General features: G+C 67.2%; 56 protein-coding genes and 1 riboswitch (2 of these 57 cut by a window edge). Of the genes, 21 read left to right on the plus strand and 35 right to left on the minus strand.

Annotation, left to right across the window (positions count from 1 at the left end; translation table 11 throughout):
* The 6 genes from FFS56_RS02420 to FFS56_RS02445 form a co-directional block, all read right to left on the minus strand.
* A protein-coding gene (locus tag FFS56_RS02420) for a citrate synthase (RefSeq protein WP_045263168.1) crosses the window boundary here: on the minus strand, positions 1–1176 show its 5' portion. It extends 114 nt beyond the left edge of the window; only the first 1176 of its 1290 coding nucleotides appear in the window; its start codon is at positions 1174–1176; its stop codon lies beyond the left edge, outside the window.
* Positions 1177–1367: 191 nt separating this feature from the next.
* Positions 1368–2480, minus strand: a complete 1113-nt coding sequence (gene dapC, locus FFS56_RS02425; protein ID WP_046749568.1) for a succinyldiaminopimelate transaminase — start codon at positions 2478–2480, stop codon at positions 1368–1370.
* Between the two features lie 11 nt (positions 2481–2491).
* On the minus strand, positions 2492–2812 hold the full coding sequence (gene fdxA / locus FFS56_RS02430; protein WP_045263079.1) for a ferredoxin: 321 nt from the start codon (positions 2810–2812) through the stop codon (positions 2492–2494).
* A gap of 9 nt (positions 2813–2821) precedes the next feature.
* On the minus strand, positions 2822–3232 hold the full coding sequence (locus tag FFS56_RS02435) for a histidinol dehydrogenase (protein WP_127012387.1): 411 nt from the start codon (positions 3230–3232) through the stop codon (positions 2822–2824).
* A gap of 49 nt (positions 3233–3281) precedes the next feature.
* On the minus strand, positions 3282–3596 hold the full coding sequence (locus FFS56_RS02440) for an AzlD domain-containing protein (RefSeq protein WP_046749570.1): 315 nt from the start codon (positions 3594–3596) through the stop codon (positions 3282–3284).
* Positions 3593–4315 carry an AzlC family ABC transporter permease gene (locus tag FFS56_RS02445; protein ID WP_046749571.1) on the minus strand — a complete coding sequence of 241 codons (723 nt, stop codon included), beginning with the start codon at positions 4313–4315 and terminating at the stop codon, positions 3593–3595. The genes FFS56_RS02440 and FFS56_RS02445 overlap by 4 nt, the downstream gene beginning before the upstream one ends.
* 104 nt (positions 4316–4419) lie before the next feature.
* Between FFS56_RS02445 and FFS56_RS02450 the strand changes: the two genes are divergently transcribed.
* Positions 4420–4968, plus strand: coding sequence for an XRE family transcriptional regulator (locus tag FFS56_RS02450; RefSeq protein ID WP_046749572.1), 549 nt, complete (start codon positions 4420–4422; stop codon positions 4966–4968).
* A gap of 3 nt (positions 4969–4971) precedes the next feature.
* Here the strand turns inward: FFS56_RS02450 and FFS56_RS02455 are convergent, their stop codons facing one another.
* The 4 genes from FFS56_RS02455 to typA all read right to left on the minus strand — a co-directional run bounded on the left by FFS56_RS02455 (position 4972) and on the right by typA (position 10751).
* Positions 4972–6603: an MFS transporter gene (locus FFS56_RS02455; RefSeq protein WP_127012388.1), complete on the minus strand. Its 1632-nt coding sequence runs from the start codon at positions 6601–6603 to the stop codon at positions 4972–4974.
* Positions 6600–7646, minus strand: a complete 1047-nt coding sequence (glsA, locus tag FFS56_RS02460; protein ID WP_127012389.1) for a glutaminase A — start codon at positions 7644–7646, stop codon at positions 6600–6602. The genes FFS56_RS02455 and glsA overlap by 4 nt, the downstream gene beginning before the upstream one ends.
* A gap of 98 nt (positions 7647–7744) precedes the next feature.
* The gene (locus tag FFS56_RS02465) at positions 7745–8641 is read right to left on the minus strand and encodes a hypothetical protein (protein WP_052748831.1); all 897 of its coding nucleotides are present in this window, start codon (positions 8639–8641) and stop codon (positions 7745–7747) included.
* Positions 8642–8837: 196 nt separating this feature from the next.
* Positions 8838–10751 (minus strand): translational GTPase TypA, encoded by a 1914-nt coding sequence (typA, locus tag FFS56_RS02470; RefSeq protein WP_046749575.1) that lies wholly within the window; start codon positions 10749–10751, stop codon positions 8838–8840.
* Between the two features lie 102 nt (positions 10752–10853).
* Here typA and FFS56_RS02475 point away from each other — a divergent pair, with 102 nt between their 5' ends.
* The 3 genes from FFS56_RS02475 to FFS56_RS02485 all read left to right on the plus strand — a co-directional run bounded on the left by FFS56_RS02475 (position 10854) and on the right by FFS56_RS02485 (position 12305).
* Positions 10854–11660, plus strand: coding sequence for a type II CAAX endopeptidase family protein (locus FFS56_RS02475; protein ID WP_127012390.1), 807 nt, complete (start codon positions 10854–10856; stop codon positions 11658–11660).
* Between the two features lie 88 nt (positions 11661–11748).
* Positions 11749–11961: a hypothetical protein gene (locus FFS56_RS02480; RefSeq protein ID WP_046749577.1), complete on the plus strand. Its 213-nt coding sequence runs from the start codon at positions 11749–11751 to the stop codon at positions 11959–11961.
* Positions 11962–12086: 125 nt separating this feature from the next.
* Positions 12087–12305: a hypothetical protein gene (locus FFS56_RS02485; protein WP_046749578.1), complete on the plus strand. Its 219-nt coding sequence runs from the start codon at positions 12087–12089 to the stop codon at positions 12303–12305.
* A gap of 82 nt (positions 12306–12387) precedes the next feature.
* Here the strand turns inward: FFS56_RS02485 and FFS56_RS02490 are convergent, their stop codons facing one another.
* From FFS56_RS02490 to FFS56_RS02550, 13 genes are all read right to left on the minus strand, one after another.
* On the minus strand, positions 12388–12948 hold the full coding sequence (locus FFS56_RS02490; protein WP_046749839.1) for a PH domain-containing protein: 561 nt from the start codon (positions 12946–12948) through the stop codon (positions 12388–12390).
* Positions 12949–12956: 8 nt separating this feature from the next.
* Positions 12957–14621: an ABC transporter ATP-binding protein gene (locus FFS56_RS02495; protein ID WP_046749579.1), complete on the minus strand. Its 1665-nt coding sequence runs from the start codon at positions 14619–14621 to the stop codon at positions 12957–12959.
* On the minus strand, positions 14618–15559 hold the full coding sequence (locus FFS56_RS02500) for an ABC transporter permease (RefSeq protein WP_046749580.1): 942 nt from the start codon (positions 15557–15559) through the stop codon (positions 14618–14620). Before FFS56_RS02500 ends, FFS56_RS02495 begins: the two co-directional genes overlap by 4 nt.
* A complete protein-coding gene (locus FFS56_RS02505) occupies positions 15549–16478 on the minus strand; it encodes an ABC transporter permease (RefSeq protein WP_046749581.1) in 930 nt (309 codons plus the stop codon). The genes FFS56_RS02500 and FFS56_RS02505 overlap by 11 nt, the downstream gene beginning before the upstream one ends.
* Positions 16479–16572: 94 nt before the next feature.
* Positions 16573–18216, minus strand: a complete 1644-nt coding sequence (locus FFS56_RS02510) for an ABC transporter substrate-binding protein (RefSeq protein ID WP_046749582.1) — start codon at positions 18214–18216, stop codon at positions 16573–16575.
* A 228-nt stretch (positions 18217–18444) separates the two neighbouring features.
* Positions 18445–21351: an aminomethyl-transferring glycine dehydrogenase gene (gcvP, locus tag FFS56_RS02515; protein WP_127012392.1), complete on the minus strand. Its 2907-nt coding sequence runs from the start codon at positions 21349–21351 to the stop codon at positions 18445–18447.
* Between the two features lie 7 nt (positions 21352–21358).
* Positions 21359–21736 (minus strand): glycine cleavage system protein GcvH, encoded by a 378-nt coding sequence (gcvH, locus tag FFS56_RS02520; RefSeq protein ID WP_046749583.1) that lies wholly within the window; start codon positions 21734–21736, stop codon positions 21359–21361.
* Positions 21733–22935, minus strand: a complete 1203-nt coding sequence (locus FFS56_RS02525) for a glycine cleavage system aminomethyltransferase GcvT (protein ID WP_127012393.1) — start codon at positions 22933–22935, stop codon at positions 21733–21735. Before FFS56_RS02525 ends, gcvH begins: the two co-directional genes overlap by 4 nt.
* 154 nt (positions 22936–23089) lie before the next feature.
* A riboswitch (glycine riboswitch) is annotated at positions 23090–23184 on the minus strand.
* Between the two features lie 173 nt (positions 23185–23357).
* A complete protein-coding gene (locus FFS56_RS02530) occupies positions 23358–24230 on the minus strand; it encodes an ATP-binding cassette domain-containing protein (RefSeq protein WP_127012394.1) in 873 nt (290 codons plus the stop codon).
* Entirely contained in the window at positions 24227–25078 is an 852-nt protein-coding gene (locus FFS56_RS02535) for an ABC transporter ATP-binding protein (protein WP_046749586.1), read from the minus strand. Before FFS56_RS02535 ends, FFS56_RS02530 begins: the two co-directional genes overlap by 4 nt.
* Entirely contained in the window at positions 25075–26055 is a 981-nt protein-coding gene (locus FFS56_RS02540) for an ABC transporter permease (RefSeq protein ID WP_046749587.1), read from the minus strand. The genes FFS56_RS02535 and FFS56_RS02540 overlap by 4 nt, the downstream gene beginning before the upstream one ends.
* Positions 26048–27043: an ABC transporter permease gene (locus tag FFS56_RS02545; protein WP_058631908.1), complete on the minus strand. Its 996-nt coding sequence runs from the start codon at positions 27041–27043 to the stop codon at positions 26048–26050. Before FFS56_RS02545 ends, FFS56_RS02540 begins: the two co-directional genes overlap by 8 nt.
* A gap of 42 nt (positions 27044–27085) precedes the next feature.
* Positions 27086–28774: an ABC transporter substrate-binding protein gene (locus FFS56_RS02550; protein ID WP_046749589.1), complete on the minus strand. Its 1689-nt coding sequence runs from the start codon at positions 28772–28774 to the stop codon at positions 27086–27088.
* Between the two features lie 268 nt (positions 28775–29042).
* Between FFS56_RS02550 and FFS56_RS02555 the strand changes: the two genes are divergently transcribed.
* Genes FFS56_RS02555 through FFS56_RS02585 form a run of 7 tightly spaced genes read left to right on the plus strand, consistent with a single transcriptional unit; the run spans position 29043 to position 36375 of the window.
* A complete protein-coding gene (locus FFS56_RS02555) occupies positions 29043–29759 on the plus strand; it encodes an NUDIX domain-containing protein (protein WP_061017241.1) in 717 nt (238 codons plus the stop codon).
* Positions 29756–31093, plus strand: coding sequence for a quinolinate synthase NadA (nadA, locus tag FFS56_RS02560; RefSeq protein ID WP_127012396.1), 1338 nt, complete (start codon positions 29756–29758; stop codon positions 31091–31093). The genes FFS56_RS02555 and nadA overlap by 4 nt, the downstream gene beginning before the upstream one ends.
* Positions 31090–32613 carry an L-aspartate oxidase gene (nadB, locus tag FFS56_RS02565; protein WP_046749842.1) on the plus strand — a complete coding sequence of 508 codons (1524 nt, stop codon included), beginning with the start codon at positions 31090–31092 and terminating at the stop codon, positions 32611–32613. Before nadA ends, nadB begins: the two co-directional genes overlap by 4 nt.
* Entirely contained in the window at positions 32613–33464 is an 852-nt protein-coding gene (gene nadC, locus FFS56_RS02570; RefSeq protein ID WP_127012397.1) for a carboxylating nicotinate-nucleotide diphosphorylase, read from the plus strand. Before nadB ends, nadC begins: the two co-directional genes overlap by 1 nt.
* Positions 33465–33469: 5 nt before the next feature.
* Positions 33470–34606, plus strand: coding sequence for a cysteine desulfurase family protein (locus tag FFS56_RS02575; protein ID WP_046749592.1), 1137 nt, complete (start codon positions 33470–33472; stop codon positions 34604–34606).
* 22 nt (positions 34607–34628) lie between these two features.
* On the plus strand, positions 34629–35576 hold the full coding sequence (locus tag FFS56_RS02580) for a glycosyltransferase family 2 protein (RefSeq protein WP_127012398.1): 948 nt from the start codon (positions 34629–34631) through the stop codon (positions 35574–35576).
* 25 nt (positions 35577–35601) lie between these two features.
* Entirely contained in the window at positions 35602–36375 is a 774-nt protein-coding gene (locus FFS56_RS02585) for an SDR family oxidoreductase (RefSeq protein ID WP_127012399.1), read from the plus strand.
* Between the two features lie 27 nt (positions 36376–36402).
* On the opposite strand, the gene FFS56_RS02590 is transcribed toward FFS56_RS02585, so the two are convergent.
* Entirely contained in the window at positions 36403–38460 is a 2058-nt protein-coding gene (locus FFS56_RS02590; RefSeq protein ID WP_046749595.1) for an ABC transporter ATP-binding protein, read from the minus strand.
* 164 nt (positions 38461–38624) lie between these two features.
* Between FFS56_RS02590 and FFS56_RS02595 the strand changes: the two genes are divergently transcribed.
* The gene (locus FFS56_RS02595; RefSeq protein ID WP_046749596.1) at positions 38625–40103 is read left to right on the plus strand and encodes an MDR family MFS transporter; all 1479 of its coding nucleotides are present in this window, start codon (positions 38625–38627) and stop codon (positions 40101–40103) included.
* Between the two features lie 34 nt (positions 40104–40137).
* Here FFS56_RS02595 and FFS56_RS20405 read toward each other — a convergent pair whose 3' ends face one another.
* Entirely contained in the window at positions 40138–40284 is a 147-nt protein-coding gene (locus FFS56_RS20405) for a hypothetical protein (protein ID WP_164734100.1), read from the minus strand.
* A 95-nt stretch (positions 40285–40379) separates the two neighbouring features.
* On the opposite strand from FFS56_RS20405, the gene FFS56_RS02600 reads away from it, so the two are divergent.
* On the plus strand, positions 40380–40991 hold the full coding sequence (locus FFS56_RS02600; protein WP_058631898.1) for a 1-acyl-sn-glycerol-3-phosphate acyltransferase: 612 nt from the start codon (positions 40380–40382) through the stop codon (positions 40989–40991).
* A gap of 2 nt (positions 40992–40993) precedes the next feature.
* Here FFS56_RS02600 and FFS56_RS02605 read toward each other — a convergent pair whose 3' ends face one another.
* The gene (locus FFS56_RS02605; protein WP_046749598.1) at positions 40994–41197 is read right to left on the minus strand and encodes a hypothetical protein; all 204 of its coding nucleotides are present in this window, start codon (positions 41195–41197) and stop codon (positions 40994–40996) included.
* Between the two features lie 69 nt (positions 41198–41266).
* On the opposite strand from FFS56_RS02605, the gene FFS56_RS02610 reads away from it, so the two are divergent.
* Positions 41267–41794 (plus strand): DUF6328 family protein, encoded by a 528-nt coding sequence (locus FFS56_RS02610; RefSeq protein WP_046749599.1) that lies wholly within the window; start codon positions 41267–41269, stop codon positions 41792–41794.
* Positions 41795–41824: 30 nt separating this feature from the next.
* Here the strand turns inward: FFS56_RS02610 and FFS56_RS02615 are convergent, their stop codons facing one another.
* Positions 41825–42370: a DNA starvation/stationary phase protection protein gene (locus FFS56_RS02615; RefSeq protein WP_046749600.1), complete on the minus strand. Its 546-nt coding sequence runs from the start codon at positions 42368–42370 to the stop codon at positions 41825–41827.
* 154 nt (positions 42371–42524) lie between these two features.
* Between FFS56_RS02615 and FFS56_RS02620 the strand changes: the two genes are divergently transcribed.
* From FFS56_RS02620 to FFS56_RS02635, 4 genes are all read left to right on the plus strand, one after another.
* The gene (locus tag FFS56_RS02620) at positions 42525–42983 is read left to right on the plus strand and encodes a GNAT family N-acetyltransferase (protein WP_046749843.1); all 459 of its coding nucleotides are present in this window, start codon (positions 42525–42527) and stop codon (positions 42981–42983) included.
* A 107-nt stretch (positions 42984–43090) separates the two neighbouring features.
* Positions 43091–43390 (plus strand): Fe-S cluster assembly protein HesB, encoded by a 300-nt coding sequence (locus FFS56_RS02625; RefSeq protein ID WP_046749601.1) that lies wholly within the window; start codon positions 43091–43093, stop codon positions 43388–43390.
* A 122-nt stretch (positions 43391–43512) separates the two neighbouring features.
* Complete coding sequence (locus tag FFS56_RS02630; RefSeq protein ID WP_046749602.1) at positions 43513–44190, plus strand: hypothetical protein; 678 nt, start codon at positions 43513–43515, stop codon at positions 44188–44190.
* 59 nt (positions 44191–44249) lie between these two features.
* Entirely contained in the window at positions 44250–44594 is a 345-nt protein-coding gene (locus FFS56_RS02635; RefSeq protein ID WP_046749603.1) for a LysR family transcriptional regulator, read from the plus strand.
* 13 nt (positions 44595–44607) lie between these two features.
* Here the strand turns inward: FFS56_RS02635 and FFS56_RS02640 are convergent, their stop codons facing one another.
* The 5 genes from FFS56_RS02640 to ychF form a co-directional block, all read right to left on the minus strand.
* Positions 44608–45183, minus strand: coding sequence for an alpha/beta hydrolase (locus tag FFS56_RS02640; protein WP_046749604.1), 576 nt, complete (start codon positions 45181–45183; stop codon positions 44608–44610).
* Between the two features lie 125 nt (positions 45184–45308).
* Complete coding sequence (locus FFS56_RS02645) at positions 45309–47147, minus strand: RNA-directed DNA polymerase (protein WP_127012400.1); 1839 nt, start codon at positions 47145–47147, stop codon at positions 45309–45311.
* Between the two features lie 600 nt (positions 47148–47747).
* A complete protein-coding gene (locus tag FFS56_RS02650; RefSeq protein ID WP_127012401.1) occupies positions 47748–49409 on the minus strand; it encodes an ABC-F family ATP-binding cassette domain-containing protein in 1662 nt (553 codons plus the stop codon).
* Positions 49410–49449: 40 nt separating this feature from the next.
* A complete protein-coding gene (locus FFS56_RS02655; RefSeq protein ID WP_127012402.1) occupies positions 49450–50469 on the minus strand; it encodes a hypothetical protein in 1020 nt (339 codons plus the stop codon).
* A 100-nt stretch (positions 50470–50569) separates the two neighbouring features.
* On the minus strand, positions 50570–51646 hold the full coding sequence (gene ychF, locus FFS56_RS02660) for a redox-regulated ATPase YchF (protein WP_046749608.1): 1077 nt from the start codon (positions 51644–51646) through the stop codon (positions 50570–50572).
* A gap of 77 nt (positions 51647–51723) precedes the next feature.
* Here ychF and FFS56_RS02665 point away from each other — a divergent pair, with 77 nt between their 5' ends.
* Positions 51724–52161 (plus strand): hypothetical protein, encoded by a 438-nt coding sequence (locus tag FFS56_RS02665; protein ID WP_127012403.1) that lies wholly within the window; start codon positions 51724–51726, stop codon positions 52159–52161.
* A gap of 267 nt (positions 52162–52428) precedes the next feature.
* Here FFS56_RS02665 and FFS56_RS02670 read toward each other — a convergent pair whose 3' ends face one another.
* The gene (locus FFS56_RS02670; protein ID WP_046749610.1) at positions 52429–53169 is read right to left on the minus strand and encodes a class I SAM-dependent methyltransferase; all 741 of its coding nucleotides are present in this window, start codon (positions 53167–53169) and stop codon (positions 52429–52431) included.
* Between the two features lie 59 nt (positions 53170–53228).
* Between FFS56_RS02670 and FFS56_RS02675 the strand changes: the two genes are divergently transcribed.
* Positions 53229–53831, plus strand: coding sequence for a 3'-5' exonuclease (locus tag FFS56_RS02675; RefSeq protein ID WP_046749611.1), 603 nt, complete (start codon positions 53229–53231; stop codon positions 53829–53831).
* A 66-nt stretch (positions 53832–53897) separates the two neighbouring features.
* Positions 53898–55187, plus strand: coding sequence for a DNA recombination protein RmuC (locus FFS56_RS02680; protein ID WP_127012404.1), 1290 nt, complete (start codon positions 53898–53900; stop codon positions 55185–55187).
* Positions 55188–55219: 32 nt separating this feature from the next.
* Here the strand turns inward: FFS56_RS02680 and FFS56_RS02685 are convergent, their stop codons facing one another.
* On the minus strand, positions 55220–55504 hold the full coding sequence (locus FFS56_RS02685) for a hypothetical protein (protein ID WP_046749613.1): 285 nt from the start codon (positions 55502–55504) through the stop codon (positions 55220–55222).
* A 180-nt stretch (positions 55505–55684) separates the two neighbouring features.
* On the minus strand, positions 55685–56371 hold the 3' portion of the coding sequence (glpX, locus tag FFS56_RS02690; RefSeq protein ID WP_045262743.1) for a class II fructose-bisphosphatase. Its footprint extends 300 nt past the window's final position; the window shows 687 of its 987 coding nt (coding positions 301–987); the start codon falls outside the window, past its right edge; its stop codon occupies positions 55685–55687.

Below are 56371 nucleotides of genomic sequence, written 5' to 3' on the forward strand. Positions count from 1 at the left end.
GCGTCCGATCGCGAACAGCACGGTGAACATCCGCGTGGGGAAGCCCATCGCCTTGTAGATGACCCCGGTGTAGAAGTCGACGTTCGGGTAGAGACGGCGCTCACGGAAGTAGTCGTCGGCCAGCGCCAGCTCTTCGAGCTCCTTGGCGAGGTCGAGGAGCGGATCGGTGACGCCCAGCGACGAGAGCACCTCGTCGGCCGCGTCCTTGACGAGCTTGGCGCGGGGGTCGTAGTTCTTGTAGACCCGGTGCCCGAAGCCCATCAGCTTCACGCCCTCTTCCTTGTTCTTCACCCGCTCGACGAAGCGCGAGACGCTCTGTCCGGAGTCGCGGATCTGACCGAGCATGGTCAGCACGGCCTCGTTCGCCCCGCCGTGGAGCGGACCGGAGAGAGCCTGGATACCGGCGGACACGGATGCGAACTGGTTGGCTCCTGTCGAACCGACCAGGCGGACCGTGGACGTCGACGCGTTCTGCTCGTGGTCTTCGTGCAGGATGAGGAGCAGCTCGAGAGCCTTCGACATCACCGGGTTGACCTCGTACTCCTCGCTGTGAACGCCGAAGTTCAGCTTCAGGAAGTTGTCCACGAAGCTCAGGGAGTTGTCGGGGTACAGGAAGGCCTGACCGACGCTCTTCTTGTGCGCGTAGGCCGCGATCACGGGGAGCTTCGCGAGCATGCGCACCATGTTCAGCTCGACGTGCTCCGGGTTGTGCGGGTCGGTCTGACCCTCGTAGTAGGTCGAGAGCGCCGCGACGGCCGAGGACAGCACCGACATCGGGTGCGCCGTGTGCGGAAGCGCCGAGAAGAAGCGCTTGAGGTCTTCGTGCAGGAGGGTGTGCCGGCGGATCTTCTCGTCGAATTCCGCCAGCTCGGAGGCGGAGGGCAGGTCGCCGTAGATGAGGAGCCACGCGACCTCGAGGTAGCTCGTCGAACCCGCGAGCTGCTCGATCGGATATCCGCGGTACCGCAGGATGCCCTTGTCGCCGTCGATGAATGTGATCTCCGACTTCGTCGACGCCGTGTTGACGAAACCGTAGTCCAGGCCGGTGTAGCCCGTCTGCCGCGTCAACGTCGAGAAATCGATGCTGTCGTGCCCCGCCGTGCCGCGCAGCACCGGGAATTCAGCGGTCGTGTCGCCGATCGTCAGCTTCGCCGTCTGGTCTGCCGCTGCACTCACGCGGACCTCCTCGTAGTGTCCGCCCCCGCTCGTCGCGGTGGGTTCGAACAAGATCTTGATCAAGCCTGAACTGGCGATCTCACGGCGCTCAGGCGCCAGGTCGGGTCACGACCGAATCGCCTTTACAGCCTAGTAGTCGCACAGGCCTACTGTGACATCCGCCAAAGGGACGCCCCCTCCGAGGAGGGAATCTACATGTCGGCCACAGTGAGACGGCGCGCAGCCTCGGCCACATGAGCCGTCGAAGCGGTGAGGGCCAGGCGGACATGCTGCCCGGAGTCACCGCCGTAGAACGGACCTGGACCGGCCAGGATGCCCAGATCGGCCAGCCGTCCCATCGATTCCCAGGAGTCCCGCCCCTCGGTCGCCCAGAGGTACAGCCCGGCCTCCGAACCGTCGATGCGGAAGCCTGCGGCCTCCAGCGCGGGACGCAGGGCATCGCGGCGGGTGCGGTAGAGAGCCTTCTGGACGGCGACGTGCTCGTCGTCCGCGAGCGCCACCGCCATCGCGTGCTGCACCGGTGCCGGGGGCATCAGCCCGAGATGCTTGCGGGCAGTGAGAAGCTCGCCGACGACACGAGCGCACCCGGCCACGAACGCCGCACGGTAGCCGGCGAGGTTCGACTGCTTGCTCAGCGAGTAGACACTGAGCAGGTTCGCACGACTTCCGCCCGTCACCCGCGGGTCGAGGACCGACGGGATCGACTCGGTCGCCCAGACGCCGTCCCAGCCCAGCTCGGCGTAGCACTCGTCGCTCGCGAGCACGGCACCGAGCTCACGAGCACGACGCACGGCAGCGGCGAGCTCATCGACGGTCCAGGTGCGTCCGTCCGGGTTGCCCGGGGTGTTGATCCAGATGAGCTTGGTGCCCTCCGGCCAGTCGGCTGGATCGTCCGCGGGAAGGGGCGTCGCTCCAACCACGCGTGCGCCGACCTCGTAGGTCGGGTAGGCCACGCGCGGGTGGACGACGATGTCTCCGGCCCCCAGACCGAGCAGTGTGGGCAGCAGCGCGACGAGTTCCTTGGACCCGATCGTCGGGAGCACGTTGTCGACCCGGAGGTCGGGCACTCCCCTGCGCCGGGCGTACCACTCGACGATCGCCTCCCGCAGGGTGGGCGTGCCCACCGTCTGCGGATAGGCATGCGCATCCGTGGCCTCGGCCAGGGCGCGGCGGATGATGTCGGGGGTGGGGTCGACCGGAGAACCGACCGAGAGGTCGATCAGTCCGTCGGGGTGCTGCTGCGCGCGCTCACGGAACGGGACGACGGCATCCCACGGATAGTCGGCGAGATCGCGGACGCTCACGGAGCCAGCGCCTACTCGCCCTGAGGCGGCAGAGCCGCGACGATCGGGTGATCGAACGAGTAGACACCCACCTTGGCGGCGCCACCGGGCGACCCGATCTCGTCGAAGAACTCGACGTTGGCCTTGTAGTAGTCCTGCCACTCATCGGGCAGATCGTCTTCGTAGTAGATCGCCTCGACGGGACACACCGGCTCGCAGGCGCCGCAGTCCACGCATTCGTCCGGGTGGATGTAGAGCGAGCGTTCGCCCTCGTAGATGCAGTCAACGGGGCACTCGTCGATGCAGGCGCGATCCTTGACATCGACGCACGGGAGGGCGATCACATACGTCACCCCCTCAGTCTACGACTCGCGCGGCTCGGGTTCCTGCGCGGCAGGCGCCTCCGTGCGCACCGGGAGGCGTCGGACGGAGGGCCAGGCGACGACGAGCAGGACGATTCCGGCGACCAGATAGGTCCAGATCTGCCCGAGGAACGAGGCGGGCACGACGACGGATCCGCCCGGCCCCTCCCCGGAGATCAGCACCAGCATGCCGATCATCCCGAGTCCGGCCGCGACAGCGGCGCCCCTGTCATGCGTGAGGGTTCGGACGGCGATGAGGATGGCAGCGCACGCGATGGCCGCGATGATCATGCCGATGGGGATGGGGCCCCACCTCACACTGTGACTGATAGTGCCGGCGACGCCGTAGACACCGCCGACGAGGGCGGCAGCGATCCACGACAACACTCTCGACACCCAGCTCACGCGCACCTGTCGATCTTACCGACGAGCCCCCGCCGGACGGGATCGGGGAGGTCGGTCATGCGGCGATCCCGAACAGACGCAACAGGGCTGCGACCGCCGCCGCCGCGACGACGACCACGAGGAAGGACTGCCGCAGCCACAGGAGGCCGCCGGCGACCAGCAGCGCGGGCACGCGAGCATCGACCGTGATCGCCTGACCGTCGCCGAGGGTCTGCACGGCCACGAGAGCCGCGAGCAGACCCACTGTCAGCAGATCGGAGATGCGGGCGGTGCGCGGCGCCTCCAGCACCCGAGGGGGCACCAGGTATCCGGCCGCCTTGAGGGCGAGGCAGATCAGGGCGGCGAGGAGGATCGCACTCCACACGGTCACGAGGCCGCCCCCGCACCCCGGTCCGCTCCACCGTCGGTCGAGGCCGCGGGACGACCCCACCAATCGAACCAGCCGACGGCGATCGCGACGACCGCAGCCACCAGAACCGGAAGGCCCGGCATCAGGAACGGCGTGAAGGCCGCGGCGACGACAGCCGCGGCGACGCCGACCGCGACGGCCTGCCGCTGCCGGAGCCGAGGCCAGAGGAGAGCGAGGAACGCCGCGGCTGCGGCCGCATCCAGTCCCCACGTCCTGGGGTCGCCGAGCACGTCGCCCACGAGCGCCCCGACGAGGGTGGTGATGTTCCACCCGACGAAGATGCCGATCCCGGTCACCCAGAAGCCGACCTGCCGCAGCCGAGGATCACCCTGTGAGATCGCCACGGCCGTCGACTCGTCGATCGTGAAGTGCGCAGCTGCGGCCTTGCGAGCCGGTCCGCCCCCGATGATGGGTGACATCCGCATGGCGTAGGCGACGTTGCGGACACCGAGGAGCGCCGCCGAGGCGATCGCGGAAGGCAGTGCCGACAATCCCCCGGCGGTGAAGACGCCGACGAAGGCGAACTGGGACCCCCCGGTGAACATCAGCAGACTCAGCACACAGGTCTGCCACACGTCGAGCCCCGACGCCACGGCGAGCGCGCCGAAAGAGACCCCGTACGCACTGGTCGCCAGCACCACGCCGAGTGCCTCACGCCAGACCTCACGCTCCGCGGTCATCGCGCCGCCCAAGAGCTGCCGTTCGCTTCGGTGAACACATGGTCATAATTCTGAACACGTTCTGCGGCATAGTCAAGCGAACGATCGTTTGACATGATGAACGTATGGAGGAACTTCGTACGCGCATCGCCCGCACCCTGCGCCGGGAACGTGAGGCGGCGAGTCTGTCGGTGTCCGAACTCGCTCGACGGGCCGGGGTCTCCAAGGCGACGGTGTCCCAGCTCGAGAGCGGCTCGGGCAACCCCAGCGTCGAGACGCTGTGGGCCCTCGGCGTCGCACTGGGGGTGCCCTTCGCCGTGCTCGTCGACCAGCAGTCCAACGCACCGAAGCTGATCCGCGCAGACGATTTGTCCGGGGTGCCGTCCTCCGCTGCCGCCTACAGCGCGACCCTGCTGTCTGCGAGCCCGCCCGGCGCACGCCGCGACGTCTACCTGATCCAGGCCGAGCCGGGCGACGCACGCCGGTCGGATCCCCATCACCCCGGGACGATCGAGCACGTGGTCCTGATGGCCGGCCAGGCGCGCATCGGTCCGGCGGAGAATCCCGTCCTCCTAGACCCCGGCGACTACCTGACCTACGCCGGCGATGCGCCCCATGTCTTCGAGGCGACCGTGGCGGGCACCAGAGCCGTGCTCATCTCGGAGCTGCGCTGAGCTTCACTCCCCTCCCGAGACCGGCGACGGATCGGGGATCTCGTGCGGCCGATACTGCGGTAGCCGGGAAGCCGGAAGGATCGCGAGCGCGCTGATCCCCGCCAGCAGAAGGAGTCCGAGCTTGAGAGTGCCCAGGCGCGACTCCTCGTTCACCACCACCGCGGCGTCGATCTGCTCGGGCGTCGCGTCCGTCGCCTCGAGCGCCGCGCGCAGATCGTCGTTGCTGATGAAGTTGATGTTGTCCATGTCGACCTGGGCGACGAGGGACGGCGGCAGCTCGGGATGCTCGACGACCGCACGACCGACGCTGAGACCGAGGAGGGACACCAGCAGCGCTCCGGCCAGCGCGGTGCCCACCGCCGAGGCGAGGTTCTGCGTGGTGCCTCGCAGCGACCCCACATCCCCCGCGAGCTCGGCCGGAGCCGCCGTCACCAACACGTTGAACACCAGGGTCACCAGCGCCCCCTGCCCGATGCCGAAGACGATCAGGCCCAGGATCGTCGGGATCGTCTCCCAGTTGTTGTTGACCACGAACGACAGCCACACCAGGGCCGCCGTGGTGAGGATGAACCCGACGACGCCGATCGTGCGCGGTGGGAACCGCTTGTACAGCCGCACCACGAGGGTGGCGGTGACGAAGACCGTCAGGTTGAACGGCATCATGGCCATCGAGGTGTCGAACGGCGTCCTGCCCTGCACGATCTGGATGTAGAGCGGGATCGTGAAGTTCACGCACGCTTCCAGCGCCACCACGATGAACATCGCGTACACGGCGGCGCGCTCGCGAGAGGATCCGAGGACGCTCAGGTCGATCAGGGGCACCTTCCCCTCCGCCATCCGCTTCCTCGTCCACAGGAAGAACGCCTGGCCGAGCACGAGGCCGACCACGATGAATACGGGGGCCGGCGAGAGGCCGAGCACCGAGAACGGGGCATCGGCCGTCGCCGCCACTGCACCCCACGAGTTCAGGTTGTTGAACCCGAGGGTCAGCAGCACGATCGCCGCGCCGATGAGCAGCGAGGCGACGAGGTCGATGCGGATCGACGCATCGCCGCGATCGCCGCGCAGGGTGAAGCTCAGGGCGAACACCACCACGGCGATGCCGAGAACGATGAAGAACATCGGTCGCCAGCCCACCAACGTGCCCAGCGTCCCTCCGATCAGGAATGCGCTGACGCCCGAGATCGCGCGCGCCGAACCGATGGCGCCGATGGCGGTCGCCTGCTGAGGCCCCCGGTAGTTCTCGGCGATGAGAGCGACGATCGACGGCACGATTATCGCGGCAGCCGCTCCGGCCACGGCCTGCCCCGCGATGGCCCACCACACGGTGGGGGCGAGGATCATCATGATCGATGAACCCGCGAACAACGCGATCACGATCCGGAAGATCACGACCCAGCCGATCCGCTGCCCGAGCTTCGCGCCGGTCATCACGAGCGCCGCGACGGCGAGGCCGTACATGACGATGGTCGTGCTCGCGACCGTCGGCGGCACTCCGAACTCGCTCACCATGCCCCCGAGCGAGATCGGCAGCGCGGCGACGTTGAACGACATCAGCACCTGCGCGAGGAAGAGGCTGACCATCGGCAGCCACGAGGTCTTGATCGGGGTCTGCGGTACGGGGATCTGGGTCATGACAGCTCCAGGGGTGCGGAGGGCGAGGCGGGAGAGGACCCAGGATGGGGGACGGCCGACGAGGCGAACAGGTTCAGCCCGAGCGCCCGCGACAGGTAGCCGATGGCCATCTGCGAGCGGACGGAGTTGCCCGCCTCGTCGAGTCGAGGAGAGAACCCCGCGACAGCGCCCTTTCCCGGCGCGATGGCGACGATGCCTCCCGCGACTCCGGACTTCGCGGGGAGTCCGATCTCGAACAGCCAGTCGCCGGAGCGTTCGTAGAGGCCCGTCGATGCGACGACCGCGAGCGTGTCGCGGCACACGTCCGCCGAGACGATCCGCTCGCCCGTGACGGGGTTCACTCCCCCGTCGGCGAGTGTGGCACCCATGACCGCGAGATCGTGAGCCGTGACCCCGAGCGCGCACTGGCGCGTGTACACATCGACCACCTCGTCCGGGTCACCCGCGAGTCGCCCGTAGCTGCGCAGCAGGCGTCCGAGAGCACGGTTGCGGTCGTTGGTCGCGGCCTCCGAGGCGTACACGACGCCGTCGAGGCTCAGCGGCCGGCCGGCGAACGCCGAGAGCCCCTCCCGCATCCGCTCCCACTGCTCCACGGGTGTCGCACCGGGCATGAGCGCTGTCGTGGCGATCGCCCCCGCGTTGACCATGGGGTTCATCGGGTGGCCGTCGTTGAGCTCCAGCGCCATCACGGAGTTGAAGGCCAGGCCGGTGTTGTTCACCCCGACGATTTCGCGCACGCGCTCATGGCCGTGCTCCTGGATGGCCAGGGCGTACACGAACATCTTCGAGATCGACTGGATCGAGAACGGATGCAACGCATCACCGGCGTCGTGCAGCCCGCCGCCGACCTCGATCACCGCCAGACCGAACAGCTCCGGATCGACCTCCGCGAGCACCGGGATGTAGTCCGCGACGCTCCCGCGGCGCTCGTCGGCGTAGCGGGCGTGAGCATCGCGCACCACCTCCTCGACGCGGTCCCACCCCGGCAGCGCGCCGGTGGACGCCTCCTGCGGGACGCCGTGCCATGCTGCGGGGTCGAGCACATCTCCTCCTCGGATCCGTGACGTCCCCCAGCCGTCAGAGTCACCGTAGCGCTCGACGACCGCCTTCACCTAGAGCATGTGCAGCGTTGCGGAGGGGATCAGTACCAGTTCATCGCCTGGGAGTGCGACCATGCGCTGCAGGGAGTGCCGTACACCGACGAGATGTACCCGAGACCCCACGCGACCTGCGTGGCCGCGTTCGTCTGCCAGTCGGAGCCGGCGGAGGCCATCTTGCTTCCGGGGAGCGCCTGCGGGATGCCGGTGGCACCGCTGGGGTTGTACGCCTTGTAGTTCCAGCCGGACTCCTTGTTCCACAGGGAGTTCAGGCAGGAGAACTGGTCACCGCCCCATCCGTACGTGCTCGACATGATCTGCTGTGCGGCCGCCTTCGCCCCCTCGGGAGTGTTCGCTGCAGCCAGCGCGGCTGCGGCCTGCTGTTCCGCGGCGGCCTGGGCCGCCGCCTGCTCCGCTGCGACCCGCGCTGCCTCCTCCTCGGCCTGCTTCTGCTGGGCGGCGGTCAGCGCCCCGCGCAGCTCCGCGGTGTCGGCGACCACGCTCGCGGTCTCATCCTGCGCCTTGTCGGCGAGGACGCCTACGAGCAGCACCGGCGTCACCTCGGTGTCATCGAGCTTCTCGATGTCGCTTTCGAGATCGGAGGTGTCGACGGAAGTCACTGCTCCCACATCGAGGCCGGCGGCGGCGACCTCAGCGCTCAGGGTCTCGGCTGCGGTGACCGCGTCCTTCGCCTGTGCCAGAGTGGCGGAGGCATCCTCCGCGATCTCTGCCAGCGGCTGAGCGCCCGCCAGTGCGGGTGCGGTGACGGCCGCAGCAGGGCTCATGGCTCCCACCGCGGGGGTGGAGGCCAGACCGACGCTCAGCGTGATGCCGACCAGCGTCGCCGATGCGACGCCGAGGATGGTCATGGGACGGTGGGCCGCGTTACGGGCTGATGCCGCCGCGGAGGCGCGCCGAAGCGCACGGGTCTTCTGAAGCATTGGGTTCGACTTTCGGGTTGTCGTACGCCCTTTAAGGAGACTCATCGGGAGCTCGTCCCAGGCGCAAGTGAACCACTCTGAACGATGAACCTGAACGAAAACAATCCCTCACCTGGGATTTACATGAGAAGAGGGCCCCGCGCACGCCTTTCGGCGGCACGGGGCCCTCTCACTCGGAGCGTGTCCGAGGCTGTTCTCAGACGCTCGCGTCCTGGCGCTTCAGGCGTGCGGTCTCGCGTGCACGCGTGTTCGCGTCGAGGTTCACCTTGCGGATGCGCACGACCTCGGGAGTCACCTCGACGCACTCGTCGTCGCGGGCGAACTCGAGGCTCTCCTCCAGCGTCAGCTGGCGTGGAGGCGTCATCGACTCGAAGGTGTCGGAGCTCGCTGCACGCATGTTGGTGAGCTTCTTCTCCTTGGTGATGTTCACGTCCATGTCGTCGGCGCGCGAGTTCTCGCCGATGACCATGCCCTCGTAGACCTCCTGCGTGGGCTGCACGAAGAACGACATGCGCTCCTGCAGAGCGATCATCGCGAACGGGGTGACGACACCCTGACGGTCAGCGACGATCGAGCCGTTCTGACGCGTCGTGATGGAGCCGGCCCACGGCTCGTAGCCGTGCGAGATCGCATTCGCGATACCGGTGCCGCGGGTCGTGGTCAGGAACTCGCTGCGGAAGCCGATGAGGCCGCGCGACGGGACGATGAACTCCATGCGCACCCAGCCGGTGCCGTGGTTGGTCATGTTCTCCATGCGACCCTTGCGGTTCGCGAGCAGCTGCGTGATCGCGCCGAGGTGCTCTTCCGGAGTGTCGATCGTAAGGTGCTCGAACGGCTCGTAGGTCTTGCCGTCGATCTTCTTCGTGACCACCTGCGGCTTGCCGACGGTGAGTTCGAAGCCCTCGCGACGCATGTTCTCGACGAGGATGGCGAGAGCGAGCTCGCCTCGGCCCTGCACCTCCCACGCGTCCGGACGGCCGATGTCGACGACCTTGAGCGAGACGTTGCCGATGAGCTCCTTGTCGAGACGGTCCTTGACCATGCGAGCCGTGAGCTTGTGCCCCTTGACCTTGCCCATGAGCGGCGAGGTGTTGGTTCCGATCGTCATGGAGATGGCGGGGTCGTCGACCGTGATGGCCGGAAGCGGACGGACGTCCTCGGGGTCGGCGATGGTCTCGCCGATCGTGATGTTCTCGAAGCCGGCGATGGCGACGATGTCACCGGGGCCTGCGGACTCGGCAGGGTAGCGCTCGAGTGCACGGGTCTTCAGGAGCTCGGTGACACGCGCGTTCTGGTGCGTGCCGTCAGCGCGCACCCAGGCGACGGTCTGCCCCTTCTTGAGGGTGCCGTTGAAGATGCGGAGCAGGGCGAGACGGCCGAGGAACGGGCTGGAGTCGAGGTTCGTGACCCAGGCCTGCAGCGGGTGCTCGTCGTCGTACTCCGGCGCCGGCACGTGCTCGAGGATGGCTTCGAAGAGCGGCTCGAGGTCGTCGTTGTCCGGAAGCGTGCCGTCGGCGGGACGGTTCTGCGAGGCGGCGCCGGCACGACCGGAGGCGTAGACCACCGGCACGTCGAGAAGAGCGTCGACGTCGAGGTCGGGCACGTCGTCGACCAGGTCGGAGGCGAGACCCAGCAGCAGGTCGTGCGCCTCTTCCTCGACCTCGGCGATGCGCGCGTCAGGACGGTCGGTCTTGTTGACCAGGAGGATGACGGGCAGCTTGGCCTCGAGAGCCTTGCGCAGCACGAAGCGGGTCTGCGGCAGCGGACCCTCGCTGGCGTCGACGAGCAGCACGACGCCGTCGACCATCGACAGGCCGCGCTCGACCTCGCCACCGAAGTCGGCGTGGCCGGGGGTGTCGATCACGTTGATCGTGATCTCCTTGCCGCCGGCGTGCTTGCCCTTGTAGGTGATCGCCGTGTTCTTGGCGAGGATCGTGATGCCCTTCTCACGTTCCAGGTCGTTCGAGTCCATGGCGCGCTCATCGACGTGAGCGTGTTCGCCGAAGGAACCCGTCTGACGCAGCATGGCGTCGACGAGAGTGGTCTTGCCGTGGTCGACGTGCGCCACGATTGCGACGTTGCGGAGGTCAGAACGGAGGGCGTGCGCCATGCAGGTGTCCTAAAAGATGTGGGGTTTCGCCGGGAAGCCGACGTTCCAGGATAACGCAAGCTCGCGGCCGGTTCCTGAAAAGCAGGTCGTAGCATCGAGATCGTGACCCGACCGCAGGCTCCGTGGGACCTCCCCGACCTCTCCCCCGCCCCCTCCCATGCTCGACTGTGGTGGGAGATCGCGATCGTCTTGGCGCTGGGTCTCGGCCAGTCGGCGGTCTACGCGGTAGTCCAGCTCGCCTACCGCCTCACGGACGACGTGCCGATCGCCGATCAAGTGGCGAAGCTCAACCCGTCTCGGAGCGACAGGGAGATCTTCGACCTCATCTACCAGGTGCTCGCGATCGGGTTCTCGCTCGTCCCCGTCGTGCTGGTGTGCTTCCTGCTGTGGCAGTCGCGACGCCCCCATCTGGCGCGTCTGGGGCTGGATGGCACCGGTGTCGCGAAGGATGCGGGCCGCGGCATCCTGCTCGTGCTCGCGATCGGCATCCCCGGGCTCGGTCTCTATCTCGCCGGCCGGGCGCTCGGACTGACCGTGGCCATCGATCCTGCCGGGATAGACGCGTATTGGTGGACCGTCCCGGTTCTCCTGCTCGCGGCGGCCCGCGCTTCCCTGCAGGAGGAGTTCGTGGTGCTCGGATACCTCTTCACACGGCTGCGACAACTCGGGTGGAGTCCGTGGACGATCATCATCTCCACGTCGGTCCTGCGGGCGAGCTACCACCTGTACCAGGGATACCCGGCGTTCGTCGGCAACCTCGCGATGGGGCTGCTCTTCGGCTGGCTGTATCACCGCAGCGGGCGGCTGATGCCCTTCCTCGTCGCGCACTTCCTGATCGACGCGGCCGCGTTCGTCGGGTATCCATGGGCCGCGTCCCTGTGGCCCGAGCTGTTCGGTCTCCCCGGCTGAGTGACGACGGCTGGGATGGCTCTCCCCCTTCGCTGACGGAGTGCTCTAGCCTGAAGGCTTCCAACGACGGAAAACGGAGGGAAGTCTCATGAAGATGAACAGGATGACCAAGGCGGGGGCCGCGATCGCCATCGCAGCAGGGATCACGCTGCTCAGCGTCGCGCCCGCATCGGCAAGTGTTTTCGGGCCCTACTCGTCGGCGGCGCAGTGTAACGCCGATCGCACCGACTATGTCAGGGGCGGGGGGAAGGCCGCCCCCTGCATCCCCGGCACCGGAGGCTGGTACTTCCAGACGTACTGAGCATCATCGAGGATCGAGGCGGCGGGCATCAGCCCGTCGCCTCGATCCGTTGACACCCGTCGGACCTCGCCCCTAGGCTCGGGGCACCCACGACGACGTGGGTACGACAATCCGGGGGGATTCGAATGAAGAAGAAACTGTCCGCAACGGCCGCAGGCATCGTCCTCGTCACGGGAATGGTGTTCGGCGGGGCCGCTGCAGCGCAGGCCGCCAGCTGGTTCGGCCCGTTCACCGATCTGTCCTATTGCCAGGCCGAACGACGGATCTTCATGCAGGAGGGCTACAGCGTCGGCTCCTGCGTGCACCGCAGCGGCCAGCCGGGGTACTGGTTCTCCTACTCCTGAACCGGCCCCGAACCGTATTGCAACGTGCCCCCTGTCCTCGTGAGACGGCAGGGGGCACGTGTGCGGGGAAGTGGGAAGTATCTCAGCCTGCGGAGGCGATCATCACGGCGACGACCGCCCACACGATGATGATCCCGAGCGCTGACAGCGCCCTGGCGTCCCAGGAGCGACGGATCGGCGCACTCGCGGCGTGACCCGCAGCAGCCTGCCAGCGGTCGCGGATGTCCGTCAGGCCGCGCAACGACGCGGAGACCTGCACTTCCTCGTCGCGCATCTTGCTTCGTCTCGGACGCGCGTGCGCCGGTCCACCCCAGCAGGTGAGCTCCGTGTCATCGTCGAGCGAGAACCGCAGCTGCCACTGCAGGTCGATGTCACGGACCCGGTGCCAACCGAACTCGGTGCGCCGCAGCATGTTCTGGACGAGTGCCCCGTCGTCGCTGATGCGGACCATCGACACGAAGCTGATCTCGTAGATGATCCACAGGCCGAGAAGCACCCACGGTGCGAGGAGCAGCGTCTGCCCCCAGCCTCCGCGCACGACGGCGTCGCCGAGCAGGAACACCGCCAGAGCGAGGCTCACGACCATGACGACCGTGCCCGAGGACGAGCGGAAGGTCCGCCCGTCCTCGGGAGAGTTCGGCATCGCCACGATCAGAGGCCACCCAGAGGGATGGACGCACCGGGGATCGCTTCGAGCAGACGGCTCGTGTACTCCTGCTTCGGGTTCGCGAAGGTCTCGTCGACCGTGCCTTGCTCGACGATCCGGCCGCGCTCCATGACGCAGACCAGATCGCTCGAGACACGCACCACCGCGAGGTCGTGCGTGATGAACAGGTAGGTGAGGCCCAGCTCCGTCTGCAGGTCGGCCAGCAGCCTGAGGATCTGCGCCTGGACGAGCACGTCCAGAGCGGAGACCGCCTCGTCGAGCACCACGATGTCCGGCTTGAGCGCCAGAGCACGCGCGATCGCGACCCGCTGGCGCTGTCCACCCGACAGCTCGCTCGGGTAGCGGGTCGCCAGATCCTGCGGCAATGACACCTGATCCAGAAGCTCACGCACGCGCTCGCGACGCGAAGTGCGATCACCCACACCGTGGATCTCGAGCGGTTCGGCGATGGTGTTCTCGAGATTGCGCAACGGATCCAGAGAACCGTACGGGTCCTGGAACACCGGCTGCATGCGCCGGCGCAGACCGAAGGACTGTGCGCGGGAGAACCCGGACACGTCCATGCCGTCGATCTCGATCGTCCCCGACGTCGGGTCCTCCAGCTTGAGGACCATCTTGGCGACGGTCGACTTGCCCGAGCCCGACTCGCCGACGAGAGCCAGCGTCTTCCCGCGCGGGATCTCGAACGACACGTCGTCTACGGCGCGGAACATCTCGCTGCGGAAACCGCCCTGTCGGATGCGGTAGTCCTTGGTGAGGCCGGCCACTCGCACCGTGGGAGGGATGGCGGCGAGATCCTCGAGCGTCTCCACACCGCGGTCCTCGACCACGGCCTGGATGCGCTGGGATGCCACGCTGGGGGCGGCGGCGACGAGGCGCTTGGTGTACGGATGCTGCGGGTTCTGCAGGATCTCCCGGCTCGGTCCCGACTCCACGATCGTCCCGTTCTGCATCACGATCAGGCGCTCCGCGCGCTCGGCAGCGAGACCGAGGTCGTGCGTGATCAGCAGCATCGAGGTTCCGCGGTCGCGGGTCAGGCTCGCCATGTGGTCGAGGATGACGCGCTGCACCGTGACGTCGAGGGCCGAGGTGGGCTCGTCCGCGATCAGGAGCCGGGGGTCCGCGGCCAATCCGATCCCGATGAGCGCTCGCTGGCGCATACCGCCCGAGAACTGGTGAGGGAACTGGCGCAGTCGCTTGGCCGCGTCAGCGAGCCCCGCCTGCTGGAGCACCTCGATCGCCCGAGCCCGGACCGCCGCGCGTCCCTGGGCGAGGCCGTTGGCACGGACCGCCTCCTCGACCTGGAAGCCGATGCTCCAGACGGGGTTGAGGTTCGACATCGGGTCCTGCGGCACGTAGCCGATCGCCTTGCCGCGGATGCGCTCCATCTCCCGCTCGGAGAGGTGCGTGAGCTCCTCGCCGTCCAGGGTGATGCTCCCGCCGGTGACCTTTCCGGTGCCGGCCAGCAGTTTGATGATGGACGTCGCCGCCGTCGACTTGCCCGAACCGGACTCGCCGACGATCGCGACCGTCTCCCCTGCCATGACATCGAAGCTGATCCCATGCAGGACCTGTCGTGTGCCGTTCTGCGTGTCGAACGCGACCGTGAGATCGCGGACGCTCAGCAGCGGGGTCGTTGCTTCACTCATCGGCGTGCCCTCGCCCTCGGGTCGAGGGCGTCTCGGATGAGCTCCCCCAGAAGGATGAACGCGAGCACCGTGATGGTGAGCGCGATCGACGGATAGATCAGTGCCATCGGCGCGACACGCAGCGAGCGTTGTGCCTGGCTGATGTCGTTGCCCCAGGACATGACGTCGCTTCCGAGACCGACACCGAGGAAGCTCAGGGTCGCCTCCGCGACGATACCGCCGGCCAGTGCCAGGGTCGCCAGTACGAGCAGCGGAGCGAACGCGTTCGGGATCACGTGGGACAGCAGGGTGCCGAAACGCCCCTTCCCCAGCGCGGCCGACGCCATCACGAAGTCCGCTTGTTTCACTCTGAGCACTTCCGCCCTGACGACACGCGCCGTCGCGGCCCAGGCGAACCCACCGATCGCGAGGGCGAGGGTGAAGACGTTGCGGTACTGCGCGAACACCGTCATCACGACGACCGCCGCGAGGATGTAGGGAATCGAGAAGAAGATGTCGCCGACGCGGGAGAGCACGGCATCGAGCCATCCTCCGTAGTATCCCGCGAAGGCACCCATGATCAGACCGAGAGTCGAGCTGATGATCGTCGCCAGCAGACCGACGCTGATCGAGGTGCGCGAGCCCCAGACGATGCGCGACCAGATGTCGCACCCCTGGAACGTGTAGCCCAGGGGGTGGCCGGCGGCCGGTCCCGCATTGGAGTTCCCGAGCTCACACTGGTTGTTCGGAGGTGTCTGCGTGAAGAGCGTCGGCCACAGGGCCATCAGCAGGATGAGCGCGACGATGCCGAGCGAGATCCAGAACGACGGGCGACGGCGCAGATCTGTCCACGCGTCCCGCCAGAGACTCGCAGGCTTGCCTTTGACGTTGATGGCATCCGTCGGCGGCTGTTCGGCCACCACCGGTGCGACGTAATGGGAGGGACGGTCACTTGACATAGCGGATCCTCGGGTCGAGCAGCCCGTAGAGCAGGTCCACGAGCAGGTTGACGAGAACGTAGATGATGACGAACACCGTCACGAAGGAGACGATCGTCGGTCCTTCGTGCCTCAACGTCGCCTGGAACAGGGTCTGCCCCACGCCGGGAATGTTGAAGATGTACTCCGTCACGGTCGCTCCGACGAGGAGCACACCGAAGTTCGTCGCCGAGTTGGTGATCACCGGGATCAGGGAGTTGCGCAGCACGTGCACGGGGATCACGCGATTACGCGACAGCCCCTTGCCGTATGCCGTGCGCACCCAGTCCTGGTTGAGGGTGTCGAGCACAGACCCGCGCATGAGCCGCATGCTGGTCGCGTACAGGCTCAGCCCCAGCACGATGGCGGGAAGCCACAGATCGCCCCAGTCGTTCTGGCCACCGACGGTCGGACGGAACCAGCCCAGTTTGATCGCGAGGAAGTACTGCGCGAGGAAGGCGACGACGAAGATCGGCATCGACAGGAAGACGAGCGAGACGATCAGCGAGGCGTGGTCGAACAGCTTGCCCTTGCGGAGCGCGGAGAGCGTTCCGATGATGATCGCGAGCGTGAACTCGATCGCGATCGCCATGATGGCCAGACGTCCCGTGATGGGGAGCGTGCGTGCCAGCACGGTGCTCACGGACTCACCGGAGAACGTCGTTCCCATGTCGCCCTTGAAGACGCCGGTGATGTAGTAGAAGTACTGGACGAGGAACGGGTCGTCCAGGTGGTACTGCGCTCGGATCGTGGCGAGCAGCTGCGGGCTCGGCGGTTTGTCACCGAAGAGCGCCGCGATCGGGTCACCCGGCATCAGGAAGACGAGCGCGTAGATGAGAAGCGTCGCACCGAAGAAGACCGGGATCAGCTGAAGAAGTCGCCGCAGGGTGTAGGCGAGCATCCTTGCTCCTTTCGTGGAGTCGGAGTCAGCCGGAGTGCACGACGCGAGGCGGTGACGTCGCCGCCACCGCCTCGCTGCCGTTCACTCCAAGGGCCTACTCGGCCTTGGTGATCTCGTAGTAGAGCGGAACCGAGTTCCAGCCGACGGTGACGTTGTCGACCGAGTCGCCGAAGCCACCGATCGAGTTCTGGTACCAGAGCGGGATGACCGGGAGGTCGTTGAAGAGGATCTCCTGGACCTTCTCGTAAGCCGCGTTCGCGTCGTCCGCGCTCGTGGCCGCTGCACCCTCTGCGAGCAGAGAGTCCACCTCGGGGTTCGAGTAGTCACCGTCGTTCGACGATGCACCCGTGCCGTAGAGCGGCTGCAGGAAGTTGTAGACGGCGGGGTAGTCGCCCTGCCATCCGGAACGGTTCGCCGTCTGGATCGTGCGCTTGCCCGCGTCGTCACGCGCGTTGACCGCTGCGCGGAGAGTGGCGAGGTCGACGTACGGTGCGCCCGACGCCTCGATGCCGAGCGTGTTCTTCAGCGAGTTCGAGACCGCATCAACCCACACCTGGTGTCCACCGTCGGAGTTGTACGCGATCTGGAAGGTGCCGGACCACGGGGAGATGGCGTCAGCCTTCGCCCACAGCTCCTTGGCCTTCTCCGGGTCGTACTTCAGGACGTCGGAACCGGGAACGCTGTCGCTCCAGCCGTCGATGACGGGCGTCGTGAAGTCGCTCGCCGGGGTACGGGTGTCGGCGAAGATCTTGCTCGTGATCTCGTCGCGGTTGATCGCCAGCGAGATGGCCTGGCGGCGCAGGGTGCCCTCTTCGCCCGAGAAGTGCGGGAGCTGCCCACCGATGGTGAACGACTGGAAGATGGCCGCGGGCTGGTTGGTCGCCCGCTCGCCGAGCTCGTCCTCGAAGACCGCGAGCGAAGCCTCGGGGATCTGGTCGATGACGTCGATGTTGCCGCCGAGCAGGTCGGCGTACGCGCCCTCGGGAGCCGTGTAGAACTTCAGCGTCAGGCCGCCGTTCTGAGCGACGCGCTCACCCTTGTAGTCATCGTTCTTGACGAGGTCGATCTGGACGTCGTGCTGCCATGCTCCCTCCTTGGCGAGCATGTACGGGCCGTTGCCGATCGGGTTTTCGCCGAAGGCGTCCATGTCCTCGAAGGCGACATCGGGCAGCGGGTAGAACGCCGAGTAGCCGAGGCGGGTCACGAAGTCGGAGGCGACGTCGCTGCTCAGGTCGATCGTGAAGGTCTGGTCATCGACCTCGGTGAGACCTGTGAGCTCGGAGTCTGCGTCGGGGTTGAAGCCGACGATGTCGGCGAACCAGGACTGGTTCAGCTGCGCGTTGGAGAGCTGCGCACCGTAGTTCCACGCATCGATGAAGTTGTGGGCGACGACGTCTTCACCGTTGGTGAACTTGTTGCCCTCCTTCAGCTTGACCGTGACCTTGTTCGGTGCGTCGACCGTGATCGACTCGGCCATGTCGTTGACGAGGGCACCGTCGCCGTCGTAGAAGGCGAGACCTGCGAAGACGGAGTCGAGAATCTTGCCGCCGTTGACCTCGTTGGTGTTGGTCGGGATCAGCGCGTTCTCCGGCTCGCCTCCGTTCGCCGAGATGATCGCCGACGCCGAGCCCTTGGAGCCCTCATCGCCGGAGTCGTTCCCGCCTGCGCAACCGGCCAGCGCCAGGGCGCCGACCACGAGCAGAGCGCTGCCCGCGAGGGCAATCCTGTTTCGTTTCACTTTTCGTCCTCCTGTGGACAGTGCTGAGTCTGCGCGCTCACCATCGAGCACGCAGGGATACCTGAGCGTAACCCGCCGCTTGACCCCCCGCCGCCTTCAGCTAACGAACTGTTACTGAGTGGTGACCATCCGTAACACCCGCGAAACACCTGGAAACACCGGGAAACACAGGACGGTGTCGCGCTTCCGCACGGAAGCGCGACACCGTCTGCTCAGATGCGCACCGGCTCAGGCGAAGGCCTCCACCGGCGGGCAGGCGCACACGAGGTTCCGGTCGCCGTACGCCTGGTCGATGCGACGCACGGGCGGCCAGTACTTGCCGGCGACGAGCGCATGGACGGGGTAGGCGGCTTCCTCCCGCGTGTAGGGGTGCTCCCACTCCCCCGCGATGAGGGATACCGCGGTGTGCGGTGCATGCACCAGCGGATTGTCGTCCGCGGGCCAGCGCCCCGCCGCCACGGCTTCCGCCTCGGCCTTGATCATGATCATGGCCTCGATGAAGCGCTCGATCTCATCGAGGTCCTCCGACTCCGTCGGCTCGACCATGAGCGTGCCCGCGACGGGGAACGACATGGTCGGAGCGTGGAAGCCGTAGTCGATGAGGCGCTTGGCCACGTCGTCGACGGTGATTCCGGTCGCCTCCTTGAGCGGACGCAGATCGAGGATGCACTCGTGCGCGACGCGACCGTTCTCCCCCGTGTAGAGCACCGGGAAGTGGCCGCCCAGACGCTCGGCCATGTAGTTGGCGGAGAGCACGGCTGCCGCCGTGGCACGACGAAGACCGTCGGCACCCATCATGCGGACGTACGCCCACGAGATCGGCAGGATCCCCGCGGAACCGTAAGGAGCGGCCGAGATCACACCGCCATCGAACGTGTAGCCGCCGAAGTGCTCGGCGCGCTGTGCGAGCGGGTGCGAGGGAAGGTAGGGGGCGAGGTGCGACTTCGCCGCCACCGGACCGATGCCAGGACCTCCCCCACCATGCGGGATGGCGAAGGTCTTGTGCAGGTTGAGGTGCGAGACGTCGCCGCCCAGGTCACCGAAGCGCGCGTAGCCGAGCAGCGCGTTGAGGTTGGCCCCGTCGACGTACACCTGTCCGCCCGCGTCGTGCACGGCGGCCGTGATCTCGACGACCTGCTCCTCGTACACACCGTGCGTCGAGGGGTAGGTGATCATCAGAGCCGAGAGGTCGTCGGCGTGCTGGGCGATCTTCGCGCGCAGGTCGTCGAGGTCGACGTTGCCGAGCTCGTCCGTCGCGACCACGACGACCTTCATGCCCGCGAGCACGGCCGATGCCGCATTCGTGCCATGGGCCGACGAGGGGATGAGGCACACGGTGCGGTGGGTGTCGCCGTTCGCGTGGTGGTACCCGCGGATGGCGAGGAGACCCGCGAGCTCACCCTGCGAACCGGCGTTCGGCTGCAGCGAGACCGCGTCATAACCGGTGACCTCGGCGAGCCAGCCCTCGAGCTGGTCGATGAGCTCGAGGTAGCCCTGCACATCGGCCGCCGGGGCGAACGGGTGGATGCCGGCGAACTCGGGCCAGGTGATGGCAGCCATCTCGGTGGCGGCGTTGAGCTTCATGGTGCACGAGCCCAGCGGGATCATGCCGCGATCGAGTGCGTAGTCTCGGTCGGAGAGACTCTTCATGTACCGCATCATGGCGGTCTCCGAGCGGTGCGAGTGGAACACCGGGTGCGTGAGGTACTCGTCCTGACGGAGCAGGTCTTCCGGGAGCCCCCGCAGCTTGTCCCCGCCGAACATGCCGAACGCGCGGTCGTTCTTGCCGCCGAAGACAGCCGTGACGTGGTGCAGCTCGCCGAGGGTCGTGGTCTCGTCGACGGCGATGCCGACCGTGTCGGCGTCGGCGACGTGCAGCAGGATCCCGTGATCGTCATGGGCCCGAGCGGCGAACTCCGCCGCACGACCGGGCACGCGCACCTGCAGGGTGTCGAAGAAGTCCGCGTGCACGACCTCCACCCCTGCCTCGGTCAGCCAGTCACGCAGCAGCGCCGCCTTCGCCGTGGTCTGGGTCGCGATCTCCCGCAGCCCGTCCGGACCGTGGTACACGGCGTACATCGACGCCATGACGGCGAGCAGCACCTGGGCGGTGCAGATGTTCGACGTGGCCTTCTCGCGGCGGATGTGCTGCTCGCGCGTCTGCAGCGAGAGACGATACGCGGGCTTGCCGTCGGCATCGACCGACACTCCGACGAGGCGACCGGGGAGCTGACGCTCGAGGCCGGAGCGGACGGCCATGTAGCCGGCGTGCGGACCGCCGAAGCCCATCGGCACGCCGAAGCGCTGGGTCGTGCCGGCTGCCACGTCGGCGCCGAGTGAGCCGGGAGAGGCGATGAGGGTGAGAGCGAGCAGATCGGCGGCCGCGACCGCGAGAGCGCCGGAGAGGTGCGCGGCGTCGAACACGGCCGACGGGTCCCAGACGCGCCCGGAAGCGCCGGGGTACTGCACGAAGACACCGAACAGGTCGGCGGGCAGCTCCTCACCCGCGGCGAAATCGACCGTGACGATGTCGATACCGAGAGCTTCCGCGCGCGTGGCGAGCATCGCCTTCGTCTGCGGGAGCGCATCCGCGTCGACCGCGAACACGGTCGACGCGGACTTCGACGCGCGCCGCGAGAGCAGCATCGCCTCGACCACCGCGGTCGACTCGTCGAGCATGGACGCATTGGCCGTCGTGAGCCCGGTGAGTTCGGCGACCATGGTCTGGAAGTTGATGAGCGCTTCCAGACGCCCCTGGGAGATCTCCGGCTGGTACGGCGTGTAGGCCGTGTACCACGACGGGTTCTCCAGCACGTTCCGCTGGATCACCTGCGGCGTGATGGTGCCGTAGTACCCCAGGCCGATCATCGGTCGGTTCACGGTGTTGCGCGAGGCGAGCACCCGCAGCTCGGCGAGAGCCTCGGTCTCGCTCGCGGCAGAGGGGATGCGCGAAGGCGCGTCCGACGAGTCGGACGACGGCCCGGTGTAGATCGACGCGGGCACGGCCTGGCGCATGAGCGCCTCGACCGGGCTCAGCGCGCCATCGGCCCCTGGGGTGTCGAGACCCAGGGCCGCGAGCATCGTGCGCTGCGCGGCATCCGTGGGTCCGATGTGACGATCGGCGAAAGTGACCACTGGTGAATCAGCCCTCCGTGAGTGCGACGTATGCGTCGCGGTCGAGCAGTCCGTCCAGCGCACCGGCTGCGACGGAGACCTTGAGCAACCAGCCGCCCTCGAAGGGCGCGGCGTTCACCAGCGACGGATCGTCGACGGCCGCGTCGTTGATCTCGACGACGGTTCCCGAGACCGGCGCGTAGAGTTCGCCGACCGACTTCGTCGACTCGATCTCGCCGACGACGGCACCTGCGGTCACCTCGGTGCCGACGGCGGGGAGCTCGACGAACACGACGTCTCCCAGCTTCTCGGCGGCGTAGTCGGTGATGCCGATGGTCACGGTGTCGCCGTCGGCGGCGATCCACTCGTGCTCTTCGGTGTAGTGGAGTGCGGCGAGGTCGGTCATTTGGTCCTCCGATAGAAAGGCAGGGCGGTCACGGTCGCGGGGATCTTGGTTCCCCGCACGTCAAGGAATACTGCGGTTCCCTCTTCCGCGGAAGATGGGGTCACGTAGGCCATCGCGATCGGGTGGCCGAGAGTCGGGCTGAGAGCGCCGCTCGTGATCTCTCCGAGCACGGATCCGTCTTCGTCGACGACGGCGTATCCAGCGCGTCCGGCACGCTTGCCCTCGGCGACGAGGCCGACCAGGACCGGCGCTTCCGATGCCTCTGTCGAGTCCTCGAAGGACGAGAGCGCCTCCTTGCCGACGAAGTGCTCCTTCGCCGTCACGACGACACGGCCGAGTCCGGCCTGCGAGGGGCGGGTGTCGGTGCTGAGCTCGTGGCCGTAGAGAGGCATCCCGGCCTCCAGACGCAACGTGTCCCGGGCGGCGAGGCCCGCAGGAACGAGACCATGCGGTTCGCCGGCAGCCAGCAGTGCATCCCACAGGGCTGCGGCGTCGCCGGCAGGAACCAGCAGCTCGAAGCCGTCCTCCCCGGTGTAGCCCGTGCGTGCGATGAGCAGAGGCTCCCCGCGGAAGCGCGCGTCCGCCCATGCGTAGTACTTCTGCTCCGCCCAGGGCGTGCTCAGCTCGTCGATGCCCGGCGTCGCAGCGAGGATCGCCTCGGCGGCCGGTCCCTGCACGGCGAGCAGCGCGAACACGTCGGACACATCCTCCACATCGACACCGCGGTCGCCCAGGAATCCGGCGAAGGTGCGGTCCTCCCCCGGAGCCAGCGGCGGAAGCGCCCGCTCGACGAGCGACGGGAAGTCCCGCACGCGCTTGGCGAAGCCCGAGTCCACGAAGCCCCGGTTGCCGGCGTTGGCGATGATGAGGTAGCGGTCCTCCGCGAGCCGATACGCGATGACATCGTCGACGATTCCGCCGTTCTCATTCAGCATCAGCGAGTACTTCGCCTTGCCGACCATCATGGCGGAGATGCGACCTGCGAGCGCGAAGTCGAGGAACTCGGCCGCCTTCTCGCCCGTGACGAGGAACTCGGCCATGTGCGAGATGTCGAAGATCCCCGCGTTCTGGCGCACGGCGTGGTGCTCGGCGAGGTCGGAGGTGTAACGCACCGGCATCTGCCAGCCACCGAAGTCGGTGAACGACGCGCCGAGTGCCTCATGGCGTTCGCGCAGCGGGGTGTAGCGGGGGTCGGACATGGAGTTCTCCCGGGCTGTGTCGGGCGGAACGGCGGCATCGCCGTTCCTCGGAACTCCCCCTCTGTCATGGGCCTGAGAGCTTCACCCGTGCACGGAGGCGGGGTTTTCACCGTCGGCGGATCCGCACATGAGACGGATCGCTTTTCAGAGTGGCCGGAACCGCGCGGTACGCGTACCTGAGAGATTGGCGGGGAGGCTTGCTCCTTCGGTGCCCGGCTGCGTTCGCCGGGGCTCTCCCGCGTGGGTCATTCGGCCTGTCTTCAGTTGTGGGTTCAGTCTAGCCGGTCGGCCCGTCGGTGCCGGATTCGCTCGACGCGCGTTCGAATCGCGCGAATGGTCCCATTCGCGACTCGGAAGGGACCATTCGCGCGATTCGAAAGCGCGATTCGAAAGCGCGATTCGAAAGGGGGGGTGCGGTGCGGCTATCCGCTGATGCCGAGTTCGGTTCGGACCTCGTCGCGGAGGCGGCCGAGGTTGTCGGGCTCGGGCGCGGCTCCCAGGAGGGTCTTGGTGTACTCGTGCTGCGGGTTGAGGATGACTTCGTCCGCGGGGCCCCGCTCGACGACATCGCCCTTGTAGAGCACCATGATCTCATCGGAGAAATGCCGTGCGGTCGCGAGGTCGTGCGTGATGTACAGCACCCCGAGGTTCTCCTCCCGCTGCAGATCCGCGAGCAGATTCAACACGCCCAGCCGGATCGACACGTCCAACATGCTCACCGGTTCGTCGGCGACGATGAACCGCGCCCCCGGGGCCAGTGCCCGTGCGATCGCGACGCGCTGCCGCTGCCCACCCGACAGCTCATGCGGGCGACGCTCCGCAAAGCTCTCCCCCGGGCTGAGCCGCACCCGCTCCAACAACTCCACCGCCCTGGCACGCACCTGCGCACTGGAGAGCTGCGGGTGATGCAGGCGGATCGGCCGCTCCAAATGATGCACGATCGTGTGGAACGGGTTCAACGACGCGAACGGGTCCTGGAACACCATCTGCACATCCGCGCGATACGCCTCCAACGCCCGCCCCCGAGTCCCGGACGGTTTACCGTCGAGGAGGATCTCCCCACTGGTGGGGGTCTCCAACTTCATCAGCATCCGCGCGATCGTCGACTTCCCCGACCCCGACTCCCCCACCAGAGCGACCGTCTTCCCGGCCTCGATCGTGAACGACACATCCTTCACCGCATGCAGGATGCTCGTCCGGAACCCGGACCTCAGGTGGAAGTCCTTGACGAGGTTCCGCGCCTCCAGACGCGCCGTCTGCCCGGCCGCACTGCCAGCCGCCTGCGTGTTCGTCATCGGACGCCCTCCTGGCTCACACCGGTACGCACGAAATCGCCCCGCTCACCCTTCAACGACGGGAAACTCGACAACAACCGTCGCGTGTACTCATGCTGCGGGGAACGATAGATCTCCTCCGCCGTCCCCTCCTCCACGATCTGCCCCTGCAACATGATCGCGATCCGGTCACTGATCTCGATCAACATCGGCAGATCATGCGTGATGAAGATCACCGCGAACCCGAGCTTCTCCCGCAACCGCATGATCTCCCGGATGATGCCGCGCTGCACGACCACATCCAACGCCGTCGTCGGCTCATCCATGATCATCACCTGCGGATCCAACGCCAGTGCCATCGCGATCATCATCCGCTGACGCATACCCCCGGACAACTCATGCGGGAAACTCGACAACCGGGACGGATCCACCCCCACCAATGTGAGCAGCTCCTCCGCCCGCGCCGTCTTCGCCTTCTTACTCATCCCAGGACGATGCGTGTCGAAGATGTCGAAGATCTGCGCCCTCACACTGATCACCGGATTCAACGAGTTCATCGCGCCCTGGAACACCATCGAGATCTTGTCCCACCGGAACGCCCGCAGACCCTCCCCATCCAAACCCACGATGTCGATGTCATGACCGTCCCGATCATGGAACACGATCTCCCCGCCCGTCATCAACGCCGGCGCCTTCAACAACCGGTTCATGCCGTACGCGAGAGTCGTCTTCCCACACCCCGACTCCCCCGCCAACCCCAGAATCTCCCCACGATTCAACGTCAGCGAGACATCCCGCACGGCCTTCACCGGCGGATCCACCTCATACTCGATCGACACATTCCGCGCCGTCAGCACTGGCTCGCTCATGCGGTGACCCCCTTGGTCTTGGCGGCCTTGCGCACGCGGCGCGCGGCTTCTGGCGCATTGCGCAGCTTCGGGTTGATGACCTCGTCGATGGCGAAGTTGATCAGAGACAGACCGGCGCCGAGGAGCGCGATCATGAGTCCCGGCGGGACGAACCACCACCAGGCCCCACGTCCGAGCGCCTGCCCCGACTGGGCGTCGTTGAGGATCGATCCCCAGGTGATCGACGAGTTGGGTCCGAGGCCGAGGTACGACAGGCCGGCCTCGCCGAGGATCGCGAAGATGATCGCGAAGAGGAACTGGGCCGTCAGCAGCGGCAGCAGGTTCGGCATGATCTCGACGAGGATGACGCGGAACGACCGCTCGCCCGCGACCTTCGAGGCGTAGACGTAGTCGCGTGTGCGGAGCGAGCGCGTCTGCAGCCGGAGCACGTACGCCGCCCCGGCCCAGGAGGTGATGCCGAGCACGAAGGCGACGAGCTGCCAGCTGCGCTGCGGGACGAACGAGGCGATGACCATCACCAGCGGCAGTCCGGGGATCACGATCATGACGTTCGTGAGCAGGGCGAGGCCGTCTTCACGCCACCCACCCAGGTAGCCGGCGAGCACGCCGAACAGGAGGGAGAGGACGATCGCGATGCTGCCGGCCGTCACGCCGATGAGCAGCGAGCCCTGGGCACCGGTCGCGAGCTGGGCGAACATGTCGTTGCCGAGCTTGGTCGTGCCGAGCCAGTGCTCGGCCGACGGCGGCTGAAGCGCTGGGTTGGCCGTGCTCCGCGGGTTCTGGGAGAAGATCGGCGCGATGATCGCGAACAGCACGATCGCCAGCACGATGCACACGCCCACGATGAACTTCGGCGAGGTGCTGGGCAGGACGCGGCGACGCTTTCGATCCTGACGCTGTGTGGCGAGAGCGACGGTGCCCTCAGGGGCGACGGTGGGTGGCTCCTCCGTGAGGAGCGGGTTCTTCGTGTCAGACATTCTGGCGAGCCCTCGGGTCGATGAAGCCATAGACGAGGTCCATGATGAAGTTGGCGGCGAGCACCGTGAGCGTGATGACGAGGAACAGCCCCTGCATCAGCGCGTAGTCGTTGTTGGTCACGGCCTGGAACATCAGCTTGCCGATGCCGGGGTAGGTGAACACCTGCTCCATGACGATGGAGCCGGCCACGACGAAACCGAGCGTGATCGAGAAGCCGGCGATCGAGGGGATCGCGGCGTTGCGGGCAGCGTAGGTGGTGAGCACCCGGCGCGGGCGCAGGCCCTTGGCCTCGGCCGTGAGCACATAGTCCTCGGCGAGCGTCGAGACCATCATGTTGCGCATGCCGAACATCCAGCCGCCGACCGAGCTGATCACGATGGTGACGGCGGGAAGGATGGCGTGGGCGACGGCGTCGCTGAAGAAGGCCCACGTCGGCTCGGGGCCGTCGGGGAAGTCGAACACGTCGTAGCCGCCGAAGATGGGGAACCAGCCGAGGCCGACCGCGAACACCGCCACCAGGATCAGCGCCATCCAGAAGTACGGGATCGACTGCAGCACGGTCGTTGCCGGGATCAGGTGGTCGACCCAGGTGCCGCGCTTCCAGCCGGCCCAGGCCCCGAGCACGACGCCGAGGACGAAGGAGATGACCGTCGCGGTGCCGACGAGGATGAGCGTCCAGGGAAGAGCACCGGCGATGAGCTCCGTCACCGGGGTGGGGAACTTCGTCACCGAGACACCGAGGTCGCCCTGGAACATCCGCCCCCAGTACGCGAGGTACTGATCCCACAGCGACGAGTCGTCGCCGCCGAGCAGGAGCCTGATATTGCGGATGGTCGTCTCTGAGACGTCGCCGCCCGCCCGCTGCATCTTGGCGATCATGATGTCGGCGGGGTTTCCCGGCATGAGCCGGGGAAGAAAGAAGTTGATGGATATCGCGGCCCAGAGCGTGAACGCGTAGAACCCGATTCTTCGTGCATAGAACTTCATGTCACTGTTTCCTGACTTCCTTCTTCCCCGACTCCTCTCGTGTTACTTGACCGGCTGCAGCTGCGTCAGGACGTAGCCTGCCGCGATCGCACCCCAGGACGGCGGGAAGGCGTAGAGGTCTTCCTCCGTCGGCCAGCCCGTGTAGTCCTTCGTGTTGTAGAAGGTCTGCGTCGCGTTGATGACGAGCGGGATGTAGGGCAGGTCACGCACGATCTCGGTCTGGATCGTGGCGTACAGCTCCTTCTTCGTCGCCTCGTCGTTCGTGCTGATCGCCGACTGGATCGCCGTGTCGACGACCGGGTTGCTGTAGCGGCTGAAGTTCCAGCGTCCTGCGGGGATCTCGGTGCCGACCGGGGTCGTCGACTCGACGGCCGTGCCGCCGAACCAGTCGCGGTAGATCTGGAACGGGTCGGCGACGGACGTGCCGATCACACCACCCATGATGAGCTGGAACTCGCCACCCTGACGGGAATCGGAGAACTCCTGCCACTGCACCGTCGATGCCGTGATCTTGATGCCTGCGGCCTCGGCCTGCTCGGCGATCAGCTTCGCGGCGTCGTTGTAGTCGGTCCAGCCGTCGACCGAGGTGAGCGTGAGCTCGAGCGGAACCCCGCCCTTCTCGTAGATGCCGCTCGAACCCTTGGTGTAACCGGCGGCCTCGAGGATCGAACCGGCCTCGGCGGCGTTGGCCTCCTGCGGGCTGACCTCGTTGGCCGGGTCGGCGAGCCACTTCTCGTCACGCGGCAGCAGCGTGAAAGCCGGCGAGATGTCGCCCGTGAGGCCGACGAATGCCTTGTCCTTGATGATGCCGCGGTCGATCGCCACGTTGAGCGCCTGACGCACCGCGACGTCCGTCTGCGGGCCGGTGCAGCCGAGCTCGGCGTTCGAGCAGGTGTAGAGCACCGTCGGGTCCTGCGGGGTGTTGATCCAGTCGATCTTGCCGTTGCCGGTCACGTCATCCGGGTTGGGGATGAACATGCCGGTCCAGTCGAGCTTGCCGGCGGCGAGCAGGTCCTGTGCCGTCTGGTTGTTGTCGACCGCGATGTACTGGACCTTCTTGACGCCGAGCTTGTCGGCATCGCGGTAGTTCTTGTTCGCGACGAGGGTGTAGGACTCGCTCGTGGTCTTGTCGACCACGTAGGGGCCGGATCCGACGGGCTCTTCGTTCGTGAAGTTGGCGAAGTCCTTGACGTCCTTCCAGACGTGCTCGGGGAGGATGTAGCTCGACCCCATCCGCTGGAACTCGGTCGTGTACTGGGCAGACGAGTACGTCAGCACGGCGGTGGTGTCGTCCGTGGCCTCGGCGGAGATCAGACCGTTGCCCTCGGGGTTGTTGGCCTCGTAGTTGAACGAGAACGCGACGTCCTTGGCGGTCAGGGGCTCACCGTCGCTCCACTTGAGGTCGGGCTTGATGGTGACCGTGATCACCGTGCCGTCCTCGTTGTACTCGAACGAGTCGCCGATCAGGCCGACCGGCTCGGAGTCCGCGGTCTTGTTGTAGAAGAACAGCGGCTCGTAGATCGGCCCGAGCGCGCCGTGGAGCACGGTCGGAGCGAACGGGTTGTAGTTCGCGGCGATGGGGGTCTGGCTGCCGGCCCAGACACGCAGGGCCTTGTCGCCATCGGCGTTGCCACTGTCGCTGCCGCCGCCACAGGCGGTGAGGCCCAGGGCGAGGACGGATGCACCGGCAATCGCGGTGAGCGCGATCTTGCGCCTTCCGTTACGGATCATTTCTCTTGTTTCCTCTCGGTGCTGCACTGCAGGAGGGATCGCTCCGGATGGAGCAGAACCCCGGAGGTGGGGTTCTCGGGCCCGGGGAGACGACCGGCGGCCACTCCCGAAGGGGTTTGTTAGGACAGTAACCTAACAAACCCCGTCCTCGTGGACAAGCCTCCTCGCGCTCCCCAGATAACGTTTCGGACTCAGCCCGAATCCTCGTCACAGAGGACCACTAAGAGTCTCGATGACACTAAGATCGACATCGGAGGTTAAGGTGCGAATGACTCAAAGCGGTGACATCCGAGTCGCCGTCTCGACGGTGATCCTGACGCTGCGGAGGACCGACGACGGACGGGCGGTGCTCTCCCTGCCCCTCGTACTGCGCACGCGCGAGCCCTTCGCCGGCCAGTGGGCACTCCCCGGAGGTTGGCTCACCTCGACGGAGTCTCCCGTCGACGCCGCGGCCCGCACCCTCGCCGAGACAACGGGACTCGCCCCCAGCTACCTCGAGCAGCTGTATGCCTTCGGAGCGGTCGACCGCTCCCCCACGCGGGTCGTCTCCATCGTGTACTGGGCCCTGTTGCGGCAGGACGACGTGACCGCGCAGAGCGCCGCACATCGCGCAGCCGGGCACTATCCCGAGAACGTCCGCTGGTTCGACGTCGAGGAGCTGCCGGACCTCGCGTTCGACCATGACCGGATCGTCGAGTACGCGCTGTGGCGACTGCGCAACAAGGTGGGGTACAGCCGAGTCGCACAGGGGTTCCTCCCCGCCGAGTTCACGCTCGCCGAGTTGCGCGAAGCCTACGAATCGATCCTCGGACGCGCCCTCGACCCCGCCAACTTCCGTCGCCAGGTGGAGGCGGCGGGCAATCTGCTCCCGACCGACCGGTTCCGCACCGGAAGCCACCGGCCCGCACGTCTGTATCGCGACAACACCGACATCGAGCTCGCCGATCGCGGCCCGCTCCGACCCGAGGAAACGAGCATCCGATGAGCATCACCTTCGTCCCCGCTCCCGCCGTACCACCGCTGGACCCCTCCGTCGACCATGCGATCCAGGCGATCGTCACCGGCGCGTCCACGGACGCCACGTGCGCGACGGATCTCGCCGCAGGACCGTGGGACTTCGACGCGCGGCCCGGATACGGACCGGGCTCATCGATGGGAGACGTGATCCCGACCGGTGCCCCGCGACAGGGCGAGCTGCCTTCCGAGTACCGCGAGGCTTCGGAAGAGGAACTCGACGGGAGGATCCGGGCGGCGAAGGCCACGCTCGGCGACCGGGTGCTGATCCTCGGGCACTTTTATCAGCGCGAAGAGGTCGTGCAGCACGCGGACTACGTCGGGGACTCGTTCCAGCTGGCGACGGCGGCGAAGGGCAGAGCCGATGCCGAGGCGATCGTGTTCTGCGGCGTGCACTTCATGGCCGAGACCGCCGATCTGCTCTCGCAACCCGATCAGGCGGTGATCCTCCCCAATCTCGCCGCGGGGTGCTCGATGGCCGACATGGCCGACATCGACCAGGTCGAGGAGTGCTGGGAGCAGCTCGAGGACGTCTTCGGAGACCTCGCGGCCGCAGACGCCGACGGCCGCGTGCCCGTGATCCCCGTGACGTACATGAACTCCTCGGCGGCGATCAAGGGCTTCGTCGGGCGACACGGCGGGATCGTGTGCACGTCGTCGAATGCGCGGACCGTGCTGGAGTGGGCATTCGAGCGGGGGCGGCGGGTCCTGTTCTTCCCCGACCAGCATCTGGGCCGCAACACCGCCAAGGCCATGGGAGTGCCGCTCGATCAGATGCCCATGTGGAACCCGCGGCGAGCGCTGGGCGGCTCGTCCGCCGAGCAGTTGCTCGACTCGCGTGTCATCCTGTGGCACGGGTTCTGCTCCGTGCACCGACGCTTCACGGTCGACCAGATCGACCAAGCGCGCACCGATCACCCCGGTGTACGCGTGATCGTGCACCCCGAATGTCCGATGGAGGTCGTCGACGCCGCCGACGAAGCAGGGTCGACCGAGTACATCCGCCGGGCGATCGACACGGCGACCGAACCGACCACCTTCGCGATCGGCACCGAGATCAACCTCGTCCGTCGACTCGCTGCGCAGTATCCGCAGCACGAGATCTTCTGCCTCGACCCCGTGGTGTGCCCGTGCTCGACGATGTACCGCATCCACCCCGGCTACCTCGCGTGGGTGCTGGAGGAGCTGGTGGCCGGTCGCACGCCGAACCGCATCACCGTGTCCGACGACGTCGCCGCCCCCGCTCGGGTGGCGCTGGAACGGATGCTCGCGGCGAAGCCCCCGGCGGCCGCGGGCACACGATGAAGGTCATCATCGTCGGGTCGGGCATCGCGGGGCTCACCGCGGCGCTGCACGCGCACGAGTCGGGTCACGACGTGACGATCGTCACCAAGGGTGACCTCGGCGACGGCTGCACCGGGTTCGCTCAGGGGGGTGTCGCCGGAGCGTACGGCCCGGGCGACTCCCCGTCGTCGCATGCCGCCGACACGCAGATCGCCGGCGCCGGGCTGTCCGATCCGGACGCGGTGAGTGTGCTGGTCGCCGACGGCGCGGAGCGGATCGCCGAGCTGATCGCACGGGGTGTCGGCTTCGACCGCGACGACGACGGTTCACTGCGACTCGGACGCGAGGCGGCGCACAGCCATGCCCGCATCGCGCATGCGGGCGGCGATGCCACCGGGGCGGCGATCTCCGCGGCCCTCGTCGAATGCGCACGTCGCGCGCGCATCCCCGTTCTCACCGGCGCTTTCCTTGTCGACCTCGTGAAGCGCGACGGTGTCGTTCGGGGTATCCGAATCCGTCGCGACGGTGTGCTCTCGACCCTCCAGGCCGACGCCGTGATCCTCGCCACCGGCGGTGCCGGCCAGCTCTACGCGCACACCACCAACCCCGGAGGAACGACGGGTGACGGCATCGCCGCCGCGCTTCGCGCAGGTGCAGCGGTCGCCGATCTGGAGTTCGTCCAGTTCCATCCCACCGTCCTCGCCTCCGGCCCGGCGTTCCTGATCTCCGAGGCGGTGCGCGGTGAGGGCGCGGTTCTGGTGGACGACCGTGGCCGCCGGTTCGTGTTCGACAGCCACCCCGACGGTGAGCTCGCGCCGCGGGACGTGGTGTCGCGAGCGATCGCACGGCGTGCCGCGGCTCAGGCTGCGCCCGTCAGGCTCGACGCCACGATGCTCGGAGCCCGCACGCTCGCGCTCCGCTTCCCGACCATCGACCGCGTCACGAGAGAGCGTGGCTTCGACTGGGCGAAGAGCCCCCTACCCGTGACCCCGGCGGCGCACTACCTGATGGGCGGCGTGGTCACCGACCTCGACGGACGCACCACGGTGCCAGGACTCTTCGCCGTAGGAGAGGTCGCCCGCACGGGCGTGCACGGGGCCAACCGGCTGGCATCGAACTCCCTGCTCGAGGGCGCGGTCTTCGGGGCTCGCGCGGCGGCAGCGCTCACGATGCCCTGGCCTCTTCCGGGACACGAGCACACCCCTTCCGAGGTGAGCCTCGACGCGAACCTCGTCGACGCCGAACCGGGGTTCACCCGCTCTGGACTACAGCGGCTGATGTGGGACGAAGTGGGCCTGCTGCGCACGGGCGAGGGCCTCACCCGGGCGCTCGGAGTGCTGCAGGGGTGGGCCGGCGTCCCCACCACGCCCACGACCGTGACGGAGCACGAGGATGCAAACCTGCTGCTCCTCGCGCAGGCGACGGCGGCGGCGGCTCTGAAGCGCACCGTTTCCGTCGGAGCACATCATCGTGTCGACACGGATGCGACAGGTGCCCCTTCTTCATCCCCCACACCCTCATCGATCCTGGAGACCGTCTGATGCTGACCCCCGCCACTCTGCACCGCGTCGTCGGCGCCGCACTGGAGGAAGACGCTCCGTGGGGCGACCTCACGAGCACCACGCTGCTGCCCGCCGAAGCCACGGCCACGGCCGATCTCGTCGCACGAGAAGCCGGGGTCTTCAGCGGAGGCGATGTCTTCGCCGCCGCCTTCCGTCTCACCGATCCGTCCGTCCAGGTGGATCTGCACGTCGGCGACGGTGACGAGTTCGTTGCAGGAGACGTCCTCGCCTCGGTATCCGGTGCGGCGCGCAGCGTACTGACCGCGGAGCGCGTCGCCTTGAACTTCACGCAGCGGATGAGCGGCATCGCCACGCTCACCGCCGCCTACGTGGCGGCCGTCGACGGCACCGAGACGCGGATCGCCGACACCCGCAAGACCACTCCCGGTCTGCGCGCCTTCGAGCGTCACGCCGTCGAGTCGGGCGGCGGCCGCAATCACCGGCACTCCCTGTCCGACGCGGTGATGGCGAAGGACAACCACCTCGCGGTGCTGAAACGCTCGGGCCTCGACCTCGCGGCCGCCCTGCGCGCGGCCCTGTCCCGGCTCCCCCATACGACCCACGTCGTCGTCGAGGTCGACCGTCTCGACCAGATCGACGCCGTCCTGGACGGTGGAGCGGACACCGTGCTGCTCGACAACTTCTCGCTGGACGACCTGGAGCGGGGCGTGGCCCTCATCGGCGGTCGAGCCATCGTCGAAGCCTCAGGCGGTGTCACCCTCGACACGGTCGGCGAGATCGCACGCACCGGCGTCGACGTGATCTCGGTCGGAGCTCTGACGCATTCCGCCCGCGCCCTCGATCTCGGCCTGGATCTGCGGATCGACTGACGGTCATGCTCTACCTCGATCACGCGGCGACCTCACCGGTGCGTCCAGAAGTGCTCGAAGCGATGCGTCCCTTCCTCACCGGGGTGTTCGGCAATCCGTCGAGTCACCATACGGCGGGCGAGGCCGCGGCGAGCGCCCTCGACGGCGCCAGGGCACGGGTGGCCCGCGTGCTGGGGATGCGGACGAACGACGTCGTGTTCACCGCAGGAGGAACAGAGGCGAACAACCTCGCGGTCAAGGGCATCGCGCTCGCCGCTCTGGAGGCGGGACGGCGCCACCTGGTCATCTCCCCCATCGAGCACGAGTCGATCCTCGAGTCCGCCGGGTATCTCCGACGCTTCCACGGCGTCGAGGTGACGATGATCCCGGTGGACTCCCGAGGGCGTATCGCCCCGGATGCGCTGACCGCGGCCATCAGGGAAGACACGTCGCTGGTGTCGTTCGGTCACGCGAACAACGAGATCGGGACGGTGCAGGACGTCACAGCCCTGGCAACCGTCACGAGCGCGGTGAAGGTCCCCCTGCACCTCGATGCCGTGCAGTCGGCCGGGTGGCTTCCCCTGCGGGATCTCGGTGCCGATGCGTTGTCGATCGCTGGTCACAAGCTGGGTGCCCCCAAGGGCATCGGTGCGCTCGCGGTCCGCGGACGCGTTCCCGTGGAGCCCCTGCTGCACGGCGGCGGTCAGGAACGCGGTCGACGATCCGGCACCGAGAACGTCGCGGGAGCGGTGGCGTTGGCGACGGCCCTGGAACTCGCCGAGCGGGAGCGAGAACTCGTGGCGGCGCGGGTCGCCGCCACGAGCCTACGCTTCGCCGCCGTGGTACTCGCCGCCGTGCCTGCAGCAGCACTCACCGGCGACCCGGTGCATCGTCTGCCCGGCACCGTGAGCTTCACGTTCGCCGGCACCAGCGGGGAGGCCGTGCTGCTCGAGCTCGAGCGCCGCGGAGTGATCTCCTCGAGCGGATCGGCGTGCGCGGCGGGTAGCGACGACCCCTCGCACGTGCTGCTCGCCTGCGGAATCGCCCCCGAGGTCGCACAGACGTCGGTGCGCTTCACGTTCGGTCGCGAGGAGCTGGCAACGGACGCTCCCGAGCGCCTGGCGGCGCTCGTCGCGGAATCCGTGCGCGCGGCCCGGGGCTGATGCCCGGCCATAGACTCGGCACGTGACTGCCTCCGCCCCGATCGTGACGCTGATCGTCCCCGGACGCGACATCGCCGCCTTCGCCCCCGCTGCGCTCGACTCGCTCCGCGCACAGACCGAACCCCGCTGGCGGGCGATCCTGATCGACGACGGTTCGACCGACGAGACGGGCGCGATCTTCGATAACGCGACCTCCGCTGACCGACGTTTCACGACGATCCGCCATGACGCCTCCCGTGGCCTCGGCGCCGCCCGCAATGCCGGTCTCGCCCTGGTGGACACCCCCTACCTCGGCTTCCTCGACGGCGACGACGAACTGCGGCCGGACGCCCTCGCCCGGATGACGCACACACTCGAACGGACCGGAAGCGATTTCGTCGCCGGAGCCTACGTGCGCGCACGTCCTCAGGGAGATGCGTACCTCGCCGGTCGCGTGCAGCCCTGGGTATCCGCGGCCACCTCCCCGGAGAGGCTGGGCACCACGCTCACCGCACATCCCCGGGCGGTGTCGAACATCGTCGCCTGGTCGAAGCTGAGTCGCACTCCTTTCTGGCAGGATCTCCGCTTCCCGGAAGGCGTCGCCTACGAGGACCAGATCGTCGCCCAGCAGATGTACACCCGCGCACGGGCGTTCGACGTCATCCCGGATGTGGTCGTGCACTGGCGTCTCCGCGCCGACGGCACCTCGATCACCCAGGGCAAAGGTCGGCTCCCCGTACTGCGCGACTACCTGGCAGCTCTGCGCGGCGGGGTCCGCGTGCTGCACGACGCCGGCGCACGTGCCTCGGTCGTAGCGCGGATCGAGCTGATCCTCGCCATGGACATCCCCTCACTCCTCGACATCGCGGAGCAGCACACCGACCCGGCATACGCCGCCGAGGTCGATGCCTTCATCGCCGAGCTCCGGGCACTCCCCGAGTTCGCCGATGCCACTCCAGACCCCTCCCTCGCCGCGGCTCTCGCCTGGTGAGCGCGGACCACCGATCGGCGGACACATGAACGACTACCTCTCCTCGCTGTTCTCCCTCGAGGGACGCACCGCTGTCGTGACGGGCGGCAGCTCCGGCATCGGGCGAGGGATCGCCACCGCGCTCGCTCGTGCCGGCGCGGCCACGGTCGTGGTCGCCCGCGGTGAGGAACGCATCAGCGAGACCGTCGATGAGCTGCGTGCGCTCGGCTGCCGGGCGACCGGTGTCGTCGGCGATCTCAGCACGAGGCAGGGAATCCACGCCGTCGCCGCAGCGGCTGTCGAGCCCTTCGGGGAACCGGACATCCTCGTCAACTCGGCAGGCATCAACATCCGGCCGCCCTTCCCCGACATCACCGAAGAAGACTGGGACGCCACGATGACGGTCAACGCGCTCGCACCGTTCCTGCTCGGCCAGCAGTTCGCGAAGGGCATGGCCGCACGCGGATACGGCCGCCTCATCCACATCAGCTCCCAGCAGGCGCACCGGGCCTTCGTGGGCAGCGGTGTGTACGGTGCGTCGAAGGGTGCCGTGGAGTCGCTCATGCGCTCGGAGGCCGAGGCCTGGGGCGGGACGGGCGTCACGAGCAACACGCTGGTGCCGGGGTTCGTGCTCACGCCGTTGAACGCCCGCCTGCAACAGGACCCGGAGAAGGTCGCCGAGCTCGCGGCCCGCACGATGATCGGACGCAACGGTCTGCCGAGCGACTTCGCGGGTGCGGCGGTGTTCCTGGCCGGGGCAGGATCGGGCTACGTCACCGGTCACTCGCTGTTCGTCGACGGCGGACTGTCGGTGCACTGACCTGAGACTGCACTGGCCTGAGACTGCTCAGGGCCCCGGCGGGTAGACCCGCTCGTCGAGTCTCGGCTCGGCCAGCAGAGGCACAGCGGCGGTGATGGTCGCGACGGCGTCTTCGCCGGCGGAATCGGCAGGCGCTCTGTCGGCGCGGCGCTCAGCGAGAGGAGCCGCAGCGCCGCCTGTCACCGCCTCGTCGACCGCTGCCTCGGTGTCGAGCACCCGCGATGCCGCCACCTGCTCAGCCGCGAGCTCGGCATAGAGTCCACCGAGCGCCAGCAGCTCGGAGTGAGTGCCGGACTCGATGATGCGCCCCGCTTCGAGCACGTGGATCACGTCCGCTCCCATCACGGTCGAGAGCCGGTGGGCGATGGAGAGCGTCGTGCGCCCCTTCGCGGCCTCGTCGAGCGCTTCCTGCACCACGCGCTCCGACACCGTGTCGAGCGCCGATGTCGCCTCGTCGAGGAGTAGCACCGGCGGGTCCTTCAACAGCACGCGGGCGATCGCGATGCGCTGCTTCTCCCCGCCGGAGAGCCGATACCCGCGCTCGCCCACCACGGTGTCGTACCCCTGCTCGAAGCCGGCGATGATGTGGTGGATGTTGGCGGCCGTGCACGCCGCGATCAGCTCTTCCTCGGTGGCATCGGGCTTCGCATAGCGGAGGTTGTCACGGATGGTCGCGTGGAACAGGTAGGTCTCCTGGGACACGATGCCCACGTTGTCGATGATCGACTCCTGCGTGAGGGTGCGCACGTCGGCGCCCGCGAACATCACGGCCCCTCCCTTCGCCTCGTACAACCGCGGCGCCAGGTACAGGATCGTGGTCTTGCCCGCGCCCGACGGGCCGACGAACGCGACGTGCTGACCCGGTTCCGCCGTGAACGACACACCGTCGAGAGTCGGCCTGGCGTCAGCCGAGGCATCGGGGTAGCGGAACACGACCTCGTCGAACTCGATGCGCCCGCGGGGTCCAGGAGCCTGATCGACGGTGATCGCGTCGGGGGCGTCCTGGATCTCCGGCACGAGGTCGAGGTACTCGAAGATGCGCGCGAACAGCGCGGACGAGGTCTGCAGATCGAGCGAGACCCTCATGAGGCCCATCAACGGCATGAGCAGCCGCGCCTGCACGGTGGTGAAGGCGACGACGGTTCCCGCGGTGATGGCTCCGGTCCCGCCGGCGATCAGATAGCCGGAGACGAGATAGATCACGGCGGGCACACTCGCCATGATCACCTGCACGACGGCGAAGAACCCCTGGCCGCTCATCGCACGCCGCACCTGGAGCACGACCTGGTTGCGGTTCTCCGCCTGGTACCGCTCCGACTCGGTGCGCTGCCGGTTGAACGCCTTCGACAGCAGCATGCCCGACACGCTCAGGGTCTCCTGGGTGATCGAGGTGAGCTCGGACAGCGACTCCTGCGTCTCCCCCGCGATCCTGGCGCGCACCTGCCCCACCTTGCGCTGCACGACGATCAGGAACGGCATCATGACAACGGCGATGAGCGTCAGCCGCCAGTCGATCAGGATCATCGCGACGAGCGAGGCGATCACGGTCACGACGTTGCCGAGGATGCTGGTGACGGTGTTCGTCAGCACGCCGGACACGCCGCCCACGTCGTTCTGCAGCCTCGACTGGATGACGCCCGTCTTGGTGCGCGTGAAGAATCCGAGCTCCATCGCCTGCAGATGCTCGAAGAGCTTCACGCGCAGATCCCCGGTGACGCTGTTGCCGACGGTCGAGGTGAGCCAGGTCTGCGCCACCCCCAGCCCCGCGGAGACCAGGAACAGCGCGACCATAGCGGTGACGAGCCAGGCCAGCAGTTCGAGGTGCGGGCTTCCGCCGTCCACCGGGAACAGCGCGTCGTCGAAGATGCGCTGCACGATCAGCGGCGGGATGACCGCGATCGCGGCGCCCAGCACGACCAAGATGCCCGTGAAGAGGATGCGCCAGCGATAGGGGCGGAACAGGGAGACCACCCGCGCCCCGAGACCGTTGATCCGCGGCGCCTCGGCGTTCAACTTCCGCTGCGCGTCTTCATCGACTCCGCGGAAACCACCTCCCCGCGGGCCACCGCCCATGCCGCCGCCCATGCTCATTGCGCCAGCGTACCCACGCGCGCGGACATCGGGCCGCGTGTATCCGCCTTCAGCGGATATCTGTGAATACGGAATGAAATGTCCGCGGCTGCCGTTACGCTGAATGACTCTTGCGAACTCTCGCGATATCCATTTCTTCTTCGCCCTGGAGGCCGCCCATGTCTGCCGTCGATACCGGCTCCATCTCGACGACTCCCGCCGCGGCAGGGGGCGAGATCCCCCGCAAGGACATGCGGGTGATCTGGCTGCTGCTCGTCGCCGCCTTCGTCGCCATCCTCAACGAGACCACGATGGGGATCGCGATCCCCCATCTGAACACCGACCTCGGCATCCCGCCCGAGCTCGGCCAGTGGCTCACGAGCGCCTTCATGCTCACCATGGCCGTGGTCATCCCCACGACCGGGTTCATCCTGCAGCGGTTCACGACGCGCCAGGTCTTCATCGCCGCGATGATCGCGTTCTCCCTCGGCACGCTCGTCGCTCTCGTCGCCCCCGGCTTCGCCGTGCTGCTCGTCGGCCGTGTCATCCAGGCCGCAGGTACCGGCATCATGATGCCGCTGCTGATGACCACGATCATGAACGTCGTGCCGCCGCAGTCCCGCGGTCGCATGATGGGTCGCGTCGGTCTCGTCATCTCGCTCGCTCCCGCGATCGGCCCGACCCTCGCCGGAGCCGTGCTCGAGCTCGCCAGCTGGCGCGCGCTCTTCGGCATCATCCTCCCCATCTCGCTCATCGCCCTCTTCATGGGTGTGAAGTGGATGACGAACCTGGGTGAGACGCGGTCCGTGCCGCTCGACGTGCTCTCGATCCCGCTCGCGGCTCTCGGGTTCGGCGGGATCGTGTTCGGTCTCAGCCAGTTCGGCGGCGAGGGCGGATCCGGCGAGACCGCAGGGATCATCTCCCTCGTGGTCGGTGCCGTCTCACTGGGGCTCTTCGTGTGGCGTCAGCTCGTGCTGCAGCGCATCGACGACGCACTGCTCGACCTGCGCGTGTTCCGCTCGAGCAACTTCACGCTGTCCGTGATCATCATGTCCATCCTGGCGCTGTCGATGTTCGGCACGCTGACCCTGCTCCCGCAGTACCTGCAGAACGTGGCGGGGCTCAACCCGCTCCAGTCCGGCCTGATCCTGCTCCCCGGTTCGCTGCTGATGGGCCTGCTCGGACCGATCATGGGTCGTGTCTACGATGCGCGCGGCACCCGCCCGCTGCTCATCCCCGGCACGATCATGGTGTCGGCGTCGCTGTTCTTCTACTCGACCGTCGGTGAGCACACCGTGTGGTGGGTGCTCATCATCGTGCAGGCTGTCATGTCCGTCGGTCTCGCGATGTCGTTCACACCGCTGTTCTCGGCATCGCTGGGTTCGCTCCCGCGGTCGCTGTACTCGCACGGTTCGGCCGTGCTGAACACACTGCAGCAGGTCGGTGGCGCGGCAGGTGTCGCACTGCTCCTCGTGACCTACTCGTCGATCCTGCACGCGGGCGAGCAGGAGGGCCTGACGACTGCGGTCGCCGGCGCTCCCGGCGCACGCATGGCATTCCTGATCGCGGCGATCATCTCGCTGGCGACTGTGGCGCTCAGCCCGTTCGTCCGCAAGCCTGCAGACGATGCGGGCGAAGGGTTCCACGGCGGGCACTGACCGCGCCGGGATGGCCTGAGATGGCGTCTGCTGCTTACTCGCTCTTCGGGGCGGGGAAGTGGCAGACGCCATTGGTGCAATAGCCGGCCGCTTCCCCCTCGAGCAGGTTCAGCGAATCCAGGAGCGGCTGCAGCCCGACGGGCGCGTCCTGCTGCACGGAGTCCTGCTGCGTTTTCTTCATCCCTCGATCGTACGCCTGCCTGGAGGGAGTGGCACCGAAGGCGCCCGTAGCACGTCGACAGCAGATCGACAGCCGTTCTCCCCTACGGTTGAGCCATGCTCAAACGACTCCTCGCCCGCGTGTTCTGGGCGTTCAGCAGATGGAAGCTCGTGAGCGAGTCGGCGCCGACGCGTCCGACGGTGCTCGTGGGAGCACCCCACACCTCGAACTGGGACTTCGTGCTGATGCTCGCCATCGCGTGGAAGCTCGACATCAGCGTGCACTGGCTCGGGAAGAAGAGCCTCTTCCGCGGTTGGCGGGGTCCGATCATGCGGCGTCTCGGCGGTATCCCCGTCGACCGCACCGACCCGGCGCGCGTGGTGAAGGATGTCGTGGGCCAGGTGCACGACGGCACCGTCTTCGGACTGGTGGTCACCCCCGACGGAACACGCGGGGGCAACGAGTACTGGAAGTCGGGTTTCTACCGGATCGCACGAGAGACGGGCATGCCGGTCACTCTCGGTTTCGTGGATCGCACGACCATGACCACCGGCCTCGGACCGACGATCGATCTCACCGGAGACGTCGCAGCCGACATGGACCGGATCCGCGCGTTCTACGCCGACAAGGCGGGCGTGCGGCCCGACCGACGTACCGAGCCGCGGCTGCGCGAAGAACTCCCCACGACCACCGAACCCGAGTCTCCTCAGGACGCGCCGGCGCCGTGACCTCAGTCCTCGGCCTCGCTGTGCTTTCGCGCGTAGGCGAGGTCTGAGTCGCTGAGGGACTCCACCATCCCGACCACGGCGCCGGTGATCACCCGGATCTCCTCGCGCACGGCATCGTCCAGATGAGAGGTGTCGCTGTTCAGCACGGCGCGGCGCCCGTCCTGCGAGAGCTCAGGCCACCAGTCGCGGATCGGTGGGAGCGTCATCTTGCACTCCTTCGTTCGGGGGACGCAAGCGGCTGGACAGCGCCAGGTCGGGAAATCCACACTGAGACCATGACATCAGACCCATCGCGTGGAGAACACGAGCGCGACGACCGTGTCGACGGACGCGACGAGACCGCCAACGAGCGGGCGGATCGCAACTGGGACGAGTTGCTGCAGGAGTTGCGGGTCATGCAGACCGGCACCCAGATCCTCACCGGCTTTCTTTTGGCTGTCGCCTTCCAGCCGCGGTTCACCGACATGGACGAGCTCCAGCGTGACCTGTATGTCGTCCTCGTCGCTCTCGCAGCTGTGGCGACCATCTTGGCCCTCGCGCCGGTCGGAATGCACAGGGCGCTGTTCGGACGTCGTCGCAAGCCCGATCTCGTCCGCATCGCCGCCCGGATCGTGCGTATCGATCTGGTCGTGATCGGTGCGTTGACCGTCGGGGTGACCACGCTGATCGTCGACTTCACGGTGAATCGGACGGCGGGTGTCATCGCTCTCTTCGCGGCGCTCGTCCTGATCGGAGCCCTATGGCTCGCTCTGCCCCGAGTCATGCGCGGAAGGCCTCTCACCCGCGGAGCAGGACCCGAATGAAGAGGGCGTGGTCCGCGGGTGAGAGGACGCTCAGCGTCCCGCGGGGCTGCGGTTCTCCGCGCTGACCATCCAGGCGAACTGTTCGAGCCGCTCGATGATCGCGTGCAGCAGGTCCGCCGAGGTCGGATCCTCCTCGTCGACGGCATCGTGCACGTCGCGAGCGGTGGCCACGGCCGCCTCCAGGCGCTCGGTGACCAGGTCGATCGTCTCGGTGGTGGACACCTCTCCCGCCGGGAACTCGGGAAGCGAAGAGGTCTTCGCGATGGTGGCACTGCGCCCGTCCGGCACAGCGTGCAGGGCACGCATGCGCTCGGCGATCGTGTCGCTGAAGGTGCGAGCGTCGTCGATGATCTCGTCGAGCTGCCGGTGCGTATCGCGGAAGTTGCGTCCCACGACGTTCCAGTGGGCCTGCTTGCCCTGGATCGCGAGATCGAGCAGGTCGACCAGCACCGCCTGCAGGTTCTTCGCGAGCGTGGTCGAGGCGGTGAAGCCTTTCTCCGCGTTCTGCTGCCTGGTCGTCTTGACCGCGCCCTTCGTCGAGCCGCCGGTCTTCTTGGTGGTTGTGGTTTCAGCCATGGTGTGACCTCCTGATCGCGACGCTAGCCTTGGCGATCCTCCACGGCGAGGGGGTTGACACCGCGGGCGCCCACCCCGGAATGTGACTCGGGTGAGTGACGCAGACATCGTGAACGAAGAGCACCGCCCCGACCAGCACGCCGCACCGGGTGAGGTGGTCATATCTCCCATCAGCGACCGCGACGCCGGCGAGGTGCTGACCGTGCAGAGGGCGGCCTTCGTGTCGGAAGCGGCGATCTACGGGAGCGTCGACATGCCACCGCTGACGCAGACGCTCACCGAGCTGGAAGCGGAACTCCGCTCCGAGTCCGGGTTGACAGCGCGCGTCGACGGGCGGCTCGTCGGCGCGATCCGGTACGTGGAGCAGGACGGGCTGTTGCTGATCGGCAGGATCGCGATCGCACCGGACATGCAGGGCGAGGGAATCGGCCGCCTCCTGCTCGAGAGCGCCGAGAAGGCGTCGAACGCGGATGTGGCCGAGCTGTTCACGGGCAGTCTGAGCGAAGCGAACATCCGCCTCTACGAGTCGTGCGGGTATGAGGAGCACGAGCGTGTACCTGACGGCGACGGCACCGCGCAGGTGTTTCTGCGCAAGAACCTGCGAGCAGGGTAAGAGCCTCCTCCGAATTCCCGCAAGGGGGTTGAGACACTCGCCGAGGTTCGGCATCGTAGCCCGGACATGTCGCGACCGTGACATGCCCCAACCGGAAGGAGAGTCTCGTGCTCACCCTCACCGACAACGCCTCCGCCATCGTGACGACTCTGGTGAGCCGTCAGACCGACGCCCCGGATGCCGGGCTCCGCATCCACTCGACAGAGCCTCAGAACGCCGAGGGCGGGGCGCGCCTCGCCGTGCTCGTCGCCGCCGACCCGGAGCCGCAGGACCGGGTCGTGGAAGTGGCCGGCACCCGGCTCTTCCTCGATGAGTCGGCAGTCGCCGCTCTCGACGACAAGATCCTCGATGCCGGCGTGGACGACGAAGGCTCCGTGTCCTTCGCCGTCACCCCACAGGTCGCCTGACCGAAGGATTCCGGATGCCGCGGCCGAATCGGTCGCGGCATCCGTCTGTCCGGAATATCACGATTCGACCCCGTCGGCCTGCCCGCTGCTGCGTCGTCGCCCCCTATCGATACCGTGAGACCATGCGACGTTCACTTCTGCCTGCGCTGGCTCTCGCCGGCGCGGCTCTCCTTCTCGCCGGCTGCACCTCAGCTCGCCCCGCAGCCGAGCCCACCACCGTGCCCAGTTCTGCACCCTCGTCGCCGACCCCGACTCCGACTCCGACTCCGCCCCCCACGGTCGAGCCACGGATCGTCGTGTCCCTCGACGGCATCGCCGTCACCGGCGAGACCGGCACCCGCGACGCCGCGTTCGACGGTCCCGACGCGGTGCTCGACCTGTTGGAAGAGACGACGGGAGAGCTCCCGGAGCCGGAGAAGGTGGAGACCCTCCCCGGGTACGACTTCTCGTTCGTGAACTACACATGGGACGGGTTGCGGGTGCTCACCGACACCGAGCACGAACGCGCCGCATCCGCGGCGATCACCGGAGCATCGGTCGGCGGTGTTCCGATCACCACCGAAGAGGGTCTCTCCGTGGGATCCACGCGTGCCGAGCTGCTCGATGCGGGCGCCTGGGCGCTCGACGACGCCGAGGATCCCGCCACCGCCGAGTTCCTCGGCCTGGGAGGACGCGAAGCGCCAGGGACCGAGTCGCTCAGCCACCCTGGCTCCACCGGCATCATCTACACGCTCTTCTGGTTCGACGGCGACACGGTGAAGCAGATCCAGGTCCCCGCGAACGACTACAGCGACCTCTGAACGACACCACGTACCCTGGAAGCAGTCCGCAAGCCCGTGCGGATCATCGAAAGGCTCCCGTGAAGATCTCCCTGCTCCGCCGCTTCGTCGTCCTGGCGGATGAACTCCATTTTCCGCGCGCGGCGGACAAACTCGGGATTCCGCTGGCTTCGCTCTACACCTCGATCGACAAGCTCGAAGCCGAGGTGGGCCACCCCATCGTGCACCGCGAAGGTCCGACGCGGCTCACTTCCGTGGGCGAGCTGCTGCTCGTGGAGGCGCGTGCCGAGGTCGCGGCTGCGCCGGAGCCGGTTCGCAGCGCCCCTGCCCCCGCCGGAGGCAAAGCCAAGGCGTCGAAGGGCAAGGGGCGTGCGCCCGCGGTGAAGGGCCAGCCGAAGCCCTACAAGAAGCGACAGGGCCGGTAGACGAACGGGTCGCTCAGTCCCAGTCGAGGTACTCCTCGATCACGACGGCCGTCTCGATGGGGAAGGTCATCGGGAACATGTGGTCGCCACCTTCGATGGTCTTCACGCTCGCGCGCTCGGGCGCCGTGGACTGCAGCTGCTCGCCGTTCGCCGGAGGCGTCTCGATGTCCTTGCTGCCCTGGATGATGAGAACGGGCATCACCGGCGCGAGCGGCGTCGCGTCGTCTTCGACGGCCAACAGGGCCAGGCCGTTCACGCGGTCGGCGTGGGCGACGGCGAAAGCACGCGCCACCGTACCGCCGAAGCCGTGTCCGCCGATCCAGGTGTCTCCGAGGCCCACGTGGTCGATCACGGCGAGCGCGTCGTCAACCCGCGCAGCCAGCGTCGCCTCGTCGTGCTTACCCTCGGCACGGTGGCCGATCCGCAGCACATGGAAGCCCGCTTCCTCCGCAAGGTAGTGCGCCACGACGCCGAGCACATCCGCCGCCACGTCGCGCTCCTGGATCAGGACCAGCTTGACGGGTCCGTCTCCCTCGTCGACGAAGGGGATGGCGCGGCCGTCGGGCTCGAAGATCTGGGTCTCGGTCATCGGCGTCAATCTCCTCGTGCCGTCAGGGTCAGGAACTCAGGCGGAACGCCCACGGCGGACACCAGCGACCGGACCGCGACCGGAGCCGCCGTGCTCCAGCGTATCCCGACCCGGCCGTCGACGGGCTAACTGGGATTGGGAGCTTCCTCGATGGGACGAGGTCCTGAGTCCGGGTTGTACCGATTCCTGGACAAGACGACTTCCATACCGAGAGCAGGCGTAAACCTCTCGAGCACGGCAGAGTCTGAGCCGTCAGCAAAAACGCCGATGTTATCCAGCGCTCTGAATGCCGTGGCGGCCGTAAGCGGCCTATCTATGGCGGCCACGGCGGCTTTTAATGCGATCTTGAGGAGTCGAGCAAGCCTCTGGTTCTCTACGGCTGGTGCGAGCAACCAAGCCATTTCCAGGTCGTTGCCATGCTCGCGGCCAAGGCGCTGAATCAAGAACTCGGCAACCGCCTCAGTCTCAGCCTCAACTGCAGCACGCGCTCTAAGGTACGCAGACACATCGCGCACAAGCGTCGGATGCCAGTCGATAACGGCATGGGTGTCATGCAAATCAATCCGCCCGACATCAGTGCTCATGAAGAGAAAACACTCTTTCAGATCGCCGGCAGAGAGAGCCTCGGGGGCGTCCGGGTAGCCCCCTCCAGCGAGTCGTCGTGCTTCGGCCGAGTAAACGCGTTCATACGCTCTAATCCATGGCGGAAGCGTGCGGTCGCTAATCTCGGCAAGCACTTCTTCCCAAGAGACCGACTGATGGTAAAGGACATCCCATTGCAACTGCTCCGGGAGTTCCATAGCGTCGACGATGCCTTCGTATCGAGGGTCGGGATGCTCGTCAAACCACCTAGCGACCTCCTTGTGAACCTTCTCGCGTAAACGACGTGACTCTTCCGAGTCGAGAGCCCCGCGATAGGTCGAAGTTCGCAGAATCCGGGTCTTCTCGTTGGCAAGGCTGAGCCCGCGCTCGCGGAGAAGGCCTTCGAGATCGCGGAGGCGAGCCCGAGCCTGCTCGATCGAACTCGCACCGATGAGGATGTCGTCGGCGTACCTCGCGATGGGCCAATTTCGACGGACCAATTCCTGGTCGATGTCCACGAGGTACGCACTAGCCAGAACATCGCTTCCCAACGGCCCCTGAGGCAGACCGACCTCAGACCGCATGACAGAATTGAGAAAGGCTTCTAGCGCGATGGGAAAGGCACCACGCAGACCAAGGTGATTGCCGATCACCACGCTCAAATAGGCATGGTCGACAGACTCATAGAAGTTTGAGATATCAGTCCGGATCACGAATTCTGAATCCCAGGCTTGCGGTGCATTCACGAAATCAGAATGAGTGCCCGATGTGTCTCTTCCCCGCGGCCAGACTACGTGAGGGGGTAAAACCGTCGACGAAGCAATTGCAACAGCCTCCGCGAGCCCCTCGTAGACGAGGCGATCCCCCGGCGAAAGCAAGGCCGCGGGCCGTGTCGTCAGCCCTGCTTTCGGCGCCCGAAAGAAGTCAGCGGTAGTTGGCTTGTATTCGCGTTTAACCAGCAACTCCCACTGCCGATTAACAAGCCCCTGGTGCACGACACCTGCTCGCATGACGGGTCTCGAGGGGAGGAGGTCGCTCGCGGACAGCGCATGGACCGCCCCGGCCTGTAGTTGAGAAAATTTGACGGCAAGCGGAACCCAGGCGACCGCCGTTTGAACGGCATCCCATGACAAACCTAGATGAGACGCGCCCTCTACCAACTCAAGCGCTAAGATCGCATTCTCTTCCGTCTGTTCATCTTCATTCTGCGCATCGTTCCGGGCACGGATGCGCTCAAGCTGGACTACCAAATCCAGCTTAGAGAGCCCGCGTCGCTGAAGGGTTCTCAGCTGGAGCGACATCTGCGCGGGTTCCGCCGATGCATCGGTGAGCACCAATCTGCGCAGCTCGGTGAGAGCGCTGGCAACCATCAGATCACTCATGCGTCAGTTCCCAATCAGCAGCAGTGCCATGCACTCGTGACGTAAAGTCGCCGAGCGTCGTGCGCTGCACCGGCAGAATCGTCTCGTGGGCCGCAGTGTCTGATCGGCTTCTCAAACGATGAGGCAGCAACTCATCCCGTTCGATTGACCACATTGGGTGCTTGCTTGTGCCGCCGAGCGATTCGGGACGACGGTGCGGCAGGAGGAGCATTGGGTCGTCCGCAGCCGCACTCATCCCACCCCCGTCGGGAGCGACTTCCTCATCATCTTCACGGGCAAGGACATCCACGCCTGGCCGGATGTGAAGCCCGCCCGGTCCAACCGCGGGTCGATCGCCATCTCGTTTCATGCTCCTAAAAAGTGCCATCCGGATGACAGTACCGAAACTTGTCCCGTTCGAGGCTAAATCCCTGCGGGGGGGTTCTGAGGCAGCGCATCGGCACCCGGGCGCGCGTGCCGATGTTAGAAACGTAGCGGAGCACGGCTGCCGCCGCTGCCCGTGTCCGGATCACGAAGCAGTGACTTCGAACAGTTCCCGCAGCCGCGCCACGTCATCCTCGGTCAGACGCTCATGGGGGACGGTCTCGATGACGAAGGTCGTCACGCCTCGACCACCTGCCCCGCCTCCACTCTCCAGTGGCGGTCGGTCTTCACGGTCGCGAGCATCCGCCGGTCGTGGGTCACGAGCAGCAGGGTTCCTTCATACGACTCGAGGGCCTGTTCGAGCTGATCGATCGCGGGCAGGTCGAGGTGGTTCGTCGGCTCATCCAGGACGAGGAGGTTGATGCCACGGGCCTGGAGCAGCGCGAGTCCTGCGCGGGTGCGCTCTCCGGGCGAGAGTTCGTCGACCGCACGGGTGACGTGGTCGGCCTTGAGCCCGAACTTCGCAAGGAGGGTGCGGATCTCGCCCGAAGCCATCTCGGGGACCAGAGCCTCGAACGCCGTCGCGAGCGGTTGCGAGCCGGTCAGTTGCGCACGGGCTTGGTCGATCTCACCGATCTGCACGCTCGCGCCGAGGCTCGCCGTCCCCTCGTCGGGAAGCTGACGTCCGAGCAGCCCGCGAAGGAGCGTCGACTTGCCCGCACCGTTGGGGCCGGTGATGCCGATCCGCTCCCCCGCGTTGACCTGCAGCGACACCGGGCCGAGTTGGAACGTCCCCTGTCGGAACACTGCGGAACTCAGCGTCGAGACGACGGAGCTGGAGCGCGGCGCCGAGCCGATCGTGAACTCGAGCTGCCACTCCTTGCGCGGCTCGTCGACTTCTTCGAGCCTAGCGATCCTGCTCTCCATCTGGCGCACCTTCTGCGCCTGCTTCTCGCTCGACTCGGCCGAGGCTTTGCGCTTGATCTTGTCGTTGTCTGGCGCCTTCTTCATCGCATTGCGCACACCTTGGCTCGACCACTCGCGCTGAGTTCGCGCACGGGAGACGAGGTCGGCCTTCTTGTCGGCGAACTCGTCGTACTTCTCGCGCGCGTGTCGACGGAGCGTGGCCCGCTCCTCCAGGTACGAGTCGTACCCGCCCCCGAACACCCTGTTGCTGCCCTGCGCCAGGTCGAGTTCCAGCACGCGGGTCACACACCGCGCCAGGAACTCGCGGTCATGGCTGACCACCACGGCACCGCCACGGAGCCCCTGCACGAACGCTTCGAGTCGCTCGATGCCGTCGAGGTCGAGGTCGTTCGTCGGCTCGTCCAACAGCGCGATGTCGAAGCGCGAGAGCAGCAGGGCGGCGAGTCCGACCCGCGCAGCCTGCCCACCCGACAGCGACGTCATCATCGTGTCGGCGCGATCATCGCCGAGGTCGAGTCCGAGCTCGGCAAGCACCGCCGGAAGCCGCTCGTCGAGGTCGGCGGCACCGCTCGCCAGCCAGCGATCCAGCGCGACCGAGTAGGTGTCAGCGGGGTCCGTGCCCGGAGGCGCGAGGTTCGGGTCGCCGAGAGCAGCGGCAGCGGCATCCATGTCCCTGGTCGCCGCTGCGCATCCCGTACGGCGACCGATGTACTCGGCGACACTCTCGCCGGGGACGCGCTCGTGCTCCTGCGGAAGCCAGCCGACGAAGGCATCTGAAGGTGAGAGACGGATCGTCCCGGCCTGCGGTTCATCGACGCCGGCCAGCAGCTTCAGGAGGGTCGATTTCCCTGCCCCGTTGACCCCGACGAGGCCGACCACGTCGCCTGCCGCGACGGTCAGATCGAGCGAGTCGAAGAGGGTGCGGTGGCCGTAGCCGCCGGCCAGCCCTTGTGCCACGAGAGTTGCGGTCATCCGTCAATCCTGTCACCCGTGCGGGTGGTGCACGGACGCGTCAGCCGTCGAGACGCTCGGCGAGCCATCCCTGCAACTGATCGGCATACGCGCGCGCTCGGTAGCGGCGAATGCGCGCCATATCCTCGACGTCGGTCGTCTCGTTCAACGCCCGATCGTTGCCTGCTTCGACGATCTCGACGACCTTCGCAAGCATGCCGTCCTGCAGGACACGCTTGAGATAGGCGTGATCGCCGGTGATGCCACCGCCACGTTTCATGGACATCGCCCCCGCCGGCTGGAGGATCTGCAGGAACCTTCCCAGGTGCCGGTCATCAGTGACGAAGACGCATGGAACCTCGAACGCGCCGCGGAACTCGGGGAGAGAGGGCATCGTCGCGACTCGCGAATGCGTCAGGTCAAAGCTCGTGTTCCACAGTGCGTCGAGCGTTGAGGCGAGGTCCTTCTGCTCGCGCAGCTTCATGATGTTCAACGCCATCTCACGCCCCGTGTGATTGCCTGCCAGCAGCAGCGCGCCCAGCAACATCTCGCGTGAGCCACGGGCGAACAGCTCCTCGGCGAACCCGGCGAGGACACGGAACCCGGACTCGGGACTCCTCCCCTGCAAGTACAACTGATATGCCTTCAGCATCACGGCGTAGGACGGAATGAGGAGGTTCTCTCGAACGATCTCGAACTCCTCTGTGCCTATCTCGCTCGGATGTTCAGCGTCCCCGGGAACACGAGGGTCGGGTAGAGCCTCACCTTCGAGCCACGCTGTGATCCGCGAGCGGTCACCGGCGAGCAGCTCCTGCGCGTTCTCGCTCCGGCGCCGGTAGTTCGACACGTCTTGCAGTCCCGCCCGCCGCATGACCCCCTCGCCTGCACCGAGGCCGGGCAGGACCCGTGCGTCAGCATCGAGACGGCGGACAAGATCCGCCATGCGTCGATTCACCACTCCGTCGGCGTACTCCGTGCCCTTACGCGCGATGGTATCCAGGTGCGCCGTCACGTTCGCATCCAGGAGGAGAGTCCTGATGGGGCCCTCGTATCGGGCGGGAAAGTACTGGTACGTGGGCATCTGTCGTCCTCTCGTCCTCGTCCACGACGCTATCGTGACGGTGCGGACGAGCACGGATTCGCGTGCGCAGTGACAGGTGTCCGGAGCTTCCCCGCCGAACTCAGTTGTTGAAGCGGAACTCCACGACGTCGCCGTCCTGCATGACGTAGTCCTTGCCCTCGAGGCGGGCCTTGCCCTTGGCGCGGGCCTCGACGACGGAGCCCGTCTCGACCAGATCGTCGAACGAGACGATCTCGGCCTTGATGAAGCCTTTCTCGAAGTCGGTGTGGATGACGCCCGCAGCCTGTGGCGCCTTCGATCCCTTGGGGATGGTCCAGGCGCGGGCTTCCTTCGGACCGGCGGTCAGGTACGTCTGCAGGCCGAGCGTGTCGAAGCCGATGCGGGCGAGCTGGTCGAGACCGGACTCGTCCTGGCCGGTCGAGGCGAGGAGCTCGGCTGCGTCTTCCGGGTCGAGGTCGATGAGCTCGGACTCGATCTTCGCGTCGAGGAAGATGGCCTTCGCCGGGGCGACGAGGGCGGCGAGCTCCGCCTTGCGCGCGTCGTCGGTCAGCACGGACTCGTCGACGTTGAAGACGAAGATGACGGGCTTCGCGGTGAGCAGACCCAGCTCGCGGATCGGCGTCAGGTCGATGCCGGCGACCGACAGCAGCACACCGCGCTCGAGAGCATCCTTCGCCGCCTTCGCGGTCTCGAGCACGATGGGCTCGATCTTCTTGCCGCGCACTTCCTTCTCGTACCGTGCGATCGCCTTGTCGACGGTCTCGAGGTCGGCGAGCATGAGTTCCGCGTTGATGGTCTCCATGTCGGATGCAGGGTTAACCGTGCCGTCGACGTGGACGACATCGTCGTCGGCGAAACCGCGCACGACCTGAGCGATGGCGTCGGCCTCACGGATGTTCGCGAGGAACTTGTTGCCCAGACCCTCACCCTCGCTCGCCCCACGCACGATGCCGGCGATGTCGACGAACGACACCGCTGCGGGCAGGATGCGCTCGCTGCCGAAGATCTCCGCGAGCTTGTCGAGGCGAGGATCGGGCAGGTTCACCACGCCGACGTTGGGCTCGATCGTCGCGAACGGGTAGTTCGCCGCGAGCACGTCGTTCTTGGTGAGTGCGTTGAAGAGGGTGGACTTGCCGACGTTGGGCAGGCCGACGATTCCTATGGATAAGTTTGGCATGGCAGGGACAGCTTATCGGGTGCCCTTTCCAGCGTGGCCACTCATGCCATTCACCTCAAGCTCAGTAGCATTCGAACATGCGCACACGAATCGGCCTCGCGGCGATTTTCGCCCTCGTCGCCCTGACCGGCTGTACTGCGACCGGACCCAACGATTCTCCGGCACCGGTCGAGTCGGCCACCAACGACTCCGCCGCGACCGCGGCCCCCACCTCTTCCCCGACGTCAGCTCCGGCTGCTGAGGCGGAGTTCACGGACTCACTACTCGTCGATCTCTGCGTCGAAAAGACCACGCAAGACCACGGCGGCTCGCCGGAGTTCAAGAAGGACCAAGCGACGGTGGAAGCAATCGAAGCCGACCCACCGTGGCTGGTCATCGTACCCGCCACATCTGCAGTTGGCGACGCCATCTCGTACTGCACCATTGGCGGCACGCCCGCGGCCCCCGTATACGAACTCCACGGCGCTGCTGACCCATCGATGGAGGCCGAGATACGAAGTTGGGCGACGTCCTAAACCACTGGTGGGGCGGCATGTCATGTGCTGCCCCGCGATAGAAGTGGACTCACTCAGACGTTGCAGTCACCGACGATACCGATAGTGAGAGCCACGGGGCACGAGGCTACCTGGCTGAAAACGCACGATCCTGCGGGATGCTGTGCGAGCGAGGCGCGAGATCAGGCGAACGCGCGAGATCAGGCAGACGCCGGGCCGTTCGGCCTGATCCGGCGCGAACGCCTGACGCGGCGCAGCGGCCCGAGCCGCAGAGCCGCGCAACGGACCTCAGTCGCGAACGGCTCGATACGCCCGCGTGACGTACGGAAGGTCGATCGTGGCGTCCCCGTGCAGGTCGAGCTCGTCGAAGAGCGCGTCGAGCTCGCGCGCGATGCGTGCCTTCTCCTCGTCCGAAGCGGTGATGATGTAGCTGCGTGACGCCGCCATCCGGTGCAGCACGTCGCGCGTCACGGGGCGGGCCCATTCCCAGCGCTCCTGCTCGAGTCCGCTGAACGGCGCGGAGACAGTCGGGTCCCCCTCGGCGAGCATGTTCTCGGCGTGGCTGCCGTGCATGATCTCGGTGAGCCTGCGCACCCAGTCGACACGGTCGTCGCGGATGTTCCAGATGAGGCCGAGCACTCCCCCGCCGCGCACGGCGCGCCCGATCTCGGCTGAGCCGGCCACCGGATCGACCCAGTGCCATGCCTGCCCCAGCACGACGGCATCGACACTCGCGTCCGGAAGCGGCAGTTGCTCGGCCGATCCCTGGAACGTCGGCACGCCGGGCACCGCACCGCGGAGCGTCGCGAGCATCACGGGGTCGGGATCGACGGCGACGACCTCGGCGTCCGGCGCCTCCGCGAGAACCCTGGTGAGCTTTCCTGTGCCGGCACCGACATCGGCGATCCGACGTGAGCCGTGCGGCATGCGCTCCAGCATCCATGCTACGGCCTCGAAAGGATAATCAGGTCGACCGACCTCGTAGTTTCCCGCCTGCGCTCCGAACGACGTCGCCATGTCCTCAGCCATGTCGCCAGCATACGGCGAGTCTCCGAGACGTCTTCGAGGGACCGGGGGAAGGTGGGGATGTGCCACTGGACTTCACTGCGATCGACTTCGAGACCGCGAACTCCAGCCCGGCCTCTGCGTGCTCGGTCGGACTGGTCCGCGTCCGCGACGGCCAGGTCGTCGCCACCACCGGTTGGCTGATCCAGCCGCCGCCTGGCCATGACGAGTTCCAGGAGTGGAACGTGCGCATCCATGGCATCCAGCCGGAGGACGTGCTGTCGGCCGCGACCTGGGTCGACCAGTTCGACCGCCTGTGCGCCTTCGCGGGTGCCGATGTGCTGGTCGCGCACAACGCCGGCTTCGACCTCAATGTGCTGCGCCGCGCGTCTGAGGCCACGGGCCAGCTGTGCCCGCCCTACCGGTCGCTGTGCAGCCTGCAGGTCGCCCGCAAGACCTACACGCTCGACTCGTACCGGCTGCCGGTCGCCGCTGCTGCCGCGGGGTTCGAGGAGTTCTCGCACCACGATGCCCTGGCCGATGCCCGTGCGTGTGCCCAGATCGTGATCGACGCCGCCTACAGAGCCGGTGCAGGCGACGTCTTCGCTCTCGCCGACGCGCTGAGTCTGCGGGTCACCGCTCCGGTTGCTCCTGTCGCACCCGCACTGGAGCGTGCGGTCGCCTGACCCGCACCTCGACCGCTCCGTGCGCGGCGACCTCCGAATGTCGGAGGCCGGCCCCATCATGAACACATGGATGCTCTGGCTGTCGTTCTCCTGCTCGTCGCACTCGCTGCGGGCATCGCCGTCGGCTGGTTCCTGCGCGCCGGCCGAGGCGCCGCCGATCTCGCGCGCGCTCAGGCCGAGCTGGCCGCTGCGCGCGACGACCGAGACCGTCAATACGACCTGTACCGCGATGCCGTCGAGCACGCGCGAAACGAGCAGCGCGCCGAGGCGCAGCGGGTGCAGCAGCAGAATGCGGTGCTCACCGCGCTCGCCCCCGTGCGTGAGAGTCTGCAGCAGATGCAGACCAAGGTCACCGCGATCGAGCGGGAGAGGCACGCTCAATTCGGCACGCTCGAGGAGCAGCTGCGCCGAGCGCAGGAGTCCGATGAAGCGCTCCGGGCGACCACCGAGTCCCTCGCGGGAGCTCTGCGCTCCAGCGCCACGAGAGGCGTGTGGGGCGAGACGCAGCTCCGCCGTGTCGTCGAAGCCGCGGGCCTCACCCGACACATCGACTTCGACCTGCAGGCGACGATCTCCAGCGACCGGGGCCAGGGCCGTCCCGACATGGTGATCCGGCTCGCGGGTGGCAGCTCGATCGCGGTCGACGCCAAAGTGCCGCTCGACGCGTACCTCGAGGCATCTGCGCTTCCGGGCGGCGACGCCCAGGAGCCTCAGCGTCGAGCATTGATGCAGAAGCACGTGAAAGCAGTCCGAGCGCACATCGACGCCCTGGCGAAGAAGGCCTATTGGGCGGGGCTCGATGCGAGCCCCGAGTTCGTGATCTGCTTCCTGCCGAGCGAATCGCTGCTGGCCGCCGCGATCGACGAAGACCCGACGCTGCTCGACTACGCATTCGGCCGACGAGTCGCGCTCGCCTCCCCCGTCAACCTCTGGGCCGTGCTCAAGACCGTGGCGTTCACCTGGACACAGCAGGAGGTCTCGACCGAGGCTCGCACATTGCTCGCGCTCGGCACACAGTTGTTCGACCGGCTGGGAACCCTGGCCGGACACGCCGACGATCTGCGCCGCGCCCTGGAGCGCACCGTCGACAGCTACAACCGGTTCGCCGGTTCGCTCGAGACACGCGTGCTCGTGACCGCTCGCCAATTCCCCGGGGTCGACGCGTCGGCGCTCTCGACAGCCCCCGCGGTGACGACAGGGGCGGCCAGACGATTCACGGCACCGGAGCTGATCGCCTCTGAGGAGAGCACCCACGAACCGGAGTCAGGCGACGCGGTGGCTGACGCGGCGCGCGACGAGTCGGTGCTCCGCGCAGACGTGGGCGACGTGCGGATCAGACTCGAAGAAGAACGCTGATCCAGCGCTCACCGAGCAAGAGGGCGCCGTGATCAGGCGATACCGGGAACGCCGCTGAGCAGCAGGATCACCAGACCGCTGGTTGCCAGGAACGCGCCGATCATCCACCATGCGCTGAGCTCGTGCCCCTCATCGCGCCGGACGCGGAAGAGAACATCCGCACGTCGGGCCGGGTCTACTGCCGGTGCGACGGGGGCCACGGTCGGGGGCTTCGGAGCGGATTCCGCGTCCGCGCTCACCCGGAGGATGCGCCCTGTGTTCGTCGTGACGATCCTGGTCGCGGCGGCTTTCGAACCGCTCGTGTGCTGCGTTGTCATCTGTTCGCCCTCCTGTGCCTGCGGTGCCTGGCGGCTCCGTCGACGGCGACAAACCCAGTGACAATTGTGACACGGGGGCCCGGCGAACCGTGGATCGTCGGGGTGTGAGGCGATACCGGCTCGATAACGATGCCGACAGCCTCAGCGCCGACGATCACACGACGGCGAACACGAGAAGCGTCAGAGCCACTTCGAGACGAGGTGCTCGGACGCGATGCGACGGAGCGTCCCCGAGGCGCCTCTGAGCACGACGCTCTCGGTGTACACATAGCCGCGCTCGCGCCGGACACCCGCGACGAGCTGGCCATCGGTGACACCGGTCGCGACGAAGATCGTGTTGTTGCCCTGCACCAGATCGTCGGCCTCGTACACCTTGTCCATGTCGAGCCCCGCGTCGATGCCGCGCTGGCGCTCGTCGTCGTCACGCGGCCAGAGCCGACCCTGGATGTGGCCGCCGAGCGCCTTGATCGCACAAGCCGTGACGATGCCCTCGGGGCTGCCTCCGATGCCGACGCACATGTCGGTGCGGGCGTCGTGGCGTGCCGCATTGATGCCGCCGGCGACGTCTCCGTCACTCATCAGACGGGTGCCGGCGCCGGCATCGCGGATCTCCTGGATGAGCTGCTCATGACGCGGACGGTTCAGCACCGAGACGACGATCTCGTCGACGGGCTTGTCGAGAGCGCCGGCCAGCTTGCGGATGTTCTCCCCGATGGGCAAGCGGATATCGACGACACCGACGCCGGCGGGCCCCGTCACGAGCTTGTCCATATAGAAGACGCTCGAGGCGTCGAGCATGGTGCCGCGGTCCGAGACGGCGATCACCGACAGGGCGTTCTGTCGACCGGCAGCGGTCAGCGAGGTCCC

The organism is Microbacterium sp. Beta, assembly GCF_005502545.1.
Lineage (GTDB): Bacteria > Actinomycetota > Actinomycetes > Actinomycetales > Microbacteriaceae > Microbacterium > Microbacterium oxydans.

Coding starts and splice junctions, on each gene's coding strand:
- typA (WP_046749575.1), bottom strand. CDS start 10,751: ATGGCGCACGCCCTCCGTTCTGACCTCCGCAACGTCGCAATCGTGGCG.
- FFS56_RS02455 (WP_127012388.1), bottom strand. CDS start 6,603: ATGACCCAGATCCCCGTACCGCAGACCCCGATCAAGACCTCGTGGCTG.
- FFS56_RS02495 (WP_046749579.1), bottom strand. CDS start 14,621: ATGAGTGAAGCAACGACCCCGCTGCTGAGCGTCCGCGATCTCACGGTC.
- FFS56_RS02590 (WP_046749595.1), bottom strand. CDS start 38,460: ATGGGCGGCGGCATGGGCGGTGGCCCGCGGGGAGGTGGTTTCCGCGGA.
- FFS56_RS02670 (WP_046749610.1), bottom strand. CDS start 53,169: ATGGCTGAGGACATGGCGACGTCGTTCGGAGCGCAGGCGGGAAACTAC.
- FFS56_RS02605 (WP_046749598.1), bottom strand. CDS start 41,197: ATGACGCTCCCACCGATCCGCGACTGGTGGCCTGAGCTCTCGCAGGAC.
- FFS56_RS02650 (WP_127012401.1), bottom strand. CDS start 49,409: ATGACCGCAACTCTCGTGGCACAAGGGCTGGCCGGCGGCTACGGCCAC.
- FFS56_RS02585 (WP_127012399.1), top strand. CDS start 35,602: ATGAACGACTACCTCTCCTCGCTGTTCTCCCTCGAGGGACGCACCGCT.
- FFS56_RS02600 (WP_058631898.1), top strand. CDS start 40,380: ATGCTCAAACGACTCCTCGCCCGCGTGTTCTGGGCGTTCAGCAGATGG.
- FFS56_RS02540 (WP_046749587.1), bottom strand. CDS start 26,055: ATGTCTGACACGAAGAACCCGCTCCTCACGGAGGAGCCACCCACCGTC.
- FFS56_RS02525 (WP_127012393.1), bottom strand. CDS start 22,935: ATGTCCGACCCCCGCTACACCCCGCTGCGCGAACGCCATGAGGCACTC.
- FFS56_RS02445 (WP_046749571.1), bottom strand. CDS start 4,315: ATGACCGCGGAGCGTGAGGTCTGGCGTGAGGCACTCGGCGTGGTGCTG.
- FFS56_RS02500 (WP_046749580.1), bottom strand. CDS start 15,559: ATGTCAAGTGACCGTCCCTCCCATTACGTCGCACCGGTGGTGGCCGAA.
- FFS56_RS02465 (WP_052748831.1), bottom strand. CDS start 8,641: ATGCTTCAGAAGACCCGTGCGCTTCGGCGCGCCTCCGCGGCGGCATCA.
- FFS56_RS02655 (WP_127012402.1), bottom strand. CDS start 50,469: ATGCCCACGTACCAGTACTTTCCCGCCCGATACGAGGGCCCCATCAGG.
- FFS56_RS02595 (WP_046749596.1), top strand. CDS start 38,625: ATGTCTGCCGTCGATACCGGCTCCATCTCGACGACTCCCGCCGCGGCA.
- FFS56_RS02530 (WP_127012394.1), bottom strand. CDS start 24,230: ATGACGAACACGCAGGCGGCTGGCAGTGCGGCCGGGCAGACGGCGCGT.
- FFS56_RS02505 (WP_046749581.1), bottom strand. CDS start 16,478: ATGCTCGCCTACACCCTGCGGCGACTTCTTCAGCTGATCCCGGTCTTC.
- FFS56_RS02645 (WP_127012400.1), bottom strand. CDS start 47,147: ATGAGTGATCTGATGGTTGCCAGCGCTCTCACCGAGCTGCGCAGATTG.
- FFS56_RS02485 (WP_046749578.1), top strand. CDS start 12,087: ATGAAGAAGAAACTGTCCGCAACGGCCGCAGGCATCGTCCTCGTCACG.
- FFS56_RS02535 (WP_046749586.1), bottom strand. CDS start 25,078: ATGAGCGAGCCAGTGCTGACGGCGCGGAATGTGTCGATCGAGTATGAG.
- FFS56_RS02480 (WP_046749577.1), top strand. CDS start 11,749: ATGAAGATGAACAGGATGACCAAGGCGGGGGCCGCGATCGCCATCGCA.
- FFS56_RS02685 (WP_046749613.1), bottom strand. CDS start 55,504: ATGACAACGCAGCACACGAGCGGTTCGAAAGCCGCCGCGACCAGGATC.
- nadC (WP_127012397.1), top strand. CDS start 32,613: ATGCTGACCCCCGCCACTCTGCACCGCGTCGTCGGCGCCGCACTGGAG.
- FFS56_RS02630 (WP_046749602.1), top strand. CDS start 43,513: ATGCGACGTTCACTTCTGCCTGCGCTGGCTCTCGCCGGCGCGGCTCTC.
- FFS56_RS20405 (WP_164734100.1), bottom strand. CDS start 40,284: ATGAAGAAAACGCAGCAGGACTCCGTGCAGCAGGACGCGCCCGTCGGG.
- gcvH (WP_046749583.1), bottom strand. CDS start 21,736: ATGACCGACCTCGCCGCACTCCACTACACCGAAGAGCACGAGTGGATC.
- FFS56_RS02575 (WP_046749592.1), top strand. CDS start 33,470: ATGCTCTACCTCGATCACGCGGCGACCTCACCGGTGCGTCCAGAAGTG.
- FFS56_RS02490 (WP_046749839.1), bottom strand. CDS start 12,948: ATGCCGAACTCTCCCGAGGACGGGCGGACCTTCCGCTCGTCCTCGGGC.
- FFS56_RS02665 (WP_127012403.1), top strand. CDS start 51,724: ATGCGCACACGAATCGGCCTCGCGGCGATTTTCGCCCTCGTCGCCCTG.
- nadB (WP_046749842.1), top strand. CDS start 31,090: ATGAAGGTCATCATCGTCGGGTCGGGCATCGCGGGGCTCACCGCGGCG.
- FFS56_RS02610 (WP_046749599.1), top strand. CDS start 41,267: ATGACATCAGACCCATCGCGTGGAGAACACGAGCGCGACGACCGTGTC.
- FFS56_RS02545 (WP_058631908.1), bottom strand. CDS start 27,043: ATGAAGTTCTATGCACGAAGAATCGGGTTCTACGCGTTCACGCTCTGG.
- nadA (WP_127012396.1), top strand. CDS start 29,756: ATGAGCATCACCTTCGTCCCCGCTCCCGCCGTACCACCGCTGGACCCC.
- FFS56_RS02450 (WP_046749572.1), top strand. CDS start 4,420: ATGGAGGAACTTCGTACGCGCATCGCCCGCACCCTGCGCCGGGAACGT.
- FFS56_RS02550 (WP_046749589.1), bottom strand. CDS start 28,774: ATGATCCGTAACGGAAGGCGCAAGATCGCGCTCACCGCGATTGCCGGT.
- FFS56_RS02615 (WP_046749600.1), bottom strand. CDS start 42,370: ATGGCTGAAACCACAACCACCAAGAAGACCGGCGGCTCGACGAAGGGC.
- FFS56_RS02680 (WP_127012404.1), top strand. CDS start 53,898: ATGGATGCTCTGGCTGTCGTTCTCCTGCTCGTCGCACTCGCTGCGGGC.
- ychF (WP_046749608.1), bottom strand. CDS start 51,646: ATGCCAAACTTATCCATAGGAATCGTCGGCCTGCCCAACGTCGGCAAG.
- FFS56_RS02555 (WP_061017241.1), top strand. CDS start 29,043: ATGACTCAAAGCGGTGACATCCGAGTCGCCGTCTCGACGGTGATCCTG.
- FFS56_RS02640 (WP_046749604.1), bottom strand. CDS start 45,183: ATGACCGAGACCCAGATCTTCGAGCCCGACGGCCGCGCCATCCCCTTC.